The 55706-nt window shown below is 69.3% G+C and carries 56 protein-coding genes and 1 pseudogene (2 of these 57 cut by a window edge); 24 read left to right on the top strand and 33 right to left on the bottom strand.

The genetic code is table 11. The features are described 5' to 3' along the window. The 13 genes from C998_RS0107770 to arfB all read left to right on the top strand — a co-directional run. Window positions 1-63 carry the 3' end of an aldo/keto reductase gene (locus C998_RS0107770; protein WP_018870299.1) on the top strand. The gene continues 1107 nt to the left of window position 1, outside the view, so the window shows 63 of its 1170 coding nt (coding positions 1108-1170); its start codon lies off the left edge, out of view; the stop codon is at window positions 61-63. Between the two features lie 303 nt (window positions 64-366). Beyond that, complete coding sequence (locus C998_RS0107765) at window positions 367-1950, top strand: DNA mismatch repair protein MutS (RefSeq protein WP_018870298.1); 1584 nt, start codon at window positions 367-369, stop codon at window positions 1948-1950. Window positions 1951-2331: 381 nt separating this feature from the next. Beyond that, window positions 2332-4050 carry a biosynthetic-type acetolactate synthase large subunit gene (ilvB, locus tag C998_RS0107760; RefSeq protein WP_018870297.1) on the top strand — a complete coding sequence of 573 codons (1719 nt, stop codon included), beginning with the start codon at window positions 2332-2334 and terminating at the stop codon, window positions 4048-4050. Window positions 4051-4066: 16 nt separating this feature from the next. Further along, complete coding sequence (gene ilvN, locus C998_RS0107755) at window positions 4067-4561, top strand: acetolactate synthase small subunit (RefSeq protein ID WP_018870296.1); 495 nt, start codon at window positions 4067-4069, stop codon at window positions 4559-4561. Between the two features lie 31 nt (window positions 4562-4592). Further along, a complete protein-coding gene (ilvC, locus tag C998_RS0107750) occupies window positions 4593-5609 on the top strand; it encodes a ketol-acid reductoisomerase (protein WP_018870295.1) in 1017 nt (338 codons plus the stop codon). Window positions 5610-5651: 42 nt separating this feature from the next. Next, window positions 5652-6323 (top strand): hypothetical protein, encoded by a 672-nt coding sequence (locus tag C998_RS0107745; protein WP_018870294.1) that lies wholly within the window; start codon window positions 5652-5654, stop codon window positions 6321-6323. After that, window positions 6320-7126, top strand: coding sequence for a CDP-diacylglycerol--serine O-phosphatidyltransferase (pssA, locus tag C998_RS0107740; RefSeq protein ID WP_018870293.1), 807 nt, complete (start codon window positions 6320-6322; stop codon window positions 7124-7126). Before C998_RS0107745 ends, pssA begins: the two co-directional genes overlap by 4 nt. 14 nt (window positions 7127-7140) lie before the next feature. After that, entirely contained in the window at window positions 7141-7884 is a 744-nt protein-coding gene (locus tag C998_RS0107735; protein ID WP_018870292.1) for a uracil-DNA glycosylase, read from the top strand. Between the two features lie 49 nt (window positions 7885-7933). Next, window positions 7934-8413: a ribosomal protein S18-alanine N-acetyltransferase gene (rimI, locus tag C998_RS0107730; RefSeq protein ID WP_018870291.1), complete on the top strand. Its 480-nt coding sequence runs from the start codon at window positions 7934-7936 to the stop codon at window positions 8411-8413. A 131-nt stretch (window positions 8414-8544) separates the two neighbouring features. Further along, window positions 8545-9333 carry a tetratricopeptide repeat protein gene (locus tag C998_RS0107725; RefSeq protein ID WP_018870290.1) on the top strand — a complete coding sequence of 263 codons (789 nt, stop codon included), beginning with the start codon at window positions 8545-8547 and terminating at the stop codon, window positions 9331-9333. A 79-nt stretch (window positions 9334-9412) separates the two neighbouring features. Further along, a complete protein-coding gene (locus tag C998_RS0107720) occupies window positions 9413-11005 on the top strand; it encodes a peptide chain release factor 3 (protein ID WP_018870289.1) in 1593 nt (530 codons plus the stop codon). Between the two features lie 229 nt (window positions 11006-11234). Continuing rightward, the gene (locus C998_RS0107715) at window positions 11235-11528 is read left to right on the top strand and encodes a hypothetical protein (RefSeq protein ID WP_051076729.1); all 294 of its coding nucleotides are present in this window, start codon (window positions 11235-11237) and stop codon (window positions 11526-11528) included. Window positions 11529-11536: 8 nt separating this feature from the next. Continuing rightward, entirely contained in the window at window positions 11537-11959 is a 423-nt protein-coding gene (gene arfB, locus C998_RS0107710) for an alternative ribosome rescue aminoacyl-tRNA hydrolase ArfB (protein ID WP_018870287.1), read from the top strand. Between the two features lie 4 nt (window positions 11960-11963). Here the strand turns inward: arfB and C998_RS0107705 are convergent, their stop codons facing one another. The 3 genes from C998_RS0107705 to C998_RS0107695 are packed head-to-tail and all read right to left on the bottom strand — an operon-like array spanning window position 11964 to window position 16618. Continuing rightward, window positions 11964-14321: a bifunctional diguanylate cyclase/phosphodiesterase gene (locus C998_RS0107705; protein ID WP_038081809.1), complete on the bottom strand. Its 2358-nt coding sequence runs from the start codon at window positions 14319-14321 to the stop codon at window positions 11964-11966. 1 nt (window position 14322) lies between these two features. Then, entirely contained in the window at window positions 14323-14766 is a 444-nt protein-coding gene (locus tag C998_RS0107700) for a rhodanese-like domain-containing protein (protein ID WP_018870285.1), read from the bottom strand. A 34-nt stretch (window positions 14767-14800) separates the two neighbouring features. Beyond that, window positions 14801-16618, bottom strand: a complete 1818-nt coding sequence (locus tag C998_RS0107695; protein WP_018870284.1) for an ABC transporter ATP-binding protein/permease — start codon at window positions 16616-16618, stop codon at window positions 14801-14803. 102 nt (window positions 16619-16720) lie between these two features. Here C998_RS0107695 and recQ point away from each other — a divergent pair, with 102 nt between their 5' ends. Further along, complete coding sequence (gene recQ / locus C998_RS0107690; protein WP_369771834.1) at window positions 16721-18619, top strand: DNA helicase RecQ; 1899 nt, start codon at window positions 16721-16723, stop codon at window positions 18617-18619. A gap of 26 nt (window positions 18620-18645) precedes the next feature. Beyond that, window positions 18646-19392 carry a DUF3581 family protein gene (locus C998_RS0107685; protein WP_018870282.1) on the top strand — a complete coding sequence of 249 codons (747 nt, stop codon included), beginning with the start codon at window positions 18646-18648 and terminating at the stop codon, window positions 19390-19392. A gap of 12 nt (window positions 19393-19404) precedes the next feature. On the opposite strand, the gene C998_RS0107680 is transcribed toward C998_RS0107685, so the two are convergent. The 4 genes from C998_RS0107680 to C998_RS0107665 form a co-directional block, all read right to left on the bottom strand. Continuing rightward, window positions 19405-19893, bottom strand: a complete 489-nt coding sequence (locus C998_RS0107680) for a CZB domain-containing protein (protein WP_018870281.1) — start codon at window positions 19891-19893, stop codon at window positions 19405-19407. A gap of 146 nt (window positions 19894-20039) precedes the next feature. Next, entirely contained in the window at window positions 20040-20972 is a 933-nt protein-coding gene (locus C998_RS0107675; protein ID WP_018870280.1) for a carbohydrate kinase family protein, read from the bottom strand. Between the two features lie 199 nt (window positions 20973-21171). Next, on the bottom strand, window positions 21172-21675 hold the full coding sequence (locus C998_RS0107670) for a hypothetical protein (RefSeq protein ID WP_018870279.1): 504 nt from the start codon (window positions 21673-21675) through the stop codon (window positions 21172-21174). After that, on the bottom strand, window positions 21672-21971 hold the full coding sequence (locus C998_RS0107665; RefSeq protein ID WP_018870278.1) for a nucleotidyltransferase domain-containing protein: 300 nt from the start codon (window positions 21969-21971) through the stop codon (window positions 21672-21674). The genes C998_RS0107670 and C998_RS0107665 overlap by 4 nt, the downstream gene beginning before the upstream one ends. 288 nt (window positions 21972-22259) lie before the next feature. Here C998_RS0107665 and C998_RS15035 point away from each other — a divergent pair, with 288 nt between their 5' ends. The 4 genes and pseudogenes from C998_RS15035 (at window position 22260) to C998_RS0107650 (ending at window position 23690) form a co-directional block, all read left to right on the top strand. After that, a complete protein-coding gene (locus tag C998_RS15035) occupies window positions 22260-22436 on the top strand; it encodes a hypothetical protein (RefSeq protein ID WP_018870277.1) in 177 nt (58 codons plus the stop codon). A 31-nt stretch (window positions 22437-22467) separates the two neighbouring features. Continuing rightward, window positions 22468-22996: pseudogene (locus tag C998_RS14475) on the top strand (TolC family protein); the annotation flags it as partial. Window positions 22997-23095: 99 nt separating this feature from the next. Then, window positions 23096-23362, top strand: a complete 267-nt coding sequence (locus C998_RS0107655) for a type II toxin-antitoxin system RelE/ParE family toxin (RefSeq protein WP_018870276.1) — start codon at window positions 23096-23098, stop codon at window positions 23360-23362. After that, a complete protein-coding gene (locus tag C998_RS0107650; protein WP_018870275.1) occupies window positions 23355-23690 on the top strand; it encodes a helix-turn-helix transcriptional regulator in 336 nt (111 codons plus the stop codon). The genes C998_RS0107655 and C998_RS0107650 overlap by 8 nt, the downstream gene beginning before the upstream one ends. Window positions 23691-23766: 76 nt before the next feature. Here the strand turns inward: C998_RS0107650 and acs are convergent, their stop codons facing one another. From acs to C998_RS0107620, 6 genes are all read right to left on the bottom strand, one after another. Continuing rightward, window positions 23767-25725, bottom strand: coding sequence for an acetate--CoA ligase (gene acs, locus C998_RS0107645; RefSeq protein ID WP_026279526.1), 1959 nt, complete (start codon window positions 25723-25725; stop codon window positions 23767-23769). A 93-nt stretch (window positions 25726-25818) separates the two neighbouring features. Next, a complete protein-coding gene (locus C998_RS0107640; RefSeq protein ID WP_018870273.1) occupies window positions 25819-26571 on the bottom strand; it encodes an exonuclease domain-containing protein in 753 nt (250 codons plus the stop codon). Window positions 26572-26579: 8 nt separating this feature from the next. Continuing rightward, window positions 26580-28469, bottom strand: coding sequence for a putative nucleotidyltransferase substrate binding domain-containing protein (locus C998_RS0107635; protein WP_018870272.1), 1890 nt, complete (start codon window positions 28467-28469; stop codon window positions 26580-26582). A 183-nt stretch (window positions 28470-28652) separates the two neighbouring features. After that, window positions 28653-30422: a sodium:solute symporter family protein gene (locus C998_RS0107630; RefSeq protein ID WP_018870271.1), complete on the bottom strand. Its 1770-nt coding sequence runs from the start codon at window positions 30420-30422 to the stop codon at window positions 28653-28655. Window positions 30423-30429: 7 nt separating this feature from the next. Next, complete coding sequence (locus C998_RS0107625) at window positions 30430-30690, bottom strand: DUF4212 domain-containing protein (RefSeq protein ID WP_018870270.1); 261 nt, start codon at window positions 30688-30690, stop codon at window positions 30430-30432. 40 nt (window positions 30691-30730) lie between these two features. Further along, a complete protein-coding gene (locus C998_RS0107620; RefSeq protein ID WP_018870269.1) occupies window positions 30731-32605 on the bottom strand; it encodes a DUF294 nucleotidyltransferase-like domain-containing protein in 1875 nt (624 codons plus the stop codon). 234 nt (window positions 32606-32839) lie between these two features. Here C998_RS0107620 and C998_RS0107615 point away from each other — a divergent pair, with 234 nt between their 5' ends. The 3 genes from C998_RS0107615 (at window position 32840) to dacB (ending at window position 37581) form a co-directional block, all read left to right on the top strand. Next, entirely contained in the window at window positions 32840-33415 is a 576-nt protein-coding gene (locus tag C998_RS0107615; protein WP_018870268.1) for an RNA ligase partner protein, read from the top strand. 180 nt (window positions 33416-33595) lie between these two features. Then, the gene (locus C998_RS0107610) at window positions 33596-36031 is read left to right on the top strand and encodes an EAL domain-containing protein (RefSeq protein ID WP_018870267.1); all 2436 of its coding nucleotides are present in this window, start codon (window positions 33596-33598) and stop codon (window positions 36029-36031) included. A gap of 104 nt (window positions 36032-36135) precedes the next feature. After that, window positions 36136-37581: a D-alanyl-D-alanine carboxypeptidase/D-alanyl-D-alanine-endopeptidase gene (gene dacB / locus C998_RS0107605; RefSeq protein ID WP_018870266.1), complete on the top strand. Its 1446-nt coding sequence runs from the start codon at window positions 36136-36138 to the stop codon at window positions 37579-37581. A gap of 22 nt (window positions 37582-37603) precedes the next feature. Here dacB and C998_RS0107600 read toward each other — a convergent pair whose 3' ends face one another. Further along, on the bottom strand, window positions 37604-38257 hold the full coding sequence (locus tag C998_RS0107600; RefSeq protein ID WP_018870265.1) for a DUF2459 domain-containing protein: 654 nt from the start codon (window positions 38255-38257) through the stop codon (window positions 37604-37606). A gap of 19 nt (window positions 38258-38276) precedes the next feature. After that, complete coding sequence (locus C998_RS0107595; protein ID WP_018870264.1) at window positions 38277-38828, bottom strand: hypothetical protein; 552 nt, start codon at window positions 38826-38828, stop codon at window positions 38277-38279. Between the two features lie 153 nt (window positions 38829-38981). Here C998_RS0107595 and C998_RS0107590 point away from each other — a divergent pair, with 153 nt between their 5' ends. Next, window positions 38982-39476: a YhcB family protein gene (locus C998_RS0107590; protein WP_018870263.1), complete on the top strand. Its 495-nt coding sequence runs from the start codon at window positions 38982-38984 to the stop codon at window positions 39474-39476. 34 nt (window positions 39477-39510) lie between these two features. Here C998_RS0107590 and C998_RS0107585 read toward each other — a convergent pair whose 3' ends face one another. The 13 genes from C998_RS0107585 to C998_RS0107525 form a co-directional block, all read right to left on the bottom strand. Further along, complete coding sequence (locus C998_RS0107585; RefSeq protein WP_018870262.1) at window positions 39511-39906, bottom strand: hypothetical protein; 396 nt, start codon at window positions 39904-39906, stop codon at window positions 39511-39513. Between the two features lie 61 nt (window positions 39907-39967). Next, window positions 39968-40723 carry a glycosyltransferase family 2 protein gene (locus C998_RS0107580; RefSeq protein WP_018870261.1) on the bottom strand — a complete coding sequence of 252 codons (756 nt, stop codon included), beginning with the start codon at window positions 40721-40723 and terminating at the stop codon, window positions 39968-39970. Window positions 40724-40742: 19 nt separating this feature from the next. Then, the gene (gene fabG, locus C998_RS0107575; RefSeq protein WP_018870260.1) at window positions 40743-41465 is read right to left on the bottom strand and encodes a 3-oxoacyl-ACP reductase FabG; all 723 of its coding nucleotides are present in this window, start codon (window positions 41463-41465) and stop codon (window positions 40743-40745) included. Further along, window positions 41462-41902 carry a hypothetical protein gene (locus tag C998_RS0107570; protein ID WP_018870259.1) on the bottom strand — a complete coding sequence of 147 codons (441 nt, stop codon included), beginning with the start codon at window positions 41900-41902 and terminating at the stop codon, window positions 41462-41464. The genes fabG and C998_RS0107570 overlap by 4 nt, the downstream gene beginning before the upstream one ends. After that, the gene (locus C998_RS0107565; protein ID WP_038081825.1) at window positions 41899-42687 is read right to left on the bottom strand and encodes a beta-ketoacyl synthase chain length factor; all 789 of its coding nucleotides are present in this window, start codon (window positions 42685-42687) and stop codon (window positions 41899-41901) included. Before C998_RS0107565 ends, C998_RS0107570 begins: the two co-directional genes overlap by 4 nt. Then, the gene (locus tag C998_RS0107560; protein WP_018870257.1) at window positions 42684-43874 is read right to left on the bottom strand and encodes a beta-ketoacyl-ACP synthase; all 1191 of its coding nucleotides are present in this window, start codon (window positions 43872-43874) and stop codon (window positions 42684-42686) included. The genes C998_RS0107565 and C998_RS0107560 overlap by 4 nt, the downstream gene beginning before the upstream one ends. Further along, window positions 43871-46294 (bottom strand): MMPL family transporter, encoded by a 2424-nt coding sequence (locus C998_RS0107555; RefSeq protein WP_018870256.1) that lies wholly within the window; start codon window positions 46292-46294, stop codon window positions 43871-43873. The genes C998_RS0107560 and C998_RS0107555 overlap by 4 nt, the downstream gene beginning before the upstream one ends. Window positions 46295-46300: 6 nt before the next feature. After that, a complete protein-coding gene (locus tag C998_RS0107550; RefSeq protein ID WP_018870255.1) occupies window positions 46301-46921 on the bottom strand; it encodes a LolA-related protein in 621 nt (206 codons plus the stop codon). Next, entirely contained in the window at window positions 46911-47804 is an 894-nt protein-coding gene (locus C998_RS0107545) for a hypothetical protein (RefSeq protein ID WP_018870254.1), read from the bottom strand. The genes C998_RS0107550 and C998_RS0107545 overlap by 11 nt, the downstream gene beginning before the upstream one ends. Next, window positions 47801-48127 (bottom strand): hypothetical protein, encoded by a 327-nt coding sequence (locus C998_RS0107540; RefSeq protein WP_018870253.1) that lies wholly within the window; start codon window positions 48125-48127, stop codon window positions 47801-47803. The genes C998_RS0107545 and C998_RS0107540 overlap by 4 nt, the downstream gene beginning before the upstream one ends. 1 nt (window position 48128) lies before the next feature. Then, window positions 48129-49499, bottom strand: coding sequence for an AMP-binding protein (locus C998_RS0107535; protein ID WP_018870252.1), 1371 nt, complete (start codon window positions 49497-49499; stop codon window positions 48129-48131). Beyond that, entirely contained in the window at window positions 49496-50110 is a 615-nt protein-coding gene (locus C998_RS0107530) for a hypothetical protein (protein WP_018870251.1), read from the bottom strand. Before C998_RS0107530 ends, C998_RS0107535 begins: the two co-directional genes overlap by 4 nt. Next, a complete protein-coding gene (locus C998_RS0107525) occupies window positions 50107-50379 on the bottom strand; it encodes a phosphopantetheine-binding protein (protein ID WP_018870250.1) in 273 nt (90 codons plus the stop codon). Before C998_RS0107525 ends, C998_RS0107530 begins: the two co-directional genes overlap by 4 nt. Before the next feature lie 119 nt (window positions 50380-50498). On the opposite strand from C998_RS0107525, the gene C998_RS0107520 reads away from it, so the two are divergent. Then, entirely contained in the window at window positions 50499-51218 is a 720-nt protein-coding gene (locus C998_RS0107520; RefSeq protein ID WP_018870249.1) for a YdcF family protein, read from the top strand. 18 nt (window positions 51219-51236) lie between these two features. Here the strand turns inward: C998_RS0107520 and C998_RS0107515 are convergent, their stop codons facing one another. The 5 genes from C998_RS0107515 to C998_RS0107495 all read right to left on the bottom strand — a co-directional run. Next, window positions 51237-51566, bottom strand: a complete 330-nt coding sequence (locus tag C998_RS0107515) for a hypothetical protein (RefSeq protein ID WP_018870248.1) — start codon at window positions 51564-51566, stop codon at window positions 51237-51239. A gap of 23 nt (window positions 51567-51589) precedes the next feature. Next, complete coding sequence (locus C998_RS0107510; RefSeq protein ID WP_026279524.1) at window positions 51590-52792, bottom strand: alanine--glyoxylate aminotransferase family protein; 1203 nt, start codon at window positions 52790-52792, stop codon at window positions 51590-51592. Between the two features lie 112 nt (window positions 52793-52904). Beyond that, the gene (glcF, locus tag C998_RS0107505) at window positions 52905-54173 is read right to left on the bottom strand and encodes a glycolate oxidase subunit GlcF (protein WP_018870246.1); all 1269 of its coding nucleotides are present in this window, start codon (window positions 54171-54173) and stop codon (window positions 52905-52907) included. Window positions 54174-54186: 13 nt separating this feature from the next. Beyond that, window positions 54187-55296, bottom strand: coding sequence for a glycolate oxidase subunit GlcE (gene glcE, locus C998_RS0107500; RefSeq protein WP_018870245.1), 1110 nt, complete (start codon window positions 55294-55296; stop codon window positions 54187-54189). Between the two features lie 58 nt (window positions 55297-55354). After that, a protein-coding gene (locus C998_RS0107495; protein WP_018870244.1) for a TRAP transporter permease crosses the window boundary here: on the bottom strand, window positions 55355-55706 show its end. 2414 nt of this gene lie beyond the right edge of the window; 352 of the gene's 2766 nt are visible here — the last part of the coding sequence; its start codon lies off the right edge, out of view; the stop codon is at window positions 55355-55357.

Raw genomic sequence — 55706 nt, 5'->3', positions numbered from 1 at the left:
CGCGAGCCGATGCTGGACAAGAAGGCCTACCTCGGCATGTTTAAGAAGGCCGAGGAGGATTAGCACCGGACCGCCATCTCCCGTGATGGCGAACCATCCACCCGGCGTCATTGCGAACCATCCGGCCCCCGTCATGGCGCCCCCCGTCATTGCGAGGAGCCGCAGGCGACGAAGCAATCTCCATCCGGAACCACCGGAGTCTCGATTGCACGCGCTCTGCAAGCTCGAGGAGATTGCTTCGTCGCTGCGCTCCTCGCAATGACGGGGGGGTGAAGAACCTCGCAATGACGGGGAGTTGAAGAACCACGCAATGACGGGGGTTCGAACAAACGCCGTGAAGAAACGACATCCACAAGGTCCAAGCCCATGCAGGTTGATCTGAAGGCCCTCGAATTTCCCGCGATCCAGCGCCTGCTGGAACGCCTGACCGCCACGCCCTACGGTGCCGATGCCGCGCGCGGACTGGAGCCCGCCCCCAACCTGGAGGCGGCGCGCGCGCTGCAGAAGGCGGTGACCGTGGCCCGCCAGCGTCTGGATGCGGGCACGCTGCCGCGTCTGGGGCAGCTGCCGGACGTGCGCGCGGCGCTGCGCCAGGCCGGCAATCCGGGTTCCGCGCTGCCGGTGCAGGCGCTGCACAACCTGCAGACCATCATGCGCCATGCGCGCGAGCTGGCGGATCAGCTGGAGGATACCCCGGAGATCTACCCCGCGGACCTGAACAAGCTGTACCCGCCGGAGGCGCTGGAGCAGCGCCTGTCCGCCTGCCTGAACCCCGGCGGGTCCTTGCGCGAGGATGCCAGCGAATCGCTGGTGCAGGCCTTCGGCGAGCGCAACCGGCTGCGCGGCGAGGTCGAGACGGTGGTGCAAAAGCGCCTGAACCAGTCGGACGTGGCGCAGACCGGCGAAGACGCGCTGAAGGTCCAGTGGCACCAGGAGCGTGCGGTGATGGTGCTGCGCGGCGATGCCGCCGGCGCGGTCAAGGGCGTGCGCCGGGGTACCGCGATGGGCGGGCGCGATCACATCATCGAGCCGATCGAGGCGGTGCCGCTGAACAACCAGCTGGATACCGTCAACGGGCAGATCAACAATGAGCAGCAGCGGCTGCTGCGCGAACTGACCGACACTGTGCGCGAATACGGCGAGCCGCTGGATCTGATGCTGACGGCGCTGACCTGGATCGACCTGGCCTCGGCCGCCGCGCAGCTCTCCGCGCAGATGAACGCCCACGCCCCGGCCCTGGAAGACCGTCCCGGGGTGGAACTGGACGAGGCCTATCATCCGCTGTTGCTGCTGCAGTTCGCCGAGGGCAACGGGCCGCAGCCGGTGCCGCTGTCCATCCGTCTGGACGACGAGCAGCCGCTGCTGCTGATCACAGGCCCCAACACCGGTGGCAAGACGGTCGCGCTGAAGACTCTCGGCCTGCTGGTGACCATGGCCTGGTGCGGGCTGCACATCCCCGCCGAGCAGGACTGCCGCATCGGCCGTTTCGACCAGGTGATGGTGGACGTGGGCGACAACCAGAGCCTGCTGCACCACCTGTCGACGTTCGCCGGGCACGTGGCGGTGCTCAAGCGCATCCTGGACAACGCGGGCCCGGAGAGCCTGATCCTGCTCGACGAGCTGGGGACCGGGACCGACCCGGACGAGGGCGCGGCGCTGGCGATGGCGATGCTGGACGAGCTGCGCGCGCGCGGCACCCGCGGGATCGTCAATACCCACCTGGCGCCGCTGAAGGACTATGCGGCGCAGCAGTCGGGCATCCTCAATGCCTCCATGCAGTTCGACCCGGATACCCTGTCGCCCACCTATCGCCTGCTGATCGGCGAGCCGGGGGTGTCCTTCGGCCTGACCATCGCGGAGAAGGAAGGGTTGCCGGGGGACCTGGTGGCGCGCGCGCGCCAGCACTTCGCCGAGCTGCCCACCGCTCAGGCCGGCGCCGAACCCGACTGACGATCGGCTCCGCCGGGGCCGCCCCCGGAGATCGCCACGGCGCTGCGCGCCTCGCGATGACGGTGCTGGTTGCGTCCCGTCATCGCGAGGCCACGCCAGTTGTCTTTCGCCCTTGCGGGGCCCCGCGGGTTGTTTCCTGTTATTGCGAGGCCCCGCCAGGGGCCGTGGCAATCTCCGGACGGGGCCTCCGGCGTTGGGTTCCGCTCGCCCCGGGAAGGGCGGGGGTGCCGTGGCGTTGCGCCCCTCACGTGGACCGTGCTCGCTGGCGCGCCGTATGGCGTGAAGCGCGGGCGATTTCATATTAGTATGGTGGGCTATTTTGATTCGGCGTGTCCGCTCGGATCACGATCGCCCGACAGCCCCTGGTAAGGAACAACCGTCATGTCCGAGACCTCTGCATCGTCCACCGCCATCACCGGTGCCGAAATCTTCGTCCGCAGCCTGCAGGCCGAAGGCGTTGACCTGGTTTTCGGCTACCCCGGCGGCGCGGTCCTGCACATCTACGATGCGCTGTACAAGCAGAGCCAGGTCTCGCATGTGCTGGTCCGCCACGAACAGGGTGGGATCCATGCCGCCGAGGGCTACGCCAAATCCTCGGACAAGCCCGGCGTGGCCCTGGTCACCTCCGGTCCGGGGGCGACCAACGCAGTGACCGGCATTGCCGATGCGTACATGGATTCGGTGCCGCTGGTAGTGTTCACCGGCCAGGTGCCGACCAGCATGATCGGCAATGATGCCTTCCAGGAAGTGGATACCGTGGGCATCACGCGCCCGTGCGTGAAGCACAACTTCCTGGTCAAGGACGTGAAGGATCTCGCGACCACCATCAAGAAGGCCTTCTACATCGCCACCACCGGTCGCCCGGGTCCGGTGGTGGTGGATATCCCCAAGGATGTCACCGCCGACAGCTGCGAGTTCGAGTACCCCGAGAGCATCCACATGCGCTCCTACAACCCGAAGACCCGCGGCCACACCGGACAGATCCGGCGCGCGATCGAGCTGATCCTGTCGGCCAGGCAGCCGATGATCTATACCGGCGGCGGGGTGGTGCTGGGTCGCGGCTCCGAGGCGCTGACCGAATTCACCCGCAAGCTGGGCTACCCCATCACCAACACTCTGATGGGGCTGGGCGCCTATCCGGCCTCGGACGAGCAGTTCGTCGGCATGCTGGGGATGCACGGGACCTACGAGGCCAACATGGGGATGCACCACGCGGACGTGCTGATCGCCATCGGCGCGCGCTTTGATGACCGCGTGACGGGCAACATCGAGAAGTTCTGCCCCCACGCGAAGATCGTGCATGTGGACGTCGACCCGGCCTCCATCTCCAAGAACGTGAAGGTGGACGTGCCCATTGTCGGCGAAGTGGAGCCGGTGCTGCGCGAGCTGATCCGTGCGCTGGACGAGAACGGCGGCCAGCCGGATGCCGACGCGCTGAAGGCCTGGTGGGGCCAGATCCGCGAATGGCGCGGCCAGGACTGTCTCAAGTACGATCGCGAATCCGAGCTGATCAAGCCGCAGTACGTGGTGCAGAAGTTCTGGGAGCTGACCGGCGGCGAGGCCTTCGTGACCTCCGACGTGGGCCAGCACCAGATGTGGGCCGCGCAGTTCTACGGCTTCGACAAGCCCAACCGCTGGATCAACTCCGGCGGCCTGGGAACCATGGGCGTGGGACTGCCGTTCGCGATGGGCGTGCAGTTGGCACATCCGGATGCGACGGTGGGTTGCATCACCGGCGAGGCCAGCATCCAGATGTGCATGCAGGAGCTGTCGACCTGCTATCAGTACCAGCTGCCGCTGAAGATCCTGAACCTGAACAACCGCTACATGGGGATGGTGCGGCAGTGGCAGGAGTTCTTCTACCAGGGCCGCTATGCGATGTCGTACATGGATGCGCTGCCCGATTTCGTCAAGCTGGCGGAGGCCTACGGCCACGTGGGCATCCAGGTCGACAAGCCGGGCGACGTGGAGGGCGCGCTGAAGGAGGCCCTGGCGCAGAAGGACCGCCTGGTGTTCCTGGACTTCATCACCGATCAGTCCGAGAACGTCTATCCGATGATCCCGGCCGGTGCCGGTCAGAACGAAATGATCCTGGTCTGACAGGGAAGGATTCCGTATGCGTCACATCATCAGTGTCCTGCTGGAGAACGAATCCGGTGCCCTGTCACGGGTGGCCGGCCTGTTCTCAGCCCGCGGCTACAACATCGAATCGCTGACCGTCGCGCCCACCGACGACCCCACGCTCTCACGCATGACGATCGTCACCAGCGGCTCGGACGAGATCGTCGAGCAGATCACCAAGCAGCTGAACAAGCTGATCGACGTGATCAAGCTGCTCGACCTGACCTCCTATCCGCATATCGAGCGCGAGATGGCGATGGTCAAGGTCCGCGTGGACGAACCCGGCGACCGCGAAGAAGTGAAGCGCCTCGCCGACATCTTCCGCGGCCGCATCATCGACGTCACGCAAAAGACCTACGTCATCGAAATCACCGGGGAGGGCTCCAAGCTGGATGCTTTCCTTCAGGCCCTGGAGCCCTTCCCCGTGCAGGAGGTGGTGCGCTCCGGGGTCATGGGCATCGCGCGCGGGGACGTCACGCTCCAGATCTGAACACCTTTCACCGATTGCCAAGGAAACCGCAATGAAGCTCTATTACGACAAAGACGCCGACCTCTCCATCATTCAGGGCATGAAGGTGGCCATCATTGGCTACGGCTCGCAGGGACACGCCCATGCGAACAACCTGAAGGATTCCGGCGTGGACGTCACCGTCGGCCTGCGTGCCGGTTCCGGTTCGCGCGCCAAGGCCGAGGAAGCCGGCCTGAAGGTGGCCGACGTGTCCGACGCGGTGGCCGCCGCCGATCTGGTCATGGTGCTGGCCCCCGACGAATACCAGGCGAAGCTCTACAGCGAGGAGATCAAGCCCAACCTCAAGCAGGGCGGCACCCTCGCGTTCGCCCATGGCTTCACCATCCATTACAACCAGATCGAGCCGCGTGGCGACCTCGACGTGATCATGATCGCGCCCAAGGCGCCGGGTCACACCGTGCGCTCGGAGTTTGCCCGCGGCGGCGGCATCCCCGACCTGATCGCCATCGAGCAGGACGCCTCCGGCAAGGCGCGCGACATCGCGCTGTCCTATGCCTCGGCGATCGGCGGCGGCCGCACCGGCATCATCGAGACCACCTTCCAGGACGAGACCGAGACCGACCTGTTTGGCGAGCAGGCCGTGCTGTGCGGCGGCGCGGTGGAGCTGGTCAAGGCCGGCTTCGAGACCCTGACCGAGGCCGGCTATGCCCCGGAGATGGCCTATTTCGAGTGCCTGCACGAGCTCAAGCTGATCGTCGACCTGATGTACGAGGGCGGCATCGCCAACATGAACTACTCCATCTCCAACAACGCGGAGTACGGCGAGTACGTGACCGGCCCGAAGGTCATCAACCAGCAGTCCCGCGAGGCCATGCGCGAGGCCCTGCACAACATCCAGACCGGCGAGTACGCCAAGCGCTTCATCCAGGAAGGGGATACCAACTATCCCTCCATGACCGCGAATCGCCGCCGCAACGCCGCCCACGAGATCGAGCAGGTGGGCGAGCGGCTGCGTGCGATGATGCCCTGGATCCAGGCCAACCAGCTGGTCGACAAGTCGCGCAACTGATCCGCGGCACCACCGGCCCCGGGTGCGGGCCGCGGAGGGGACATGCTGTTTCCGGTAGCGAAGGAAGGCCGCCTGTTCGTCATCGTCACCGCCTGGATGGCGGTGATCACGCTGCTGTCCGGGCTGGCGGATCTGGGTCTGTTCCTGGTCATCCTGATGCTGGCCCTGATGGCCCTGTTCCGCGATCTGCGGCGCCGGGCGCCGGCCCAGGCCCTGGGCCTGGTGGCCCCGGTCGACGGCGTGGTGGAATCGGTGGAGACCACCACCGACCCGTTCACCGGGCGCGAGGCCGAGCGCATCCGCATGCGCCAGCGCTATCTCGGCGAATACAACATCCATGCCCCGCAGGAGGTCGAGGTGCGCGAGCGCGTCTGGCCGGGGCAGGAATCGGATCGCGAGCCCGACCTGCAGCTGGCCGGCCGGCTTGCGTTCGCCCTGGCCACCGACGAGGATGACCGCATGACCCTGGCTCTCAGCGTGACGCACTGGCCGCGTTTCATCCGCATGGCGGAGGTGCTGCCCGGCAATCGGCTGGGGCGCGGCAAGCGCATCGGCTTTGCCGGTTTCGGTGGACGTGCGGAGCTGTGGCTTCCGCAGGGATCGCACGTGATGGTGCGGCCGGGGCAGGTCGTGCTGGCGGGGACCACCCTGCTGGGCGGGCTCCCGCCGCGCGAGCCGGGGGATCAGGGCGGCGCCGTGGAGCTGGCCGAATGAATCCCGACGAAGACCCCGACATCATCCGTGGCGAGGACGAGCTGGACGACGAGCCTCCGCGTTCGCGGCGGCGGCGCGGGGTGTTCCTGCTGCCCAACCTGTTCACCACCGGGGTCCTGTTCTCCGGATTCCTGGCGATCGTGTCCGCCATCGACGGGGAGTTCATTACCGCGGCCATCGCGGTCTTCGTGGCCATGGTGCTGGATACCCTGGACGGCCGGGTCGCGCGCATGACCGATACCCAGAGCGAGTTCGGCGCGCAGTTCGATTCGCTCTCGGATCTGGTTTCCTTCGGTCTGGCCCCGGCACTGGTGGTGTACCTGTGGCAGCTGCAGGACCTGGGCAACTTCGGCTGGGTGGCCGCGTTCTTCTTTGCCACGGCGGCGGCGCTGCGACTCGCGCGTTTCAACAGCCGCCTGGCGGTGACCGACAAGCGCTTCTTCCAGGGCTTGCCCAGTCCCGCGAGTGCGGCACTGCTGGTGGGGACCGTCTGGGTGGTCGAGGACCTCGGCATGGCCGCGGAGCTGGGGGACACCGGGGCGGTGGCGGTGCTGATCATCACCGTGCTCGCCGGGGCGGCAATGGTCAGTAACCTGACCTATTTCAGCTTCAAGGACATGGACTTCCGCCACCGGGTCCCGTTCCTGGCCATGCTGGGCGTGGTCGGGGCGCTGATGCTGGCGGCCCTGGATCCGCCCAAGATGCTGCTGGCCGGGTTCGTGGTGTACGCGCTGTCCGGGCCGCTGCTGACGCTGGTGCGCTGGCAGCGCCATCGGCGCCGCGGCCGTGCCCCGCAAGCCTGAGCGGGGAGGCGGGCGTGGAACTCTCGCGGCACAAGCGGCGCATCCTCGCCGACATGGGCATCCCGTTGTGGCGGGCGCGCCCGTCGGCGGATACCGGCGCCGCGCCGGAAGCGTCCCCGGAGCCACCACCTGAACCGGAGGCCGGCCTGACCGTGGAGCAGGAGCCGCGGGGGGCGTCCGTGCCGGCCACGGGCCTCGACTGGCAGGCCCTGCGTGACGAAGTCGCGGGCTGCACTGCCTGCAGCGAGCTCGCGGCCAGCCGGCGGCAGACGGTCTTCGGGGTGGGCGATACCGGCGCCCGCTGGCTGTTCGTCGGCGAGGCCCCGGGGGCCGAGGAGGATCGTCGCGGCGAGCCCTTCGTCGGGCGGGCCGGGCAGCTGCTGGACAACATGCTGGCGGCGCTGGGGCTGGATCGCGAGCACGACGTGTTCATCGCCAATATCCTGAAGTGCCGGCCGCCCAACAATCGGGATCCGAAGCCGGAGGAGGCACGGGCCTGCCGCGGTTTCCTGGATCGCCAGATCGAGGCGATCGCCCCGGAGGTCATCGTGGCGCTGGGGCGGGTCCCGGCACACCAGCTGCTGGAGACCGAGACCGCGGTGGGGCGCCTGCGCGGGCGCGTCCACGAGTATCGCGGCATTCCGCTGGTCGTGACCTGGCATCCGGCCTATCTGCTGCGTTCGCCGCGGGAAAAGGCGCGTGCCTGGGAGGACCTGCAGCGGGCGCGTGCGTGCCTGCCGTCCGCGGCCACCGACTGAACCACCGGCTCCATCCGGGGGTCGACTCCTGCACGAGGGAAGATGACCGATGAGTGCCGAAGCCCGAACCCGACCCGAACTGCGGCGCATGCAGCTGGCCGACATCGATCGCGTGATGGTGATCGAGCGCCAGGCGTATGACTATCCCTGGACCGCGCGGATCTTCCAGGACTGCCTGAAGGTCGGTTACGACGGCTGGATCCTGTCCGTGGATGGCCGTCAGGTGGGGCATGCGATCCTGACCGTGGCCGCCGGCGAGGCGCATCTGCTGAATCTGACGGTGGATCCGCGCTGGCAGGGCTACGGGCTGGGGCGCTTCATGCTGCGCCGGCTGCTGGCCTGTGCCTGCGATGAACGCGCCGAGGCCCTGTTCCTCGAGGTGCGTCCTTCCAACGCCGCGGCCGTGCAGCTCTACCGCTCGGAGGGCTTCGAGCACATCGGCACCCGACCGCGTTACTACCCGCTTCCCAGCGGCCGCGAGGATGCCTGGGTGCTGCGCCGCAGCTGCGAGGAACCGGCGGGGGCCTAGGGAAACGCTGATCAGCGTTTCCCTGGCGCATTCTGCGGTCAGGGTGCGCAAAAATGCACTGTCGGTTTTGCGGTTCCACGGGCATGTGTCTATTCTCAGGGCCTTACGACCGGTTCCGTATCGAGGCTGTGATGAAAAAGTCCCTTCTTGCCCTGACCGCGGCCCTGCCGCTCCTGTTGACCGCCGGCCCCGCGGTGGCCACCGAATTCGGTTACGACGAAGCCGAACGCCAGCAGGAACTGCTGGGTGTCTGGTTCGGTATCCGTGAACGCAATGCGCAACGCGGCGACCGTGACGCGCAGTTCGACGTGGGCATGGCCCATTACACCGCGCGTGGCACCGAACAGGACGACGCGGCGGCAGCCGAATGGTTCGCGCAGGCCGCCGAGCAGGGGCATGCGCGCGCGCACTACTTCCTCGGCTACCTCCATGCCACCGGACGCGGGGTTCCCGTGGACGCGGAGAAAAGCGGCGAACACTACCGTCGCGCGGCGGAACTGGGCGACATGGATGCCCAGTATCACCTCGGGCGCGACCTGCTGGCGGACGATCCGGCCGAAGCCGCGGAATGGATCGAACGCGCCGCCGATCAGGGGCTGGCCTCCGCCCAGTATCACTGGGGCTACCTGCTGGAGACCGGGCGCGGGGTCGAGCGTTCGGTGGACGACGCCGTCGAGTGGTATGTGCTCGCGGCGGAGCAGGGCAACGCCCAGGCCCAGCGCGGGCTCGGGCGCCTGCACATGGCCGGCCGCGGGGTGAATCGCGACCGGGTCCAGGCCTGGGTCTGGTACAGCCTCGGCGACGATGGCGAGCACGTGGAACGCCTGGAGTCCCGCATGAGCGAGGCCGAGCTGGCGGCCGCGCGTGAGAGCCTTGCCGAGCAGCGCACGGCCATGCGCACCGAAGCCGCCGTACGCTGAACCGTTTCCGCCCGCCGCCCAATGCGGCGGGCGGAATACGTTAGAATGTCGGGCTTTCTCCCCGTACGGGACCCGACTGATGTCCTTTGTCGACGAGACCGCCCGCCGCCGGACCTTTGCGATCATCTCGCATCCGGACGCGGGCAAGACCACCATGACCGAAAAGCTCCTGCTGTACGGCGGCGCGATCCAGCTCGCCGGTACGGTCAAGGGGCGCAAGTCCGCGCGCCACGCCACCTCCGACTGGATGGCGATGGAGCAGTCGCGCGGGATCTCGGTCACCTCCTCGGTGATGCAGTACCCCTACAAGGGGCGCATGGTGAACCTGCTGGATACCCCGGGGCATGCGGACTTTTCCGAGGATACCTACCGCACGCTGACCGCCGTGGATTCCGCGCTGATGGTCATCGACGCGGCCAAGGGCGTGGAGGACCGCACCATCAAGCTGATGGAGGTCTGCCGCCTGCGCGATACCCCGATCATGACCTTCGTCAACAAGATGGACCGCGAGGGGCGCGAGCCGATCGAACTGCTGGACGAGGTCGAGGAGGTGCTGAAGATCCAGTGCGCCCCCGTCACCTGGCCGATCGGCAGCGGCAAGCGTTTCCGCGGCGTCTATCACATTCGCCGCGATGCGGTGCACTTGTACGACCCGGAGCAGGGCGGCAAGAAGTCCACCGGCGAGATCATCGAGGGCCTCGACAACCCGCGCCTCGACGAGGTCCTGGGTACCCAGGCCGAAGAGCTGCGCGAGGAGCTGGAGCTGGTGCAGGGCGCCTCCCACGAGTTCGATCCGGACGCCTATCTGCGCGGTGAGCAGACCCCGGTATTCTTCGGCTCGGCGATCAACAACTTCGGCATCGAGGAGCTGCTGGACGACTTTGTCGAGTACGCCCCGGGGCCGCTGCCGCGTCCGGCGTATTCGCGGGTGGTCGAGCCTACCGAGGAGAAGTTCACCGGGTTCGTGTTCAAGATCCAGGCGAACATGGATCCCAATCACCGGGATCGCATCGCCTTCATGCGCATCTGTTCCGGCACCTTCGACAAGGGCGCGAAGCTGCGTCACGTACGCATCGGGCGCGACGTGAAGGTTCCGGACGCGCTGACCTTCCTGGCGTCCGATCGCGAGCACGTGGAGACCGCCTATCCCGGTGACATCATCGGCATCCACAACCACGGCACCATCCGCATCGGGGACACCTTTACCCAGGGCGAGGATCTGACGTTCAAGGGCATCCCCAACTTCGCGCCCGAGCTGTTCCGCCGCGCGCAGCTGAAGGATCCGCTGAAGATGAAGCAGTTGACCAAGGGGCTGCAGGAGCTGTGCGAGGAGGGCGCGACCCAGCTCTACCGCCCGCTGACGAACAACGACCTGATCCTGGGGGCGGTGGGGGTGCTGCAGTTCGACGTGGTCGCCGAACGCCTGCGCACCGAGTACAAGGTGGAGGCGCAGTTCGAGAACGTGAACGTGCAGACCGCGCGCTGGGTGGAAAGCGACGATCCGAAGAAGCTGGCGGAGTTCAAGGAAAAGGCGGCGAACAACCTCGCCCTCGACCATGCCGGGGATCTGGTCTATATCGCCCCCACGCGGGTGAACCTGCAGATGGCCGAGGAGAAATGGCCGGAGATCCGCTTCCTGGCCACTCGCGAGCACGGACAGCCGGGGGAGTAGCGCCCGGGCTGCGCACGGATTCGTCCCGCTGCGCGGTCTACGTGCGGGGCATTGCGAGGAGCGAAGCGACGAAGTCATGGGGATCCGGAACCACCGGGTTCCCGGTCGGGTCGGCTTCGTCGGGCGTGTCCCGAGATTGCTTCGCTGCGCTCGCAATGACGGGTCCCGGGGGCTCGCAATGACGGTTCATCATCCCGAGGGGGTGGGCATGGCGGTGAAATTGCAACGGATGCCGGTGCTGGTGGTTGTGATGCTGGGGCTGGCGATGGGCGGCTGCACGCTGCAGAAGAGCGAGGGCCGGGACGACGGGTTCGAGCCGCGTCCGGGCACCGTCGAGGCAATGGAGCCGTTTCATGCCTTCCTGGACACCCGGCCCACCCCGGAGGAATTCCGGCGGGTCTATCCCGATGTGACGCTGGTGCTCCCGGGCGACATCGCGACGCACGAATACCGTACCGACAAAAGCCGCTTCTTCGCCGAACTCGACGACGACGGCCGTATCGTCGACGGCGAGTTCCGCTGAGCCTCCCGATGCTGAAGATCTCCGGTAACGTGACCATCCCCGACGCGGAGATCGAGCTGACGCCGATCCGCGCGCAGGGCGCCGGCGGGCAGAACGTCAACAAGGTGGCCACCGCCATCCATCTCCGCTTCGACATCCATGCCTCCGCGAGCCTGCCCGAGGTCTATCGCGAACGCCTGCTGCGCCGGCGCGATCGGCGCATCACCCGCGACGGCGTGATCGTGATCAAGGCACAGCAGTACCGCACGCAGGAGGCCAATCGCGAGGATGCCCTCGAGCGCCTGGCCGAGCTGCTGCGCGAGGCCGGGCAGCCGGTGAAGAAGCGGCGCCCGACGCGACCGCCTCGTGCCGCCAAACTGCGCCGGCTGGACGCCAAGACCCGCCGCGGGCGCAGGAAGGCCCTGCGTGGCCGCGTCGACCCCGGCGACTGAGCTGTCAGGGCAGCAGCGCTTCCAGGCTTTGTGCCGGCATGGCGCGGTGGAACAGGAAGCCCTGGAAACGTCTGCAGCCGCGCTGTCCGAGGAACTCCTGCTGGGCGGGTGTCTCGACCCCTTCGGCCACGACCTCCAGCCCCATAGTGCGGGCAATGGCCAGGATGGTGGTTACGATCTCGGCGTCGCCCGGATCGTGTTCGAGGTCGCGCACGAAGGAGCGGTCGATCTTCAGTTCGGTCACCGGCAACCGCTTGAGATACCCGAGCGACGAGTATCCGGTGCCGAAATCGTCCAGCGCGAGGCCGATGCCCAGCGCCCGCAGCTCCTGCAGGTTGGTCATCAACTGTTCCGATTCGTCGGCCATCACGCTCTCGGTGATCTCGAGTGTCAGTCGCTGCGGCGGGGCGCCGGTCTCGTCCAGCAGCTGGCGCACCTCGTCGAGCAGCCGGGCATCGCGCAGGTGCGGAGCGGAGAGATTGACCGCGAGCTGCAGGGCCTCGGCGCCGGGGATGTTGCGCCAGCGGGCCAGGTGCTCGCAGGCCTGGCGCAGGGCCACCCGGCCGATCGCGAGGATCTGGCCGCTCTGCTCCGCCACGGGGATGAATTCGGAGGGTGAAACCTCCCCGGGCTTGCCCGGGTTCCAGCGCATCAGGCCTTCGGCACCGATCAGATGGCCGTCGGCGTCCACCTGCGGCTGCAGGTGAAGGAGCAGATCATCGGCGTCCAGCGCGTCCCGCAGGGCCCGTTCCAGTTCCGCCCGCCGCTGCAGCTGGCGCTGCATCTCCGGGTCGTAGAAGCGCATCGTGTCGCGACCGTGATGCTTGGCCTGATACATCGCGAAATCCACCTGCTTGAGCAGTTCCTCGCTGGTGTCCTCGCCCTGCGGGAACACGGTGACGCCGACGCTGGCCTGGATGACATGCTGGATCCCGTCCAGTATCAGCGGCTCCCGGATACGGTCCAGCATTTTGGCGGCAACCTTGCCGGCATCCGCGACCGCCTGGTCGGGATCGGGCTTGAGCTCTTCCAGCAGGACCACGAATTCGTCGCCACCGATGCGCGCTACCGTGTCCTGCGGGCGAACCTGCCCCTGCAGGCGCTGTGCGACCAGCGTCAGCAACCGGTCACCGATCGAATGGCCGCGGGTGTCGTTGAGGGTCTTGAAGTTGTCGAGGTCGATCAGCAGCAGGGCCGAGGGCCGCCCGGACTGTTCGGCGGCGCGGATGGCGTGGTCCAGGCGCTCGTGCAGCAGTCGGCGGTTGGCCAGGCCGGTCAGCGGATCGAGAAAGGCGAGGCGGGCGTCTTCTTCGACTTCCAGCATGCGCCGCAGCCGCTCCACCATATCCAGGGTGGCTCCCTGCAGGGTGGCGACTTCCTGCAGCCGCGAATCGCGGCGGATGCGGGTGGTGAACCGTCCCTGGCCCACGTCCTCCAGAGTGGCCACCGCCTCGCGCAGCGGTCGCAGGGCGCGCCCCAGCCAGAAGTACAGCGCCCAGCCGATCAGGAGGAGGGCGATGATCGCCCCGGCGCGCGTGGCGTTGTTGATGAAACGCTGGGTCGTAACCGAGTCGGTGATGTCGCGGATGACCACGATGTTGCCGGTGACGTCCTCGCCGTCGAACGGGGTCAGCGGCAGGTGCACCGCGAGTTCATGGCGTCCGGCGGCGGTCGTGCGTCGTGCCGCGGCCCGGTTCAGCATGGGGCCGGGGTTGGGCAGGGCCGCCGCGGGCGCGGTGTGTTCCACCCGCCCCCCGGCGTCCAGCAGCACCGCGCGGGTATCCGCCTTGCCCGCGAGGGTGTCGAGGGCGGACCCGGCCAGCGATTGCAGTGGCACGACCACGCCGACCAGCTGTCCCTGGTCGTACAGCGGGATGGTCAGTCCGGCGAAATAGCGCCCCTCCGGAGTGCGGTGCAGGCCCTGGTGGATGCGGCCGTCTTCCAGCGTGGCCCGCGCCAGCGGAAACTCGGTGGCGTCCTCGAGAACGGAGTCAAACCGGCGTTCGCCGTCGGCGTCATAAATGACCAGGCCGCTGGCGACGCCCGCGGCGGTCAGTCGGTTGTGCAGCGGGTCGGCATAGCCCGCCACCGGCTCGTCGCCGGCAAGCGCCTCGCGCAGCGCCCGGTTGCGGGTGATCGCGGTGGCCTCGCTGCGCAGCGCCTGCAGTTCGGCCTCCAGCACCTGTTGCCAGGCGGCTTCCTGGGTTTCCATGGCAAAGCGGTCGAGCCGCTGATCCGCCTGCTGCAGGGCGAGTTGGGCACCGGTAGCCAGGGCGGCGGCCAGCAGGGCCAGACCGGCGAAAGCAGCCAGTGCAATGGCCGTTCGCAGCCGGATCACCCGCGCCCCCGCTCCGGATCCCATCTCATTCGAAGGGATAGTTCTGGCGACTCCACTCGGGGTAGCCGCCGGGAAAGTAGTGGAGGTCGTCGAAGCCCCATTCCAGTGCGCGGCGGATGGCGGCTTCGGTACGCCAGCAGTCGAACTCGTTGCAGTAGAGGACCACCGGCCGGTCCCGGCCTCCGGCGACTTCGAGCAGTTGCTCGCGGGTGAAGCGGTTCCGCGGGTCGTCCGCGTCGCGCATGATGGTCAGGTTGGTTGCGCCCGGGATGCGGCCGGCGCGATAGTCGGCTGAAAGGCGCACGTCGACGAACGGAACCCCCTCGCGAAACAGCCTCCAGGCATCGTCGGCGTCGACACGCGTGGTGTCCGCGATGGCCTCCGGCGCCCGGTACGGCTCATCGGCCGCTGCGGGTGCAATGGCCGTGACGGCCAGCAGACACCAGAGCAGGAGGATCAGTGGGTTCATCGCCACCGCGGTTCACGAGTTTTAGGAGAATGTATCACGAGTTATCCGTGAATTCAGAGGCGTCACCGGCCTCGGACTGCTGGTGGTGCCACAGGCGTGCATAGGTGCCGTTGCGGGCGAGGAGTTCCCGGTGGGTGCCGGTTTCGACGACCCGCCCCTGGTCCAGGACCACGATGCGGTCGGCGTGTTTCACCGTGGACAGGCGGTGGGCGATCACCAGTGTCGTGCGGCGCGCGGAGACCTCGTCCAGCGCCTGCAGGATGCCCTTCTCGGTGTCGGAATCCAGTGACGAGGTGGCCTCGTCGAACACCAGGATGGGCGGGTCCTTCAGCAGCATGCGGGCGATCGCGATGCGCTGTTTCTCGCCGCCGGACACCTTCAGGCCGCGTTCGCCGACCACCGTGTCCAGGCCATCGGGCAGGCGCGCGATGAACCCTTCCAGGTGCGCCAGCCGCACCACCCGCTCGATCGCCGCGTCACTGGCGGACGGATCGCCGTAGGCGATGTTGTAACGGATGGTGTCGTTGAACAGCACGGTATCCTGCGGAACCATGCCGATCGCCCGACGCACGCTGGCCTGGGTCACGTCGCGCAGGTCCTGACCGTCGATGGTGATGCGCCCGCCGGTCACGTCGTAGAAGCGGAACAGCAGCCGCGACAGGGTCGACTTGCCGGCCCCGCTGGGACCGACCACCGCGATGCGCCGGCCCGGCGGGAGGTCGATGGTCACGTCGCGCAGGATCGGGCGTTCCGGCTGGTAGTGGAAGTCCACGTGCTCGAAGCGCACGTGCCCGGCGTCGACCTCCAGGTCCGGGGCATCGGGACGGTCCTCGACCTGCACGGGCTTCTCCAGCAGGCCGAACAGGCGCTCGATGTTGGCCAGCGACTGGCGGATCTCGCGATAGACGAAGCCGAGGAAGTTCAGCGGGATGAACAGCTGGATCATGTAGGCGTTGACCATCACCAGATCGCCCAGCGACATCGAGCCGTCGGCCACCCGGGCGGCGGCCAGCAGCATCATCACGGTGATCGCCGCGGCGATGATCAGGGCCTGCCCGGAGTTCAGCAGCACCAGCGACAGCACGTTCTTGGTACGCGCCTGTTCCCAGGCCGCGAGACCGCGGTCGTAGCGGTCGGCCTCGAAATCCTCGTTGCCGAAGTACTTGACCGTCTCGTAGTTGAGCAGGCTGTCGATCGCCCGTGTATTGGATTCGTTGTCGCGCTGGTTGGCCTCGCGCACGAAGCGCGTGCGCCATTCGGTGATCCAGATGGAGAAGGCCGCGTAGACCGCCACCGCGACCAGCACCGTGAACATGAACACCGGGCCGACGGCGAACAGCAGGATGCCGGCCACCAGCAGGATCTCGATCAGGGTCGGCAGGATATTGAACACCATGAAGCGCAGCAGGAAGCTCATGCCGCTGGTGCCGCGTTCGATGTCACGGGCCAGGCCGCCGGTTTCGCGCGCCAGATGGAACCCCAGCTCCAGCCGGTGCAGGTGCTGGAATACCCGCAGCGAGGCGCGCCGCATCGCGCGTTCGGCCACGCGCACAAAGACCGCGTCGCGCAGCTCGCCGAAGAAGGTCCCGCCGAAGCGCAGCAGGCCGTAGCCCAGCACCAGCGCCACCGGCACGGTCACCAGGGCCTCCGCGCCGGCCTCCTCGAAATGTTCGACGATGTATTTCAGCGCGATCGGCACCGTCACGGTGGCCAGCTTGGCCAGGGCCATCAGCCCCAGCGCGAGGAACATCCGTCCGCGGAACTCGGACAGGTACGGCAGCAGGCTGCGGACGATGCGCCAGTTGATCGCGTTGTCGGGAGCGTCGTGGACCGAAGAGCCGAAACCGCGCATGGAAAGTCACCCGGATGAAGGGAGCGCGTAGCCTACTATGCACACCGGGAAGCTGCCCGTTCTTGCGCCCGGCGCGGGGCCTGGGGCAGTCTGAACAACTTCATGGCAAGGCAGGTGGACACGCCGGTGGAAGGGAATCAGACCGCAGCAACAGCGGCGCAGGGAAGCGCCCCGGAAACCATCCTGCGCGAGACCTTTGGCTACGAGGCCTTTCGCGGGCAGCAACAGGCGGTGGTGGAACACGTCATCGGCGGTGGCGACGCCCTGGTGCTGATGCCCACCGGCGGCGGCAAGTCGCTGTGCTACCAGATCCCGGCGCTGGCGCGGCGTGGCTGCGCCATCGTCATCTCGCCGCTGATCGCGCTGATGCAGGACCAGGTGCAGGCCCTGCGGCAGAACGGCGTGGCCGCGGCCGGGCTGGATTCGGGCCAGGACGAGGCCACCGCGCGCGGGGTGCTGGCCGCGCTGCATGCCGGGGAGCTGGATCTTCTGTATCTGTCGCCGGAGCGGCTGTTCGCACCCGGCATGCTGGATCGTCTGGAAGGGCTGGAGCTGGCGCTGTTCGCGATCGACGAGGCGCATTGCGTGTCGCAGTGGGGGCACGACTTCCGCCCGGAATACGGGCGCCTGGCGGTGCTGGCGGAGCGTTTCCCGTCGGTGCCGCGCATCGCCCTGACCGCCACCGCCGACGAACCCACCCGCGAGGAGATCCGCGAGCGCCTGCGCCTGGAGTCGGCGCGGATGTTCGTCAGTTCTTTCGACCGGCCCAACATCCGCTATCGCGTCGCGGCGGCCGATGGCGCGTCCGGCCCGCCGCGCGAGCGCCTGCTGCGCTTCATCCGCGAGGAACACCCGGGCGAGGCGGGCATCGTTTACTGCCTGTCGCGGCGCAAGGTGGACGAAACCGCCGAATGGCTGGCGGCGCGCGGGGTGACCGCGCTGCCGTATCACGCGGGGCTGTCGGCGGCGACCCGCGCCGAGCACCAGCGCCGTTTCCTGCGCGAGGATGGTGTGGTGATGGTCGCGACCATCGCCTTCGGCATGGGCATCGACAAGCCCGACGTGCGCTTCGTCGCCCACCTGAGCCTGCCGAAGAGCCTCGAGGGCTACTATCAGGAGACCGGCCGCGCCGGACGCGACGGCCTGCCGGCCGACGCCTGGATGCTCTACGGGCTGCAGGACGTGGTCACGCTGCGGCAGATGCTGCAGGACTCGGAGGCCGGCGAGGAGCGCCAGCGCATCGAGCAGCAAAAGCTCGAGGCCATGCTGGGCTTCAGCGAACTGACTACCTGCCGCCGTCAGGCCCTGCTCGCGTGGTTCGGCGAGACCCTGCCCGAGCCTTGTGGATACTGCGACAACTGCCAGGACCCGCCGGCCACCTGGGATGCCACGGTGGCCGCGCAGAAACTGCTTTCCTGCGTCTATCGTACCGGCGAGCGTTTCGGTGCCGGGCACGTGATCGCGGTGTTGCGCGGCAGCCGCAGCGAACGCCTGACCCGCCTCGGGCACGAACGCCTGAGCACCTTCGGCATCGGCACCGAGCTGGACGAACGCCAGTGGCGCGGCCTGGTGCGTCAGCTGCTGGCGCGCGGCCTGCTGCGGCTGGATCCCGAGGGCTATGGCGGGCTGCGCCTGGACCCCGCGTGTCGTGCCGTGCTGCGTGGCGAGGAATCCCTGCATCTGCGCCACGAGGCCGCCGGGGCGCGGCCCGCACAGCCCTCGCGGGGTGAAACCGCGCGTTCGGTTGCCGGTCTGGATGCGGAAGACCGGGCCTTGTGGGACACTCTGCGCAGGCTGCGGCAGAAACTGTCGACGGATCAGGGCGTGCCGCCCTACGTGATCTTCAACGACGCCACCCTGCTGGAGATGGTGGCCAGTACGCCGCGCACTGCGGACGAGCTGCTGGGTATCTCCGGGGTCGGGCAGCACAAGCTGGATCGCTACGGCGAGGCCTTCCTGGCAGCGATCCGCGAACACCTGGGACTGGAAGCCCGGGAATAACGAGAACGAAGTTCGGGGAGAGTCGAGTGACCCGCATATCATTTCTGGAAGATTTCTATCGCTATCGGGACGGGCAGCTCGTGGTGACCCCGGAGCAGGGGAGCCGCTTTGCCAAGACCGTGGCGGGGGACTTCAACCCCATCCATGACGCCGATTCGCGGCGGTTCTGCGTGCCCGGCGATCTGCTGTTCGCCCTGGCCCTGGATGCCTGGGGGGCCAGCGCTTCGATGAACTTTCGCTTTACCGGCATGGTGGGCGGTAACGCCCCGGTGCATTTCCCGGAGACGCCCGGCGAACAGGTGGCGATTACCGACGAGAACGGCAAGAGCGTGGTCGAGATCGAGCGTTCGGGAGCGGTGGTCGATGACCCGGCCGCGATCGAGTCGCTGATCCGCAGCTACGTGTCGTTCTCCGGACAGAACTTCCCTCACGTGCTGGTGCCGCTGATGCGCGAGCATCAAGTGATGGTGAATCCCAAACGTCCGCTGGTGATGTACGAGCGCATGGGGTTCGAACTGCCCGAGCCGCTGGCGGCCGCGGCGGCCGTACCCGAGCCGCGGCTGAAGGATGCGGTCATGACGGTCAATGGCAAGCGCGGCGAGATCCGGCTCGACTACGAACTGGTGACCGACGGCGCTGTGGTCGCCCGGGGCAGCAAGCACCTGGTCCTGAGCGGGCTGCGGCCGTTCGACGAGGCCGATGTCGAGCAGCTGGTCGCGGATTACGAGGGCTGGAAGGCGGCCTGGGCGCAGGCGGGGTCGGCAACTGCCTGACCCTGCGGGGAGTCAGGTGCGCACCGCCTCCGCAAACTGCTCTTCGTCCATTTCCCGGATCTTCTTCTCCAGCGCGTCGAGGTGGTGCACCACGCTGCGCGAGGCCTCCTCCAGGGCCTCCATGTGCATCCGGATCAGTGGTTCGTTGCGCTCGTGCTGGCGCCGGGCGAAACCCAGCATTTTCGAAAACATCGAGGCATTTTCTTCCTCGGTGACCAGCTTGAAGATCTCGGCGTACGCCTGATGCAGGTGGCGGTGGGCCTCGTCGATCGATTCGAACTCGGGAAAATCGTTGAGCGCCTGACCGTCACTGAAATACCACTGCCCGAACGGGCAGTCGGTGTGCAGCACGGGGATCTGGTCCTTTTCCACCGGCACGCCCTGGGTGAGGAGCTCGGCGCGGCCGACCCAGGCGAGGTGGGCTCGTTTGGCCTGGTGCAGACGGTCCAGGACTTCCTGCTTTTCCATGTCGTTGTCCTCGTCAATGAGTCGGTGTTCCATACGGGAACCGGAACGATTTCCCACAATAACAAAATCCATTTAATCCTTGAAGGAATCACAAAAAAAGCCCGGGCCCCCCAAGGGGAGCCCGGGCCGGAAGCTCGCCGGGACCCGGCTCTCGCGGCCGGATCCGGTGAGGGGCTGCCTCAGTAGCGGTAGCCGAAGGCCTTCTCGAACTTGTCGGCGAACTCTTCGGCCGAGAAGTGGTGGTTCTGAGTGCCGGAATGGGCGATCTTGATCGAGCCGATCAGCGAGGCGATGCGGCCGGTGGTCTCCCAGTCGTAGCCCTTCTCCAGACCGAACAGCAGGCCGGCACGGTAGGCGTCGCCGCAGCCGGTCGGATCCTTGATCGCGGCCGGTTCCACCGACGGGATGGTGATCTTCTTGCCGCCGGTGTAGATGTCGGAGCCGTCGCCGCCACGGGTGACGATCATCGCGTCGACCATCTCCGCCAGCTGCTCCATGCTCATGCCGGTGCGATCGGCGGTAAGCTGCGCCTCGTAGTCATTGAACGCGGCATAGGTGGCGTTCTCCATGAAGCGCTTCAGGTCGTCGCCGTCGAACATCGGCAGACCCTGGCCCGGGTCGAACATGAACGGGATGCCGGCGTCGGCGAACTGCTGGGCGTGCTCGATCATGCCGTCACGGCCGTCCGGGGAGACGATCCCGACCTTGATGCCGTCGGCGTCGGTGACCTTCTGCTGGTGCGAGAAGCCCATCGCGCCCGGATGGAAGGCGGTGATCTGGTTGTCGTCCTGGTCGGTGGTGATGAAGGCCTGACCGGTGTAGGTGTCCTTCAGCTCCTTGACGAACTTGCGCGAGATGCCGTGGCGGTCCATCCAGTCGGCATACGGGGCGAAATCGCCGCCCACGGTGGCCATCACGGTCGGGTCGGCGCCCAGCAGCTTCATGTTGTAGGCGATGTTGCCGGCGCAGCCGCCGAACTCGCGACGCATGTCCGGGACGAGGAAGGACACATTCAGCATGTGCACCTTGTCCGGGAGGATGTGGTTCTTGAAGCGGTCGGGGAACACCATGATGGTGTCGTAGGCCATGGACCCACAGATCAGAGCGGACATGTTGACTCCTTGCGTTGTTGAAGCGGTTCGGATGACGCCGATGTGGCGTCAAAACGGCCCTGCGGCGCGCGATTGCGGGGTGCGCGGCGCGTCTGCGGCGGGCCGGATGGTGCGCACAGGGTAAATATTTGGGCGCAAAACAACAAATCGACGCCGCGTGATCCTCGGTCCGGTACCTGACAGGTGCCCGCGGGGGGCTTCAGCATCCCTTGTTGCCGGGGACCTCGATCGCCAGGCGGTCCCGGGCATAGCCCCGAAGGCGCTGGTAATCGGTGTGCATTCGGTCGGTGAAATGACAGGCGCGTTGCAGGGCCGGGGCCAGGTCATCGGGGTTCTCGATGTATTCGTGGACCAGCCGGTTGCGCAGATGGCGCATCTGTAACCAGTCATCGGCCTGCTCGATGAGCCCCAGCTTTTCCAGGCGTGCCAGATTGTCGATGGCTGGTCCCGGTTTCTCGCCCGCACAGGTGAGAAAGGCAGGGACCAGCTTGTCCATGATCGTGTCCTGCATCCGCCCGAACTTGGCACCGAAGGATTCGAGCCGGTCGATGCCGCTGTCGGCAGCAAGGATGCCTCGCACACGGTCGGGGGAAACCGAACAATCACCCGCGAGGAGCCGCTCCCGTACCCCCAGCAGGTGTTCGTCTTCGCGATCGACCAGGTTCAGCAGCCGAGCCAGGCGTGCAGGCGAATCGGTGGTCACAGCGGGAGTCCGGTGCGTCGGGCGTGAGTGTCGATGGGCCGCGCGGGGGCACCGCGCCGATGGACGACGAGGTCCACGCGGCGCTCGCCAAGCCGCCGCTGCAGGGCGGCATGCAGTTTCAGTTCCCTTTCGAGGAGTTCGTCCGGCGTGCCCTCGGCCTCGACGTACAGGTCGATGTCACCTCCCCGCGCCGAGTCGTCCGTGCGGGACCCGAAAAGGCAGACCCGGGCGTCCGGGCCGAATGCACGGGCCACTTCCTGACGGATGACGGTTTGCTGTTCCGGGGACAGGCGCATATGACGAAGTATATCAGTGCTGCATCGGGATGAAGCGCCGGTCGCGACCGCCACGGGTGGCGCCGGCGGCCCGAGCGACGCCGTTCGTGCCCCGGTCATTGCGATCCGTCATTGCGAGGAGCTGAAGGCGACGTGGCAATCGGCCAAAGTTGTCTGCACGCAGGAACAGGCGGCTTCGGATGGAGATCGCCACGTCGCTTCGCGACTCGCGATGACGGGAGCGGGGCAGCGCCGTGCCGGGGGCTTTGTGGCAGCATGGAGCTATTGCCGCGAGCGAGGGCCTGTCCGATGAAACCACGCATCCTGATCCCGATCCTGATCCTCCTGCTGTTGCTGCTGAGCCTGTGGTCGGCGGGTCTGGACGGCAACGGCGGCGGTCTGCTGCCGGGTGCGCCGGACAGCGGGGCGGCCCCGGCGGCCGAACCTGCGGCCGCGGTGGCCCGGGCGGCGTCGATTCCGGGGTGAACGCCATCCCGGCCCCCGCCGCCGGTTCCGGCCGGCGCGAAGTCATCTTCCATGCGAGCAGGCCCGCGAGCACCTGGCCGCGGCACGTTCGCGTCTGCAGGGGGCGCGGGCCAGCCTCGAGGACCTGCGGGCCGAGGCGCGGCTGGCGGAGTCGGAGTACCGGCGTCACCGCGAATTGTTCGAGGACGGGGCGGTGTCCGCCAGCGACCTGGAGCGGGTGGAGACCCGGCGTGACCGCGCCCGCTCGGCAGTGGAGGCAGGCGAGTCGGCGGTGGAGGTCGCACGCAGCGAGGTCGAGGCGGCGCGGGTGATCCTCGACATCGCCACCGGCGAACGCAGCGAGGACGAAACCGAATCGCTGGCCGTGCGTGCGCCGGCTGGCGGCGTGGTGCTGCACCGGCACCGCTGCTGCGAGGGCTCGGTCGCGGCCGCGCCGGGTCGAGGTCGGCCGCCGCAGCGACTTCACCACGCAGATCCGCGAGGGTCTGGAGGCCGGGGAACGGGTGGTGACTCGACCGGGCGACCAAGTGCAGGCCGGGACCCGTGTCATCGCCGACTGAGGTGCGAGGTTTATTTCCCCGACGGTGGGGCAGGATCTCTCGAGGTACTCCAGTCTTGACATGGTGTTCGCTCGGAGCGAATACTGCCGTGAGTAAGGGATGGATGACATGGACGTCAGGTTTACGACTAAAGCGATCAAGGAACTGAAGAAGGCCGGAGCGGCCAGCGACCTTGTCCTGGCAAAAATCCGGCAATATGCGGCCGAGCCGGACAGCCTGGCGAACAATGTGAAGGCGCTGAAAGGCCGAGAGGAATATCGACTTCGCGTCGGGGATTACCGGGTGCTGTTCGTGATCCTTCAAGACGGCACCATGACCATCATGGAAGTCACCGCAATTCGCCATCGGAGCAAAGCCTATGACTGAAACGGCCGAGCAAATTACTCTTGATCGGGGCGAGTATGAGGCCCTGCTGGCGCGTCTGGAGGATGCCGAAGACCGGGCCGTCATCGCCGAGCGGCGGAATGCTCCCACCCTGCCCCTCGCCGCGGTCGAACGTCACCTGGCCGGAGAAAGCCTTGTGACCCTCTGGCGGGAAGAACGGGGGCTATCCCAGCGCGCCCTGGCCTCCGCAGCCGGTATCTCGCCCGCGATGCTGAACGAAATCGAGCGGAAGAAAAAGGTGCCCTCCATCGTGACCGCCCGTGCCCTGGCCGATGCGCTCGGCGTGGGCCTGGACGATCTGTTTGCTTGAGCGCCCGGGCGCGGGGCCGTGAACCTGGTGCCTCGGCAGGCGTACCAGGTTCGGATCACGGCCCCCGTGTCCGGCGTCAGGCCTTGCCCTGCAGCTGCGGGATGACCGCCTCGTTCTCCAGGGTGGAGGTGTCCGAGGTGATCTCCTCGCCCTTGGCGATGGAGCGCAGCAGGCGCCGCATGATCTTGCCGGAACGGGTCTTGGGCAGGCCGTCGGCGAAACGGATGTCGTCGGGCTTGGCGATCGGGCCGATCTGCTCGCCCACCCATTCGCGCAGCTCCTTGAGCAGCCGGTCCGCCTCGTCGCCGGTGGGGCGGTCGCCGTGCAGGATCACGAAGGCGACGATGGCTTCGCCCTTCACGTCGTGCGGGCGCCCGACCACCGCGGCTTCGGCAACGTCCTTGTGGGCCACCAGCGCGGATTCGACTTCCATGGTCCCCATGCGGTGCCCGGAGACGTTGAGCACGTCGTCGATGCGGCCCATGATCCAGAAGTTGCCTTCCGCGTCGCGGCGCGCGGAGTCGCCGGCGAGGTAATACTTGCCGCCGAACTTGGGCCAGTAGGTGTCCTTGTAGCGCTGGTCGTCGCCCCACACGGTGCGCAGCATCGACGGCCAGGGCTTCTTGATGACCAGGTAGCCGCCTTCGTCGGCGCCCAGGCTGTTGCCGTCCTCGTCCACCACGTCGGCGTCGATGCCCGGAAGGGCGCGGGTGCAGGAGCCCGGGACCAGGGTGGTGGCGCCGGGGATCGGGGCGACCATGTTGGCGCCGGTCTCGGTCTGCCACCAGGTGTCCACGATGGGGCAGCGCTCGCCGCCGACCTCGCGGTAGTACCACATCCACGCCTCGGGGTTGATGGGCTCGCCCACGGTGCCCAGCAGGCGCAGTTTCGACAGGTCGTACTGCTCGGGCAGGTCGGGGCCGGCCTTCATCAGCGCACGGATGGCGGTGGGGGCGGTATAGAACACGGTCACGCCGTGGTCCTGGCACATCTTCCACCAGCGTCCGGCGTCCGGCACGGTGGGCACGCCTTCGTAGACCACCTGGGTAGCGCCCACCGCCAGCGGGCCGTAGGCGACGTAGGTATGGCCGGTGATCCAGCCGACGTCGGCGGTGCACCAGAAGATGTCGTCGCCCTGCAGGTCGAAGACCCACTCGTTGGTCAGGATCGCGCCCAGCAGGTAGCCGGCACTGGAGTGCTGAATGCCCTTGGGTTTGCCGGTGGAGCCGGAGGTGTAGAGCAGGAACAGCGGGTGTTCGGATTCCACCCACTCGGGTTCGCAGTCGACCGATTCGCCGTCCACCGCGTCTTCCCACCAGAGGTCGCGGCCTTCCTGCATGGTCACGTCATTGCCGGCGCGCCGGCAGACGATCACCTTCTCGACCTCGGCGGGGTTGCTGGCCAGCGCCTTGTCCACGCCGGCCTTCAGGCCCACCACCTTGCCGCCGCGCTCGCCGCCGTCGGCGGTGATGATGACGGTGGCGCCGGAGTCCACCACGCGGTCGCGCAGGGCATCGGCGGAGAAACCGCCGAACACCACCGAGTGGATCGCGCCGATGCGGGCGCAGGCCTGCATGGCGATCACGGCCTCGGCGTTCATCGGCATGTAGATGATCACGCGATCGCCCTTCTCCACGCCCATGCCCTTGAGCGCGTTGGCCAGCTTGCCGACCTCGTTGTAGAGCTCGCGGTAGGTGAGGTTGCGGGTGTCGCCGTTCTCGGCCTCGAAGCGGATCGCGGTCTTGTTGCCGCGGACCTCCAGATGGCGGTCGATGCAGTTGTAGGAGACGTTCATGCGCCCGTCGGCGAACCAGCGGAAATGCGGCGCGTTCGAGCTGTCCAGCCCTTCGGTGAATTCGCTCTGCCAGTCGATCTTCTCGCGCGCCAGGTCGCACCAGAAGCCTTCGTAGTCGGCCCGGGCCTTGTTGTGCAGGGCCTCCACGTCTTCCGGCTTGAGCCGGGCGTTCGCGGTGAATGCCGCCGGCGGTTCGAAATGGCGGGTCTCGGTGAGGGTGGACTCGATGGTGTCACTCATGCGGGCCTCCATGTTCTGCGTGGTTCCAGCGGATTCGTTGGGGGTATGGGTCTTGTCGGCGCGAGGATAGCATGCCTGCCGGCCGTGTCCGCCCTACCACAGCCGGGCGGGACGGAACAGTACGCGTCCCAGTGCGAGTGCCCCGGTCGGGTCGCGTTCGGCCACCAGCGCGGCAAACAGCTCGGCCGCGCCAAGGGCGTCCAGCAGGGCGTCGTGGGTGCGCCGGGGTGGCAGGTTGTAGTCGCCGCGCAGGGCATGCAGGCGCAGGCCACCGGCACTCACCGGACGGCCGGCGCGGCGCCGGGCGGTCTCGGCCAGGCGCAGGGTGTCGACCACCGGCAGGGGCGGGCGGGTGCCGTAGCGCCATTCGCAGGCGCGGGCCAGAAAGCCCAGTTCGAGGGCCGCGTGGTGGGCGATCAGTACACGGCCGTCGAGCGCGCGGAACAGCGCGTCCAGGGCCTCCCCCACGTCGACCCCGCGGGCGGCGTGTTCATCGGTGATGTGGTGGATCACCGCGCTTTGTTCCGGGACCTCGCGGTCCGGGCGCACCAGCACATAGTCGGCGGTGGCCAGATCGATGGCCGTGCCCTCCAGCGCCACCCAGCCGATGCTGAGGATCGCGTCCTGCTCCGGGTCGAGGCCGGTGGTCTCGATGTCCACCGCGAGGAAGCGGGTGCGGGCCACCGCCTGCGCGGGCGCCGGCGGCGGGGTCTCCAGGCAGTCGCGCAGCGGGCCCGCCGGGGTCTGCAGCCGCGCGTGGTTGCGGGCTCGGCAGAAGCGCCAGTACCCGGGGGAAAACCAGGCGGCGGCCCGGGCGAACGGGCAGGCCTGGCCGGGCGAGGCCATGGCGTTGCTCATGCCTGCCCCTCGCCCCCCAGCGCCGCCCGGGCGGCCTGCGCCACGCTCACGAAGGCGGCCTTCAGTCGGCTGCGTTCCAGCCCCGTGAGCGTGGTCGGATCGACGTGGTTGTCCGCGGACTGGCCGGCGGCGATCCGGCCCGCCTGGTGGCGCGCCCGCACGCCGGCGATGAAGCGGAAGGCCTCCTCCAGCTCGCGCGCCGTGTCGTCCGTGAGGATCCCGGCGTGGGCACTGGCGCGCAGCCGCTCGGGGGTGCTGCGGGCATCGGCCCGGGCGCGCAGGGCACACACCCGGGCCAGCGCCACGATCGGCAGCAGGCCGCGGCGCTTGAGGTCGAGGGCCGGGCTGTGTTCGCCGTCGTGTTCGAGCACGAAACGGCGGAAGAACCCCAGCGGCGGCCGCAGCTCGCGCGCCTGCAGGGCCATCGCGGTGTGGATGCTCTCGTGCCGGTAACCGAGCTCCAGCGCCTGCTGGCGCAGGGGCGTGAACAGGCTGTGGCTGCCGTGGATGACCCGCAGGTCGAGATAGTGCGCGGCCAGCCGGGCGTCCTGCGCGTCCGGCCGGGTGAACACGCGCTCGAAGGCCGTGTGCCAGTCGCGCGCCGGGCCGCGCCAGGCGGCGTGGGTGGGATCGACCCCGCCGGGGCAGCGCCGGATGCCGCAGGCGTCCAGTCCGTCGGTCACCTCGCGGGCGAGGGCGGCGAACCATTCATCCGCATCCTCCGGGGCATCGTCCGTCCACACCAGCGCGGTGTCCTGGTCGGTGTGCGCCAGCTGTTCGTGGCGGCCCTGGCTGCCGCTGGCCAGCCACGCCCAGGTGGCCGGCGCGGGGCCCAGGCGCTCCTCGGCCAGTTCCAGCAGGCGCCGGGTCAGGGTGTCGATCACCAGGGTCAGCACCTGAGCGCAGCGCAGGGCATCCACCCCGGCCTCGCTCAACTGTTGCTGCAGCCGCGGCAGGGCCTGCATCCGCAGGCTCAGCTCGGCGGGCGAGCCCGCGCGGCGCAGGTCGCGGATCAGGTGGATCGCGCTGGTCCCCTGGTGGCGGATCAGGTCGGTGCCGGAGAGGATCCCGGCCAGGCGCTCGCCGTCGGGTTCCACCACCGGCAGGTGATGGATGTCGCGGCGCGCCATCTCCAGCAGGGCCTCGAACGCCGGGGTGTCGCCGGTGACGGTGACCAGTTCGCGCGTCATCCGCTCGCGTACCGGGGTGTCGGGCGGGACGTCCTCCGCGAGGACGTGACGCAGGTCGGTGTCCGTGAGCATGCCGGCCGGACGGCCGGGGGCTTCCCCGTCCTGCAGGAGCAGCGCGGAGACATCCGCTCCGGTCATGCGGCGGGCGGCCTCGCGCAGCGAGATGCCGGCATCCGCCTGCAGGACCTGGGGGCTCATCAGCGAGGCCACCGGGGTGGTCAGCAGGGTGGTGCGGCCGTCGGCGGTGCCGAGGTTATCCCGGTCGCCCATGTCGCCAGGGTCGTCGTTGTCCGGCGCGGACAGTCCGCCGGGGGCGCGCAGGAAGTCGCCCAGGGCAGGGTGGTGGAGGGCGAGGTCCTCGGCCCGCGCCTGCGGCAGGTGATACACCAGTGCGTCCTCGGTCACCCGGGCGTGACCGCCGGGGCCGGTGGCCGCGCACTCGCCACCGGCCACGCGGGCCACGTCGCCCTCGCCGAGACGGTCGCACAGGGTGTCGCCGGCGTCGAACAGCTCGATCGCCCCGGTGTGCACGATCCACAGGCCGTCGCCGTTTTCGGCGGGCGGAAACGCCGCGCCGTGGCGCAGGTAGCGCAGGGTCAGGCGCCGCACCATGGCGGCGCGGGCCGGGGCGGGCAGTTCCGCGAGATCCGGTGCCTGATCGAGGAATTCGCGGATCTCGTCGAGTTCGGCGGTCATCGCGCTGCTCCGTGGTGGACGGGGGAGGTTGCGAGGATCGTCCGCAAGCCCATGTGGATGGACTTGCGGACGATCCCCTTGCGGGGATCGCCGCGGGCCCGGCCGGGGTGGCCGGACCCGCGACTGCCCCGGGATCATCCAGCGATGATCCCGGGGGCAGTTCCGGGCGCACCCGGGAGTGGATCAGTCGGCGCGCGGCACGCGCACGCTTTCCACCAGGTCCTGGATGTCCTTCGGCGGCGGAGCGGTCATCTTCATCACGATGAAGGCGGTGATGAAGTTCAGGGCCGCACCGATGGGACCGAAGCTGGAGGGGTTGATCCCGAAGATCCAGCCCTCCGGCGTGTCCGGCAGCATGGCGGTCTCGGGGAAGAAGAACCAGCCCTTGTACATGAAGATGTACAGCAGGGTGCTCACCAGACCCACCAGCATGCCGGTGATCGCGCCTTCGCGGTTCATCTTCTTCATGAAGATGCCCATCATCAGGGTCGGGAACAGCGACGCGGCCGCGAGTCCGAAGGCCAGTGCCACCACCTCGGCCGCGAAGCCCGGTGGATTGAGCCCGAGATAGCCGGCGAACAGGATGGCCACGGCCATCGCTATGCGTCCGGCCAGCAGCTCGCGCTTCTCGCTGATCTTGGGCGTGAAGACCCCTTTCAGAAGGTCATGCGAGATGGCCGACGAGATCGCCAGCAGCAACCCGGCCGCGGTGGACAGCGCCGCCGCGATCCCCCCGGCCGCCACCAGGGCGATGACCCAGCCCGGCAGGCCGGCGATCTCGGGGTTGGCCAGCACCATGATGTCGCGGTCCAGCTCGACGATCTCGCTGCCTTCCCAGCCGTATTCCTCTTCGGCCATGGCGGCGAATTCTTCGTTTTCGTCGTTGTAGTACTGGATCACGCCGTCGTCGTTCTTGTCCTCGAATTCCAGCAGGCCGGTCTGTTCCCAGCGATCCATCCAGGCTGGCTTGTCCTCATAGGCCAGGTGACCTTCCTCGGTGCCGATCTCGCCCGGATGCACGGTGTTGACCAGGTTCCAGATGGCCATCGCACCCACCGCCGGCGCGGTGGTGTAGAGGATGCCGATGAAGACCAGCGCCCAGCCGGCCGACTTGCGGGCATCCCGCACGCGCGGGACGGTGAAGAAGCGGATGATGACGTGCGGCAGGCCCGCGGTACCGATCATCAGCGCCAGGGTCAGCAGGAACATGTTGAGCATGCTCATGCCGCCTTCGGTGGCGGTGTACTGGGTGAAGCCCAGCTCCACCATGGTGTTGTCCAGCGCTTCCAGCAGGTAGGTGTCGGAGCCCTGCAGGGTCGAGCCCAGGCCCAGTTGCGGCAGCGGGTTGCCGGTCAGGGTGATGGCAATGAAGATCGCCGGCACCGTGTAGGCGAAGATCATGATCACGTACTGGGCGATCTGGGTGTAGGTGATGCCCTTCATCCCGCCGAGTACGGCGTAGATGAACACCACCGCCATCCCGGCGACCAGGCCCACTTCCAGCTGCACCTCGAGGATGTTGGAGAAGGCGATCCCCACGCCGCGCATCTGCCCGATCACGTAGGTGATGGACATGGCCAGCAGCGAGATCACGGCCACCACGCGGGCTGGCTTGGAGTAGAACCGGTCGCCGATGAATTCCGGCACCGTGAACTTGCCGAACTTGCGCAGATAGGGGGCCAGCAGCAGGGCCATCAGCACGTAGCCGCCGGTCCAGCCCATCAGATAGGCGCCCCCGGTGAAGCCGAGGAAGGCGATCAGGCCGGCCATGGAGATGAAGCTGGCCGCGGACATCCAGTCGGCCGCCGTGGCCATGCCGTTGGCGACCGGGTGGACGCCCTTGCCCGCCACGTAGAATTCGCTGGTCGAGCCGGCGCGGGCCCAGATCGCGATCCCGATGTAGATCGCGAAGGTGATGCCGACCACGATCAGGCTGAGAGTCTGTTGATCCATGGCCGGATTACTCCTCGTCGACGTTGAACTTGCGGTCCAGCACGTTCATGCGCCAGGCATAAACGAAGATCAGGACGATGAAGGTGTAGATCGAGCCCTGCTGGGCGAACCAGAAGCCCAGCGGATACCCGCCCAGGTGGATGTTGTTCAGTGGCGCGGCGAGCAGGATGCCGAGCACGAACGACACGAAGAACCAGATGCCGAGGCAGATCGCCAGAAGGCGGAGATTCGCCTTCCAGTACGCCTCGCGACTGAGGTCTTGCGACATGGTGTTGCTCCTCTTTTCGTAGGTATTGGCTGTGGTGGCCTCACAGCTGGTACTGCACCGCAAGCTGCCCCTGCAGCTTGCGGGCCTGGCGGAAGGATTCCTTGAGCACCCGTCCCTCCAGGGCGCCCAGTTCTTCCGGCCGGATGCGGCTGTCGTCCTCGCGGCCCTCGCGCAGGGCCTTCTGCTGCGCGCGCAGGCGCAGCATCTGCAGATAGCGCAGGGCCGCGTGATAGTCGGCGGCATCGCCGGGGCGCATGGCCTCGGCGCTGACCGCCTGATCCATGCGCTCGTGGCTGCCGGTAGCCGGCAGCTCGGCGGCCAGTGCGATCACCCGCGCGCCGTCGACGAACGGGGTCAGGCCCTGTTTCTTCACGTCGATCCCCTCGGCCCCGGCGCGGATCTCGCCGAACAGGCCCAGCGGCGGCCGGAAGGCCTGCTGGTTGGCCGCCATCTGCCGCCGAAAGCGCGAGTTGTAGGCGGTCTTCTGCAGCAGGAAGGTGCGCAGCGCCTCCACCGGCGAGGCGTCGCCGTCCACCGCGCGCAGGTCGAAGAAGATGGTGCTCTTGAGCAGGTGTTCCGGGGTGCCCTGTTCGATCCAGCGGGTGAAACGGGCCTCCCATTCCGGACCGCTGAGGCAGCACTCCGGATTGCCGGCCATGATGTTGCCGGGACACAGGGTGAAACCGCATTCGGCCAGCGCCCGGTTGACGGCCTGCGCCCAGGGCAGCAGGCGCGCGCGGATCGCGTCCTCGTCGCCCGGCTCGGCATCGAACAGGATGCCGTTGTCCTGGTCGGTGATCAGCGCCTGCTCCTCGCGCGCCTGCGAGCCGAACGCCAGCCAGGTGAAATCGATGCCCTCGATGTCGTACTGCGGGCGCAGCAGGGCCAGCACCCGGCGGGTCGCGTGTTCGTTCAGGCGAGTGATCAGGCGCAGGACCTGGTCCGCCTCGGCGCCCTGGGTGATCACCGCCTCCACCAGCCGCGGGACCTGGCGCAGGCGCCCGGCGATCTCGTCGACCGCGGTCGCCTGGCGGATCTCGCGCACCAGCCCGTCGAGGGTCAGCGGCTGGCGGGTGAGCAGGTCGCGTTCGCCCAGCACCCCGGTCAGGCGGCCGTCGCGGACCACGCACAGGTGGGTCATCCCGTGCTCGGTCATCGCCTCGATGCCCTCGAAGCCCGGGGCGTTCTCCTCCAGCGCGACCGGGTCCGCGGTCATCACCGCGCGCACCGGCGTATCCAGCCCGACCCCTTCCAGCGCCACGCGGTTGAGCAGGTCGTGCAGGGTGAAGATGCCCACCGGTGCATGTTCGGCATTCACCGCGACGATCGAGCCCACGCGCTGGTCGCGCATGGTGCTCAGGGCCTCGCGCAGCGAGGTCTCCGGGGTGCAGGTGACCGGTTCGCGCGCCAGGCGCAGTGCCAGCGGGGTGTTCAGCTGGCCGCCGCCGGCCGCGTCATGACTGGCGAGGCTGTCGAGGCCCTGATGCAGGCGGTCCAGCAGGTTGGCCAGACGCCGCGTGCAAAAGTCGTTGAATACCCGCGAGCGGGCCCGCAGGCGGTCGAAATCCTCCAGGCTCAGTTCCAGGCACAGGGTGTCCTCCGCCGCGCGATGCACGGTATGCACCGCGCGGCGGCCGAGCAGGGCCCCGATCGGGAAGCATTCGCCGGGGATCAGCTCCCAGGCGTTCCCGGAGAGCTGTTCGTCCTCGCTCGGGCTCTCCCCGCGGATGCGTCCCTGACGGATGATGTGGAAGCGCTGCGCCGGGCCCGCTTCCGGGTCGGTGATGCGCGCCCCCTGTTCGTAGAAGCGCGTCTGCAGACGCGGCAACAGGAATTCCAGCGCCTCGGCCTCGAGCTGGTCGAAGGGCGCGTGGGCGCTGAGGAACTCGCGGGTGCTGTCGAGGGCGTCGGACATCGTGTCGGCTGCGGGAATCGGCGTCCCGCGCCCGATGCAAGTCGCGGGCCAGTGATTCCGGTCCCGTAAAAACAGTGGCTTGTGAAGCAGAAGGGGGTTGCGGGTGTTACGCCACGTAACACCCGTCGTTACGCCGCGTAACGGCCCGTAACGGCCCGGCGTAACACCCCGGTTGACCCCCTCGCGGGGGGTATCGATGATGGGAGCCCGTCCCACAGCCACCGGAAGGTCCCCATGCGCCGCTTCGTGCTGGACACCAGCGTCTTCACCAACCCGCACGTCTCGGCGCAGTTCGGCGAGACCCCCGAGGCGGTCCTGCAGCAGTTTCTCCGGCTCGCGCGCGACTGCAGCGCGGAGTTCTACATGCCGCTGTCGGTCTACGAGGAATTCCGCACCATGCGCGACCTCGAGCCGCTGGCCGCGGATTTCGAGACCGTGGTCTGGGTGCGCTCGCCGCGCCGCTTCGCATTGACCCTGCCCAGCGACATCCTCTACGAGTTCATCGACGAGGTTCGTACCCGGATCGACCGCGGCCTGCGCATCGCCGAGGAGCATACCCGCGAGGCCGGGGCGGCCGAGTCCCTGCGCCCGGAGCTGATCACCCAGCTGCGCGAGCGTTTTCGCGAGGCGATGCGCAAGGGCCTGGTGGACTCGCGCGAGGACGTGGACGCGGTGCTGCTGGCAATGGAGCTGGATGCCGAACTGGCGACCGCCGACCAGGGCATGCGCAAGCTGGGCAACCGCATGGGCATCAAGCTGGTCACCGCCGAATACCTCGCCGGGGTGATGGAGAACCTGGCCGGTCACTGACATCCCGCCCCGCCGGCCCCCTGCATGCCCCGTGGCGGGGCGGGGCCTGCCCCGTGAAGGGGCAATGGTTGTCGACCGCCCCGCCGTGGCCGCGGCGTATCGGGAATCGGGTCCGGGCAGGGCACTGGTCCGGGAATTGCTGGGACCCCGGGTCGCAACCCTCAAGACCCGGAACAATACATGCTGGTGGTACGTATTCAGGGCGGTCGTGCGCCGCGTGACTGGACCCGCTGGGGGCATCCCCTGTCCCCCGAGAGCCCGCAGATCTGGTGTTTCCCGCTGCCGGATCGGATGGACCTGGCCGACCTGGTCGAGGCGATCGTGCTGGAGACCCCGGAGGAGCGGCTGGAGGACTGTCTGGGGCTGTGGTCCACCGGGGATCCGGCCGCCGGTCTGTCGCTGGCCTCGCTGGACCAGCTCGAACCGCTGGCGGTGATGCATGCGCGTCTGCACGAGCCGTGGATCCTCGGCCCGCTGGCCGGCGTGGTCGAGTCCCATTTCCAGCCCATCGTGGATCTCGCCCGCCAGGGCGAGGTGTACGGCTACGAGATGCTGTGCCGGGCGCGCCATCCCGAACGCGGTCTGCTGGGCGGGGCCGAGACCTTCGCCCTGGCGCGCCGGGCCCGTTGCCTGGATGACCTGGAACAGGCCTGTCAGATCCGTGCCCTGGCGCGCAAGGCCGAGATGCTGCCGGCGGGCACGCCGATATTCATCAATGCCCTGCCGCAGTCCCTGCTGGGGACCGATCTGCACCGGCATCCGTCGCTGTCCTGCCTGCGGCGGCTGGGCGTGGCGCCGGAAGACGTGGTGATCGAGATCGTGGAGAGCGATCACGTCGAGGACATCGACGCGATGTCGGCGGCCTGCGATACCCTGCGCGGGCTGGGGTTCCGCATCGCCCTGGACGATCTCGGTACCGGCTATAACGGCCTCGCCCTGCTGGCCAGCCTGCGCCCGGATTTCATCAAGCTGGACCGCGGGCTGGTGCACGAGGCGCACGGGTCCCGGGTGCGCTCGGTGATGCTGGAGACCCTGATCGCGATGGCCCGTCGGCTCGGTTGCGCCACCGTGGCCGAGGGTCTGGAGAGCGAACGCGATCTCGAGCTGTGCCGTGATCTGGGGGTGCATTTCGCGCAGGGCTTCCTGATCGGGCACCCGGCGTCGGTGCCGGTGGAGCCGGCCCCGCTGCCACCGCGTCCGGAGGCCGGCAACCCCGCCGGAGAGGCGGGCGAGATGCGGCTGATGGACTACGTGACCCGGGTGCCGACCCTGCCGATCGAGGCGGATCGCGCGCGGGTGCGCGAGATGTTCCGCTGCCACGGCGACATGGGCCATCTGCTGGTGGTGGGCGAGGGGCGGCCGCTGGGCTTCATCGCCCGCGACCGCTTCCTGCGCGAACCGCCGTCGCGCGACCATGCCGGCATCGGTCGCCTGGTGCGTCCGCTGTGCAACGTGCTGCGCGGGCACGTGCCGGTGCGCCAGATCCTGTGGCGGCTGTTCCATTGCCGCGAGGTGCACGACCCGTGGGTAGTGGTGGACGATCACGGCCAGCTGACCGGGGTGATCCAGCCGTGGCAGCTGCTGGAGCAAGCCCTGAAGCAGGGGACCGACGAGGGCAGCCATCCGCTGACCGGGCTGTCCACCGGGCCGGCACTGCGGGGCCTGCTGGAAAAGCGGCGCCTGGCCGGGCAGCCTCAGGCGCTGCTGTACATCGACCTCGACAACTTCAAGGCCTTTAACGATCGCTACGGCTTCGTGCGCGGCGACGCGATGATCAAACTTCTGGCAGAGTGCTTGCGCGCGGCGTTCGGCGATCACGGCGAATGCGACCTCGGCCATATCGGGGGCGACGACTTCATGGTGGCGGGACCGGCCGCCGCGGAGGTATGGCTCAACCGGCTGCACGAACTGGCGCTCAGCTTCGATCAGCTGTGCGGCCATCTCTACGACCGCCAGGACCTCGAACGCGGGTTCTTCACCGGCGACGACGGTTCGTGCTTCCCGGTGGCGAATCTGTCCGCGGTGGTCGTCCTGCCCGCCCCCGATGCGGGCATGGACAGCGTGGCGCTGTCGGAACGGGCCGCTGCGCTGAAAAAGGAGGCCAAGTGCCACTCGGGCTCCGTGATCGTGCTGGACGGTGACCCGCCGCGCTGCCTGCCGGTGGAGCCGGTGCGCGACGGCGACGATGATTCCTGGCAGGAACAGGCGGTGGCGGCCCTGGAACGGGTTGCCCGCGGTCCGCGCGGGCAGGGCGGGCATGATCTCGACGCGTGGTTTCGCGAGCATCCCTATTTCGAACTGGTCTACGAGCTGGATGGTCAGGGGCACCAGCGCTACGCCAACTGGGTCAATCCGGAGATGCGCGGGCGCATCCAGACCGGCGGCATGGGGGTCGACCGCTCCACCCGGACGTACTTCCACGAAACCGTGGGCCGCGGCCAGCCGTTTGTCTCCGACATCTATCTGTCCTCGGCGTCCGAGGATTTCTGTGTGACCCTGGCGATCCCGCTGCCCGATGCCGCCGGGGCGCTGGTGGGCGACATCAATCTGGCCGGGTTGCTGGCCCTGCGCAGCCGTACGCGGATCGCCGGCGCTCGCGCGCCGGCGCTCGTCTGAATCCCGCGTCCCGGCGGGCCGGGCATCGGGCATGCCCGCCGTCGGGAGGCTTGCCAGCGCGCGCGTGGCGGCGAATACTGGGGATCCCGATTTCCCTGAGAGTGATGGCCGCGTCGATGAACCATCCAGTCCGTGTGCTGTGGGGCGCGTTGTGCCTGCTGCTGATGTCCTCCGTCCCGGCCGCAGCCGAATTCGAACGCCTGCCCGGGGCGCTCAAGGCCGCGATCGAGGAGCAGGGGCTGTCGCCCCGCTCGGTGGGCCTGTGGGTGGAGCGCGCCGGAGACGACCAGGTGCTCGCCCAGTTGAATGCCGATCGTCTCTTCAACCCGGCCTCCACGCTCAAGCTGGCGACCTCACTGGCGGCGCTGGATCAGCTGGGGCCGGACTACACCTGGAAGACCGAGCTGTGGGCCGTCGGCGAGCTGCGCGACGGGGTGCTGGACGGCGACCTGGTGGTACGCGGCACTGGCGACCCCGGCATGGTCAACGAGGAGCACTGGCGCATGCTCGGGCAGCTGCGTCAGGCCGGCGTGGAACGCATCGCCGGCGACGTGATCCTGGACGCCTCGCATTTCGACGCGGGGCCGCAGGACCCGGCCGCGTTCAACGGGCAGCCGCTGCGGGCCTATAACCAGGGCGTGTACGCCCTGCACGTGAACTCCAACGCCCAGCGCATCCGCGTGCGGCCCGGGCGCAACGGCGAGACCGTCCGGGTCAGCCTGGATCCCCCGCTGCCGGACGTGGAGATCGACAACCGGCTGCGCCCCGGGCGCGGGCGGTGCGGCGATTTTCAGCGCGGGATCGAGATCGATGCCGACCGCGCCAACGGTCGCCTGACGCTGACCGGCGAGTATCCCGTGCATTGCGGGGAATACGAGTTGCTGCGTTCGGTGACCGAGCCCGAACGCAATCACGCCGGGCTGTTCCGTCTGCACTGGTCGCAATGGGGCGGGGAGCTGGACGGCGAGATCCGTCCGGGGCGCATGACGCCCCTGCAGCAGGAGCCCCTGGTGACGCATCGCTCGCGGCCGCTGGCGGACCTGATCCGGGTCTCCAACAAGTGGAGCTCCAACGTGATGACCCGGCATCTGATGCTGACCCTGGGTGCCGAGCGTCACGGGGCTCCGGCGACCATGGATCATTCGCGCCAGGCGCTGATGGAAGCCCTGCGCGAGCTGGGCGTGAACCCCGGCGGCATGCGGGTGGACAATGGCTCCGGCCTGTCGCGCGACGCGCGCATGTCGCCGTACCAGCTGGGGCAGATTCTCCGGGCCGGATGGGAGCATCCGCTGCGGCCCGAGTTCCAGTCCTCGCTGGCTCTGGCCGGGATCGACGGCACCCTGCGCAACCGCTTCAACAACGGCGCCGAACGCGGCCACATGCATCTGAAGACCGGACACCTGCGCGAGGTCTCCGCGGTGGCCGGCTACGTGCGTACAAAGAGCGGGGATGACGTTCGCGTGGTTCTGCTGGTGAACGATCCGCGCGCCCATATCGGGCCGGGACGCAGCCTGCAGGAGGCCGTACTCGGCTGGGTACGCGCGCTGTAACCGGTACGCCCGGGGCGCCCGGTCAGCAGTCCGGTGCGCCGTCGTCTTCCGTGGCGTTCCCCGGGGGCACCGGACACACCTGCCAGCGCGACAGGATCGGTGGCCGTGATACCCGAACCTCCAGTTCGGCCAGCCACAACGCGATCATGCGGTTGGAGTTGTGGCGCAGGCTGTACCGGGTCGGGTGCTCGACGAAGGCCATGTCCCAAACCGCCATTTCGCGGCGGTCGTCCTGGCCGCGTCGCCACAGCGCTTCCAGATCCTCCCGCAGGGCGGCGGTCTCGTCGGCATCCACCGTGAGGGTGTGCACCTCGCGTACCGGGACTCGCAGGTCGCGTCGGAGGGCGGCCTGCGGGGCCTCGCCGGTCAGGACCTGGCGTCCCAGCGCGGCCCGGGTCGGCCAGGCCAGTGCGGCCAGCGCGCTGAAGGGCCCGGTACGGCGTTCCGCATAGAACCGCCAGTCCCCGTAGGAATAACGCAGCCAGTGCCGGCCGTCGGCGTCCGGCAGCAGCAGACTGCTGTGTCGTCCATGGTCGATGATCAGCACCTGCGTCGCGGGTTCCGGATCGGGAGGCGGCTGCACCTGTACCGGTGCGCAGCCGGCGAACGCCACGACCAGCAGGACCAGGAAAACGGTCCGGGGGACGCGGAGGTACGGGACAGCGGGCCGGGGCATCGATGGCTCGCGGTTTCCGTCAGTGACGTTCCAGCTTGCCCAGTTCGCTCAGGATGGACTGCACCAGGTTCTCGCCCTGCGGACCCATGCCCTGACACAGCACCTCAGGATCGCGTTCGCCATCCACCAGGCGCTTGGTGATGCCGCCCAGACGCGCCATGTCGCCGCCCGCGCGGGTCATCTGTTCGGCCATCTGCGACAGCCAGTGCAGCGACTGCGGATCGCCGCGGGATGCTCCGTGGATCATCTGCGCCAGCCCCGGCGCGGCCTGCGCGGCATCGGCGGTCTGGTTCGGATCCGGCAGTGTGGCCGGGTCCTGCAGGCCGGTGAGAATGGATGAAAGAATGGCGCTGTCTTCCTCGTCCAGACCGTTCAAAAGAGACGGGTCGCGCTGGCCGTCCAGCACCTGACGGATGCGGGCGACCAGGTCCGTCCAGCCGCCCTGGATCGCCTGTTCCAGGACGGGCTCCAGCTCCTGCCGGCTCTGCGGGTTCTGGCAGGCCTGCACCACCAGATGGATCAGCGTGGCATGGGCCTGCCGGATCTGCTGCGCGCGCGGCGAATCCTGCATCGTGGGAATCCTTGCTTTCCGGGGGTTTGTGCGAGGGTAGCATGTGCGTTCGCACGGAGCGTGGGGCACAATGGCCCCGGGACGCTCCGGGGAAAGGCCCGGGGCTCCGGAAGCAACGCCGGCGGCACGCCGGAGCGAAAAAAGGTGACAGCGGTGGAAGAACAGACGGCAGTCGGGCTGTGGGTGGCCCTCGGCATCCTGGCGATCGTGGTGGCGGCGCTGGTCGGCTTCTGGGTCGGCCGGGTGACCAGCGACGAACGCAAGCTGATCCGTCAGCTGGAAGAAGAGCTGGATCAGCGCATGCAGGAGCTCACGCGCTACCGCTCGCAGGTAAACGATCATTTCGACCGTACGGCCACGCTGTTCGCCAGCATGGCGGGCACCTACCGTGACCTCTATCACCATCTGGCGCAGAGCGCCGAGGAGCTGGCCGACAAGCCCACCCGCGAACGCCTGGAGGATCGGGCGGGCAAGATGCTGGCGAATACCCACCAGCGCGATTTCGATCCCGGCCAGGGCGGCGGCGAATCTTCGGAGTCGGGCGACCGGGGCCCGCAGGAGTCGGGACGCCTGTCCGATGCCTCCGATCCCGAAGAGGCCGGGCAGCGCGAGCGCCGGTCCGATCCGGAACGCCCGCGCCCCGATTGAGCCGCTCCCGGTCCCGACCCGTGCGGATCCCGGGCTACCGGCGCGAGAGCTCGGCCCGGATCTGGTTGTCCAGGTTCTCGATCCAGCGGTTGTAGTTCGGGTGGATCTCGCCGTTGGTGTGGTTGAGGTTCGTGCTGTCCTTGTAGTCGATGCGGTATTGGCCGGCGGAATACGGGATCTCCACCACGGCCGTGTGATCGCGCACGCGGATTGCCCCTTCCATCACGCCCGGTTCGACCTCCTCCATGCGCCAGCCGAGCCGGGCGCCCGCATCGCGAATGGCCTGCGACATCACTTCGGCATCGGGACGCTCGCCCTGCGCATTGGTGATGGTGGTGTCGCTGACGTTATGCACCGGGGCGGTGCCGCGGCAGCCGACCACCAGGAACAGGCTGGTGACGACGACGATGAGCAGGGTCTTGTAGTGCATGGTGCGGTTCCCTCCAGTTCTCCGGTGTGCGACGCAACGACACCCGAGTGTAGAGTTCCGGTCAGCTGTTTTCCACGGTCGGCGCCACCTCCGGCCGGCGCAGCGAGCGCCACAGCCCGAGCGGGCGCATTCCGCGACGCAGCAGGTGACCGGCGACCATGAAGATGATGCGCAGGGTGTCGGCCGCCGGCCGGAAATGGCTGGGGCGGCGATCCTCGGGATAGATGCAGCGTACCGGCACCAGACGTGCCGGAAAGCCGTTCCGTTCGGCCGCGATCAGCGCCTCGCTCTCGAACACGAACGAACGGCCGCGCCCGTGGGGGATGCGCATCTGCCGCAGCAGGTCGGCGGGGTACAGGCGAAAGCCCGATTGCGAATCGCGTAGCGGCTGCGCCGAAGCCCAGCCGATCCAGAAATCCGCGACCCGGTTGCCGAACAGGCGCAGTGGCGGTGTGCGTTCGCGCTCCTTGAGCCGGGCGCCGAGGATCAGGTGTCGGGGTTGTTCCCGCCACGCGGCGATCAGCGCCGGGATTTCCGTGGCGTCGTGCTGGCCGTCGCCGTCCAGGGTGACCACCGCGTCGGCGCCTGCGGACACCGCCTGCTGCATCCCGGCCCACAGGGCACCGGCCTTGCCGCGATTGGGTTCCAGGCGCAGGACCTCGGCATGGGTGGCCGCCAGGGTGGCGGTGTCGTCGGCGGAACCGTCGTCCACCACCAGTACCCGGTCGACCTGCGCCCGCGCGGCGGCGGCCACCGCCTCGATGGTCGCGGCCTCGTTGTGGGCCGGGATCACGGCGAAGACGACGGGGTCGTTCATGGTTGCGGGGTCCGGGGCATCAGGCCAGGGCGCCGTTGATGCCGATGACCTGCCCGGAGACGTAGCCGGCGGCCTCGGAGGCGAGATAGCCCACCAGCCCGGCGACCTCGGCGGGCTCGCCGGCACGGCGCATGGGCACCATGCGGCGGATGGTGTCGGCATCGAATGCGGATTCGCTCATCGGGCTCTCGATGATCCCGGGCGCGACCGCGTTGGCGGTGATGCCGCGACTCGCGACTTCCTGAGCCAGCGACTTGATCGCCCCGTGCAGGCCGGCCTTGGCCGCGGCGTAGTTGGCCTGGCCGTGGTTCCCGGTGACGCCGGCCACCGAGGTGACGGCGATGACCCGGCCCCAGCGGGTGGTGATCATCGGCAGCAGCGCCGGCTGCATCACGTTGTAGAAGCCGTGCAGCGAGACCTCCAGTGGCCGGCGCCACTGTTCCGGCGTCATGCCCGCCAGCGGGGCATCGTCGTGGACCCCGGCGTTGTGCACGAGGATCTGGAACGGGCCGCGGGCGATTTCGGCCTCCAGTGCCGCGCGGGTGGCGTCGGCATCGGTGATGTCGAAGCCCAGAACGTCGGCCCGGCCGCCGTCGGCGCGGATTTCTTCGGCGATGCTCGATGCGGCCGCGGTGTTGCGGTTGGCATGGACGAAGACCTCGCAGCCGGTGGCGGCGAGATCCCGGGCGATGGCCGCGCCGATGGCGCCGCTGCCGCCGGTGACGAGTGCGCGTCGCGTCATGGGGTTTCTCCGGGTTCCAGGATGACCGTGGCGCGGGCCGCCAGCAGCGGTTCGCCGGCGGCTTCCACGGCGAGATCGTAGATCGAGCTGCGGACGTCGGACATCACCCGCTCGGCGTGGATGTCCAGTGCGGTTTCGATGGTGTCCAGGCGCCGCGCGTGGATGCGCAGGTCGCGCACCGCGGCCAGATAGCCGGCCCGCGGCGCCGCGGCGTCCGTCGCGCCCAGGCTGCCGTGCACGGCCATCGCCTGGGCGCCGTATTCCAGTGCCGCCAGGGCGTGCAGGCCGGGTTCGCCGCGCAGCGGGTTGTCCGGATCACGGTGCGAGCGGGCGCGACAGTGGATGCGGTCGGCATCGTGGGCCACGACCTCGTCGAGCAGGCTCATCGCGCCGGCATGCGGCAGGCGCTCGCGGATGGCGGCGGCGTCCAGAATCATGGCGTGGCTTCCTCCACGTGCAGCCCGAGTACCCGCCCGGCGGGGGCTTCCAGGACCACTGCGTCGTGGTGGGCGCCGGCCAGACGTTCCAGCAGGGGCAGGGCCCGGGCCGCGGGATTGGTGGCGCGCAGGGCTTCCAGCGCCGGCGCCCGGCACGGGGTCTCGGGACCGTTCCCCCCGGGGTCCAGGCGCAGCTGCCACTGCGCGCCCGCGACCGGTCCCAGGCGCAGGCCAAAGGCAAAATTCTCGGTGACCGGGCGGACCTCGCGGAACAGCTCCATGGACGGGACGTCGTAGCAGACCAGCAGGACCTCGCCGCCTTCGGACAGCTGCAGGGTGACCGCCTCCAGCAGCCCGGCGGCCACCGTACCGGTAAAGCCGGACAGGGCGGTGGCCGGTGCCGGGTTGCGGGTGGCAATGGACCAGTTGCCGGCCGCGGCGTTGTGCACCGAGTTGTGAAACTGCATGGGCGAGACCGCCGGGTCCGGGTGGGTCAGCGCCTCGCAGATGCGGTCGATGATGTCCATGTCGCCGCTGGAGGAGGCGAACACGCTGCGCATCGACGTGCGGTCGCCGCCCTCGCTGGCCTCCTCGGCCGCATGCAGGGCCAGGCGGATGGTCTGCGTGGTACGCCGACGCTCGTTGGCGGGCAGCAGGCTGGTGGGCGGGATCTGCACCGGTGCGTACAGGTGCTCCTCGCGCCCGGCGAGGATCTCGCGTGCCGACGGGAAATTCGCCAGCCCGGGCCCGATCAGCCCGACTGCGTGGATGCCGACGGGATTCAGCACGGGGCCTCCAGCAGCAGTGAGCAGTTGTTGCCCCCGAAACCGAAGGCGTTGAGCAGCACCCGGCGCACCGGGCGTTCTTCGCTGGCCGCGCGCGCATCCAGGTCCAGCTCGGGGTCCGGGTCGGTCAGTCCAGCAGTGCCGGGCACGAAGCCGCCGCCCAGACTGGCCAGGGCCTGGGCCACGCCCACCGCCCCGGCCGCGCCCAGGGTGTGGCCGGTGAGGCCCTTGGTGCCGGCGCAGCGTGCCCGCGGGCCCAGGACATCGGCCAGCGCACGCGCCTCCGAGCGGTCGTTGGCGGGGGTGGCGGTGGCATGCATCAGCACGTAGTCCAGTTCGCGTCCTTCGCGCCCGGCGCGCTGCAGGGTCTCGCGCATGGCCCGCGCAGCGCCCGCACCCTCGGGGTGGGGCGCGGACATGTGATGGGCGTCGCTGGACTCGCCGTGGCCGGTCAGGCGCGGGGCGTCCGCCGGGCCATCCTCCGCGCGTTCCAGCAGGAAGAAGCCCGCCGCCTCGCCGATGGAGATCCCGCGCCGCTGCCGGTCCAGCGGGGTGCAGGGCTCGGGCGCCACCAGCTGCAGGGCGTTGAAGCCGTACAGGGTCATCCCGCACAGCGAGTCAACCCCGCCGACGATGGCCGCGTCGCAGACCCCCGCCCGCAGATGACGCCAGGCATCGGCGAACACCTTGGCGCTGGAGGAGCAGGCGGTGGAGACCACCATGGCCGGCCCGCTCAGACCCAGGCGCGTGGCCACGTAGTCCGCCAGCGAATACATGTTCTGGGTGTGGCGGTAGTCGTAGTCGGGGGGCAGGGCGCCGGTCTCAGGATCGCGCCGGCGATAGGCCTCCTCGGTGGCCGCGATCCCCGAGGTGCTGGTGCCCAGCAGCACCGCGACCCGGTCGGCGCCGTGGCGCCGCACCGCGCTGGCGACCGCGTCGAGGAAGCCGTCCTGCTGCAGGGCGAGTTCGGCCAGGCGGTTGTTGCGGCAGTCGAACGGCGCCAGCTCGCCCTCCAGCGGGTGATCTTCCAGGCCCTGGACGCGGCCGATGAAGGTCTCCAGATCCACGTCGGGCAGGTCGCAGCGCCGCAGGCCACTGCGGCCCGCGCGCAGCGCGGCCGCGCCCGCGGCGTTGCCGGTGCCGGCGGCGCTGGTCTGGGTGTGGGCGGTAATGGCCAGGGCATTCATGGAGACGGTTTGATCCTCGAGCGCAACAACCCCGGCCCGGGGCCGGGGGCCTCGAGCGTCGGGGGCGGGTTCACGGGACGGGCCAGCAACAGGGCCGCCACGTAGGAAAATACCACGCCCAGGGCCACGGTGAGACCCAGGGCGCGCAGCACCGGCAGGCTGGACAGGGCCAGCAGGGCGAACACCAGACCGGTGGACAGGGCGCACAGGGTCACCGAACGGCGGGTGCGCCGGGCCTCGTCCGGCTCCATGGCGCCCGGGCGGCCCAGGAATACCGCGTAGTCCAGCCCCAGCCCGATCACCAGCATCAATGCGATCAGGTGGAACAGGGTCAGCTCGATCCCGAGCAGCAGCAGACTGGCGGTGGTCAGCAGCAGACCGGCGGCGACCGCGGTCACGATGCGCAGGCTGCGCCCGGGATCGCGCGTCAGCAGCCACAGCAGGGCGGTGACCGCCAGCGCGGCCAGGGCCAGGCGGGTCAGGGCCGCCGTGCGAAAATCCGCGACCATGGCCTCGGTGGTGGCGCGCAGGTCGACCAGTTCGACCTGGGTACCGGCGGCCGCACCATGGCGGTCGATATGCCCGCTGACGGTGTCGGCGTCGCTCAGCCCGCGCAGCAGCACCTGTCCGATCCAGGCCCGTTCATGTCCCGCCGCCGAATGTTCGCCCGGGGCCAGCAGCAGCGGTTCCAGCGCCTGGCGCAGCGGCCCGTCGGGCAGGCTGTCAGGGGTCACCGGGTCCATCTCGCGACTGCGTTCCACGTCATCGAGAAACGGCGTGAAGGCCTCGGCCTGAAAGCCGTGGTTCCGCACCGCCCGTTCCACGTGTTCGGCCAGGGTGTCGCGCTCGGGCAGGGCTGCCTGGCGTTCGCGCTGGGTCGCGGTATCCGGGAGGATCTGCGCGGGATGGTCGAAACCGGTGATTGCCCCCGCGTCGCGCAGCGCCTCCAGCGGTTCGTCCAGCGCGTGCGCGGCCTGCAGCACGGCGTCGGCGGATTCCCCCCGGATCAGCACCAGATGGCGCACGTCCGGCAGCCCCAGCGCGTCGCGCAGTTCGCGGTCCAGGGCGATGGCCTCCTCGGGGACCGGATTGAGCGCGGTGAGCTGGTCGTTCCACGGGAAGGGGTCGCGGCTCAGCAGCACGGCCAGCGCCGCGATCACCGCCACCAGCAGCAGCCCGAGGCCCGCTCGCTGTCCGCGCGGCCGCAGCGAGGGCAGGGGCAGCCGCGGTTCCGGCAGGCCCCGTTCGCGTGCGCCGCGTGGCAGCAGCGCCGGCAGGACCCAGCGGGTGACCGCGGCGGCGACCAGGATGCCGGTCAGCACGAACAGGCCCAGCTGGGCCATGCCGGGGAACGAGGTCGCGGCCATCAGCGCGTAGACCAGCGCGGTGGAGCCGGCGCCCAGCACCAGCGCCGGCCACAGTTCCCCGGCGACCCGTGCGGCAGCCCGGCGGCCGGCGTGTGCGAACAGATGCAGGGGGTAGTCCAGTGCGACCCCCAGCACGGTGATGCCGAAGGCCAGCGCGATCCCGTGCAGATGGCCGAAGACCAGCGTGACCACGGCCGCGCCGGCGAGGATCCCGCTGCCCAGCGGGATCGCCGCCAGCCACACCGGATGGGGGTGGCGGAAAACCACCAGCAGCAGCACCGCCAGCGCCAGCGAGGCGGCCAGGCTGAAGGCGGTGACCTCGGCGCGGATGCGCTCGCGCGATTCCACCGCGATCGCGGGCGGCCCGGCCTGCAGCAGGCGCAGGTCGGCGTCCTCCAGGGCCGCGAATTCCTGTTCGACGCGCTGCAGCAGCCCGGTCTGCTCCTCCAGGCCTTCGGCCGCCGGCGCGATGCGCACGACCAGCAGGGCCCGCTCGCCGGCCGGGTCGGTCCATACGCCGTGTTCGCCGCGGGTCGCGTCGCCGAACGGGTCGCGCAGGCGCTCCCCCAGTTCCAGCAGTTCGCCGGTGGGGTCGCGCGGGATCAGCTCGAGCGGCATCGCCGGCACCGCGCTGGAGAGGTCGTCGCGACGCTCGGCGAACGCGGTGTCCAGATGTTCCCGGGAAAAGCGCTCGGGCGTGACCGCCGGGCTCAGCAGATAGCGCAGGTCGAGGATCGCCTCCAGCGCCTCGGGGTCGAAATCGCCGCGTCCGTTGTGGATGCCGGCGACCGCCGGGTCCCCGCGCAGGGCCTCGGCGAGTCGGTCGGAGGCCGCGGCGCGCCGTGCGGCATCGCCGCCCTCGATGGCCAGCAGCAGCTGGCGGGCTCCCGGTCCGCCGTCGACGTCCAGCGGCAGTCCGGCCTCGGCGCCGGGGTCGGGCATGAAGCGTCCGAGATCGGTGGCCATCTCGCCGCGCAGGGCCAGGACCAGGGCCGCGATCAGCAGACCGGCCAGCCACAGCGTGACCGCGGCACGCGAGGGGAGGGACGACATGCGTGGTCAGTCGCGTTCGCTGGACGGGTCGCCGGATGCCGGTGCTTCGAAATGCATGCGGCTGGTGCGGTTGCCGGATTCCCAGGTGTCCATGCGCCGGATCTCGCCTTCGCGGCCGCGAATGGTGATCTCGATGATCGCCCGGCGCAGCGCGCGGTCGCGCGGGCGCAGCTCCAGTTCCCAGGCGTCGAGATCGCCGTCCAGTTCGACCTCGAAGCCGGCTTCCAGTGCCTCGCGGTCGCCCTGCAGCAGGCTGCGGAACAGCCCGGCGAAGGCCTCCAGCCCGGGTTGTTCGTCCAGACGGATCTCGCGCACCGAATCGCCGCGGGTCAGGGTCAGCTCGCGGCCCTCGATGCGCACGTGCTCGCCGCGGCGGCCGTCGGTCTCGCGGATCAGGGTATCCGGGGGCTCGAAGGCGATGCGGCCGCTCTGGCGGTCCTCCGACTGCAGCATCGGGTCCTGGCGGACTTCGCGAAACGCCATCTCCGCGGGCGCGTCGAGGCTCAGGGCCGCCAGGATCGCATCCAGGGTGTCCGCGGCGGCCGGCAGCGGCAGCCACAGCAGGGGCAGCAGGGCCAGCCATGCGAGCCGGGCGGGCCCGCGGGTGCGGTGGTGGTCAGTCGTCATGCCAGAAATCATAGAAGTTGAACCAGTTCCACGGGGCGTTCCGCACATGGGCCTCCAGGCGCCGGGCATAGTGGCAGGTCCAGTCCTGCAGCACCGCGTCGCGTTGTGCCCGCGGCGCCTCGATCGCGTCGGCAAAGTGTTCGAAGACGATATCGTAGCGGTTGCCGCCGCGATAGAGTCCGAAACACAGGATCACCGGCACCTTCAGCACCGTCGCCAGCAGCATCGGCCCCATGGGGAAGACCGCGCGGTCGCCGAGAAATTCGCACTCCACCGTGCGATCGTTTTCCACCACCCGATCGCCCAGCATGCCCACCATCTCGCCGCGTTCCACCGCCTCGCGGGCGCGGATCAGGGTGTCGGTACGCCCCAGCGGGATCACGCTGTGCGCGACCTCGGGGTTGAGCGAATCCAGCAGGCGGGTGATGACCTGGTTGTGGTCGGCGTCCATCAGGACCCGGACGGGGAAGTCGTGATGGCCGACGGCCAGGGCCCGCAGGGCCTCGAAACTGCCCAGATGGGCCCCCAGCAGGATCGCGCCGTCCCCGGAGTCCAGTGCCTGGTGGAAGATGTCGGCGCCGTGCACGCGGATATCCAGGGCCTGCTCGCGCCCGGCGAGCAGGAACACCCGATCCAGGATCACCGCGGCGAAGCTGTGCAGGTGGCGGGCGACATCGCGCACGCGCGGCGGATGCCCCAGCACCCGCCGCAGATACTGCCGGCTGTGGCGGCGGGCGCGCGGTGCCAGCAGCAGGAAATAGGCGGTAATGGGGTACAGCAGCAGGCGCCCGGCGGGGCGTCCCATGCGCAGCGCGACCCACAGGATGATGCGCAGGGCGAGGGGACTGCCGCGTTCTTCCTGAGCGCGCCAGTCCCCGCTCATGACGGGTCGGCCGGCGGTTCGGGGTCCAGCTGCCCCGCGCACAGCAGCGTATCGGAGCCGTCGTCACGGATGCAGCGGAAGGCACGGGTCCCGCGGCGCCCGGGTTCGTCGATCTCCACCCGGAACGCGGTCTCGGGAGGCAGCGGCGCCACGAATTTGATCTGCGGAAAACGCGCGGGAGCGGTCAGGCCCAGCTCCTCCGCGGCCGCCGCGACCTGTTCCAGGATCATCACGCCGGGTACCACCGGGTTGCCGGGGAAATGCCCCGGAAGGGCCGGATGGTCCTCCGGGATGCGGCGCGGCCGACTGGTCAGGCCCGCCATTTCAGACGGGCTCCCCGTGGCTGGCAAGCAGCTCCAGCAGTGCCTGACGCGGCAGCTTGCCGGTGGTCGAGCGCGGCAGGTTGTCCACCCGTACCAGCGGGCGCGGAAGGAACGCCGGGTCGAGGCGTTCGGCGAGCTGCTCCAGGATGTCGGTCTCACTCAGCTCCGGGGCCACCACCAGCGCCGCCAGCCGGGCGATCCCGGCGGCATCCGAACTGTCTGCGGGCGGAATGAACACCCCGTCCTCGACTCCGGGGAGGGTCTGCAAGTGGCGATTCAGTTCGACCAGCGAGGCCCTCTTGCCGGCGATATTGAGCATGTCGGCCAGGCGTCCGGTCATGCGGAAGCGGCCGTCCTCGGCGACCTCGATGCAGTCCGGCAGGGGAACCGGCTCGCGATGCTGCGGACCATGCGCGAGGGCCAGACCGGAGGCATCCCCGTCGGCGTGTACCCGTACCCCCGGGTACGGCGTCCAGTGGTCTTCGTGAACCGTGCGGCGGGAAGCGATGGCACCGGCCTCGGTGCAGCCGTAGATCTCGTTGACCGGGGCGCCGAAGTGCGCCTCGAGCTCCTTCGCGGTGCTGGCTTCCAGCGGTGCGGTGGCGGAGAGGATGCGTCGCGGCGCGGCAGGTGCCGACTGGCCGGAACGCAGGCAGGTCCCCAGGTGGAAAGGCGTGGAGATCAGCACCGGACGGGTCTCGCGCTCCAGCGCCGCGTGCACGTCGGCAGGGTAGAACGGACGTTCGGCGAGCAGGGTGTTGGGGCCCAGCAGGGCCGGGAGTACCGTGGACTCCAGGCCGTACATGTGCTGCGGCGGCACGGTGGCGACCAGGGCATGCCCGGGGGCACGGTCCAGCCCGAGGCGCTGCAGCGCCTGTTCGGTGACCGCGACCAGATCCCCCCAGCGTCGCGGATGGGCGGTGGGTGTCCCGGTGGATCCGGACGAGAAACCGAGGATCGCGGTGCGATCCCGGGGGATCATCGGGATGTCCGCGGGGCGAGTCGCGTTGCCGGCCCCGGCGTTGCCGCGCGCGGTGACCGCGAGGGTGCGCAGCGGGAAGTCCTCCTCGCAGGAGTCCACCAGGGCGACCGCATCGGGATAGCCGCGAGCGATCTCGCCCAGCACCGTGCGCCCGCGCGCCGGCGGCAGGAGGTTCACCTGGCCGCGCAGCAGGATGGCGCCGAACGCGACGGAGAAGCGGTAGCGGTCCTCGCACAGGTTGAAGGCCGCCGGCGCCTCGGGCAGGCGTGCGGCGAGCTCGCGCACGTCGGCCAGCCACGCGGCGCGTGCCACCGGGCGTCCGTCGATGCGGGCCAGCGGTGCGTCGACGTCCGCCAGCAGCGGGCAGGCGAGGGCCGCGGATTCGCTCATGTCTGCCTCAGGATTCGGCGATGATCGGCCCGCGCCAGCTGCATCAGATAGGCGACAAAGCCTTCGCGGGGTTCATCCGGCAGGAAACGGGCGCGCAGCGGATATTCCAGCATGAACAGGACTCCCAGCAGAAGATAGTTCAGGCCGTTGGCCACGACCGCCCATACGGTCGCCGGCGCGAACAGCGACAGCCCGGCCGAGACCACCGCCAGCAGGGCGCAGGTGCTGGCCCAGGTGGCGGTCATCACCCGGGTATAGCGATGGACCGCGGGGCTGTCCGAGGCCCCCATTTCCAGGGCATACCGCGTGATCAGTGGCGTGGAACCGGACCGCAGCGAGCGCGCGAACAGCGCCGCGATCAGGCCCGGGACCAGCACCGGCACCGCGTGGATCAGCCACTCGCCGGCCGGGGTCAGGCCGAACAGCGCCAGCGCCGCCAGCAGCCCCGTGCCCAGCAGTACTCGTGCCCGCGGGCGCAGGGACGAGGCGACGGCGAGAAACACCAGCAGCGTCAGCAGGGCCAGCGGCAACGGCTGCAGCTCGATCCATTGCCCGGCGATCACCGAAACCGGGTAGGCCAGCGCAACCGCCGCAGCCAGCCTTGCCGTCACGAGGACGTCCGGTTCGCCTCGATATGTTCACTCAGCGCACGCAGGGACGCGAAGATCCGCAGGTTGTCCTCGTCATCGGAACGGATCTGCACGCCATACGCGCGACCGATCGCCAGAGCCAGCTCGAGGGCATCGATGGAATCCAGCCCCAGACCCTCGCGGAACAGCGGGGCCTCCGGCTCGATGTCTTCCGGCGCCGTTTCCTCGAGGTTCAGGCTGTCCACGATCAATCGGGCGACTTCCTGCTCGAATGCCGTCTGCGCCCCCATAACTTCCCCCTGATGTCCCTGGTCGGGGGCGATGATACCGGTAAGACCCCGGGCTTGGTACCCTTCAAACGAAGGTGTTACTCCGGCGTCGGGTTGTGTCAGCCTTCGGCAAGGCCCGGATGCCGATCATTCTCATCCTGATCATGGAGGTCACATTGGCGCAGCATCGCCGGGTAACCCTGGGGCGCGTGGGTGCGGACGGGCTGGCGATGTTCGCGCTGTCGCAGGTCGTGATCCTGGCGACCCTCGGGGTCAGCCTGCTGCTGGCGTGGCACGGCGTGCGCCGCACCGCGCATGCACCCTGCCGGCCGCGGGCGGTGGAGACCGTGCTGGTGGCGGGGATGCAGCTGGAAGAGGGGCATCCGACCCCCGGATATCGCCTGCGGCTGCTGCGGGCGCTGCGGCTGCTGCGCCGGCATCCGCAGGCGCGGGTGCTGCTGCTGGGCGGGCAGACCGCGGCACAGGGGCCCAGCGAGGCGGCGGCCGGGGCGGCGTTCCTGCGTGAACGGGGCGTCGCGAACGCGCGCATCCGCATCGAGGACCGCTCCACGCATACCCTGGAGAACCTGCGCCATGCGCGCGATTTGATGCGCGAGGAGAGCGCCGGCTCGGACGATCCGCCGGCGGTGCTGGTGACCAGCCGCTATCACCTGGCCCGGGCGCTGGCGATCGCGCGCGGGCTGGGTCTGCACCTGCAGCCGTGCCCCGCCGAGCCCGGCCGTCATGCTGCCCGGGGGGCGGTACTGTGGCGCGAGGCCTGGCTGCTGCACTGGTACCACACCGGGCGGGTATTCGCCCGGGTGTTCCGCCGGCGCGGGATGCTCCGGCGGATTACCTGAGCGGCGGGTCGATTCCGGTCAGCCGCGGGCGGCGAGGGCCTCCTCGTTGTAGGCGGCGTCGATGGTGGTGATGGTCTTCTCCACCAGCCGGAAGCCTTCCACCGGGGCGTCGTCGGCCATGTATTTCAGCCGCACCGGCCCGATCGCCTTGACCGCCTCGGCACGCTCCAGCGTGGTGTCGGGGCCGTCGGCACCGGCCCCGTCCATCAGCGCGGTGAGGATTTCGGCCACGATCGGGTCCTTGTGTTCGCCGTTGCGGGCCTTTGCCAGGGTGCCGGCGGCATCGCCGTCCAGGAATTCCGTGTCCATGTGCCGATCCAGGTAGTTCAGCAGTTCGCTCAGGGTCATCAAAGCCTCCTCGGGTCGTTTGTTCAGCCGGTGCTGCCGGCGGCATCCATGCGGGCATAGGCCGCACGCGCCGCCGCCATCGCCCGGCCGGGTTCCACCACGCCACGATCCGCCAGTACCGCCTCCAGAGCGGACAGGCAGGTCAGCACGTTGCGTTCGTTCGCGCCGTAGCCCATCAGGCCGATGCGCCACACCTTGCCGGCGTACGGACCCAGGCCGGCACCGATCTCCAGGCCGTAGCGTTCCAGCAGCTCGCCGCGCACCGCCGCCTCGTCCACGCCCTCGGGGACATGGACGGAGTTGAGCTGCGGCAGACGGTGTTCCTCGGCCACCAGGAATTCGAGACCCATGGCCTCGAGGCCGGCGCGCAGAGCGTCGTGGTGACGGCAGTGCCGCGCCCAGCTGTTTTCCAGGCCTTCTTCCTGCAGGATCACCAGTGACTCGTGCAGGGCGTACAGGGCGTTGATCGGGGCGGTGTGGTGATACGCGCGCTTGCTGCCGCCACCCCAGTAGCCCATGACCAGGTTCAGGTCGAGGAACCAGCTCTGCACCTTGTGGCTGCGCGCCTGGATGCGGTCCACCGCGCGCTGGCTGAAGCTGACCGGCGACAGGCCGGGGGTGCAGGACAGGCATTTCTGGGTGCCGGAATAGATCGCGTCCACGCCCCAGTCGTCGACGTACAGCGGGCTCCCGGCGAGGCCGGTCACCGAGTCGACGATGGTCAGGCAGTCGTGCTCACGGGCCAGCCGGCACAGGGTCTCGACGTCCGAGCGCGCGCCGGTGGAGGTTTCGGCGTGGACGAACGCGAGGATCTTTGCATCCGGATTGCCCTTGAGCGCGTCCGCGACCTTGTCCGGGGAGACCGGGTTGCCCCAGTCGTCTTCCACCACCACGGCGGTGCCGCCACAGCGTTCGACGTTCTCCTTCATGCGTGTGCCGAACACGCCGTTGATGCAGACGATGACCTTGTCCCCCGGTTCGACGAGGTTCACGAAGCAGGTCTCCATGCCGGCCGAGCCGGGGGCGGAGACCGGCAGGGTCAGCGCGTTTTCGGTCTGGAAGGCGTACTGCAGCAGGCCCTTCATCTCTTCCATCATGCCGACGAACACCGGGTCCAGATGGCCGATGATCGGGCGACTCATCGCGCTCAGCACGCGCGGGTTCACGTCGGAGGGGCCGGGCCCCATCAGGGTGCGTTGCGGCGGAAGAAAGGAAGAAGCGGTCATCGTTTAACCTTCTGCTGTACTCGGGAAATCGGATGGCGCGAATGTAGGCCCCGCCCGGGGTGCGGGCAAGCGCCCCCACCGCGCGGCGGGAGTTCCCCGCGCCGGTTCATGGTCACCCTTCCCGGCGGTGGCGGTCCAGCAGGCTCAGCCAGTGTTCCACCCCGCGTTCGGTGCCCGACTGCAGGTGACTCAGGCAGCCGATGTTGGCCGACACGATGCGCGCCGGGGCCGCGGCCTCCAGGTGCCCCAGCTTGCGGTCGCGCAGCTGCCGCGCCATGGCCGGCTGAGTGATGGAATAGGTCCCGGCCGAGCCACAGCACAGGTGGCCCTCGGCGACCGGCAGGACCTCGCAGCCCGCGGCCTGCAGCAGCGGCTCCACGCGTCCGGCCAGGCCCTGGCCGTGCTGCAGGGTGCAGGGGGCGTGCCAGGCGATCCGGCGGTCCTCGCCGGTGACCTCGATCCCCAGCGCACGGACGGTGTCGGCGTCGAACAGCTCGCCCGGGTCGCGCACCAGCGCGGTGAGTTCGCGCGCCCGCTCGCGGTATTCGTTGTCACGGTCCAGCAGGTGGGCGTAGTCGCGCAGCATCGCGCCGCAGCCGCTGGCGGTGGAGACCACCGCATCCACCCCGCGCGCCAGTGCCGGTGCCCAGGCGTCGAGATTGGCGTGCAGGCGGGCGCGGGTGCGGTCCGCATCACTCAGGTGGTGTTCCACCGCGCCGCAGCAGCGCGCGGCGGAGACCCGTTCTACCGCGATGCCGCGTGCGGCCATCAGGCGCTCGAACGCCGCGTTGATGCGCGCGTCGATGGCATCGTGCACGCAGCCGGCCAGCAGCAGCACGCGGCCGTGCTCGAAGGGTACGGCCCCGCCCTGCAGCACCGGGTCGCCGGCGGGTCGCCCGGGACGCGGCGGGGCCGGATGGGCGGCCGGCACCTTGGCCCGCAGTTCGCCCCGCAGCAGCGGACGGGCCAGGCGCCCCGCACCCAGGGCGAGGCGGAACGGCCACCCGGCGGGCAGAGCCCGTTTGAGGGCCGCGCGCAGCAGACGTTCGCGCCAGCCGCGCGGGACGTCGCGTTCCACCGCCTCGCGGCCGAATTCCACCAGATGCGCGTAGTTGACCCCGGAGGGACAGGTGGTCATGCAGTTGAGGCAGGTCAGGCAACGGTCCAGGTGGCGCCCGGTGGCCGCATCGGCCTCGCCCTGTTCCAGTACCTGCTTGATGAGGTAGATGCGCCCGCGCGGCCCGTCCAGCTCGTCGCCCAGCTCCTGGTACGTGGGGCAGGTCGCGTTGCAGAAACCGCAGTGGACGCAGTTGCGCAGGGCCTGTTCGGCGATGCGGGCGGCCGGGTCGTCGGCGTAGCGTTCGTGGATACGGGTGTCCATGGGCGTGCTCGCTTCAGGTGCCGGTGGCGCGATCCGGGGAGCCGGGCAGCAGCGGACTGTGAAACACGCCTTCGGGGTCCATGGCCTGCCGCACCCGGGCCTCCAGCCGCTCCAGGGCGGTGCCGCGCGGATGCAGGCGCGGCGCACCGGCCGGGTCTCCGTGCCAGATGCGGGCATGTCCGCCGGCGGCCTCCACCACGGCGCGCACCCGTGCCGGCTCGGCCTCGCTGCGCAGCCAGCGCTCCCCGCCGCCCCAGTTCAGCAGCCACTCGCCGGGCAGTTCCGGCGGGGGCGTCGCCGGGGGCACGACGATGCGCCACAGGCGCTCGCCGGGCGCGGGTTCGCGCGTGAACGGCTCTGCGCGATGGTCGCGCAGACCGCGCCAGAAGCCTTCGCCATCCGCGGCCGGGGCATCCCCCAGGCGCTCGGCGGCTTCCGTGACCGCCTGTTCCCCGCCGCTCAGGCGCAGGTACATGCGGCCGTCGTTCCATGCCAGCCCGGACAGGGGCAGGGCCGTACGGCCGAGCTCGCGACAGGCGTCGATGAAGCCGGCGGCATCCAGCTCGCGCTGCAGGTACCATTCATGCGCCGGGCGTGGCAGGAGCTTGAAGCTGACCTCCAGCAGGACCCCGAGGCCGCCCAGGCTGCCCGCCATCAGGCGCGAGACATCGAAGCCGGCGACGTTCTTCATCACCTCGCCGCCGAAGCGCAGGATCTCGCCGGAGCCGTTGATCACGCGGGTGCCCAGCACGGCATCGCGCAGGCTGGCGGTCCACGGCCGGCGCGGGCCCGACAGCCCGGTGGCTACCATGCCCCCCACGGTGGCGCCCGGCCCGGGATCCCCCGGCTCGAACGGCAGCATCATGCCCACCGCCGCCAGCTCGGCTTGCAGTTCGGCCAGCGGAGTGCCGGCCCGCACGCTGACCACCAGTTCGCTGGGGGCGAGATGGGTGATGCCGCGGTGCGCGGTCACATCGAGGGGCTCGACGTCACCCGGCAGGGGGACGGGGCGGGCGATGGCCGACCGGGTCCCGCCCCCGGCGATCCACAGCCGGCGGCCGCCATCGGCGGCCTCGCGGACCGTGCGAGCAAGTTCCTGGCTGTGGTCGGCGGTCTCGGACATCGGTCTCCCGCGGGTTCGGGTGGCGGCGTCCGGCCGGTCAGGACCGGACCCGCGCGGTTCAGGCCGGGAGCGTTGGCGCCGCCGTTGCCGGGCCGGGCCCCGCAGGCGGATCGCGCCGGCGCTGGTTCCACGCGACCATCAGCCCGAGGGCCAGCGCCGGCAGGTAGAACCAGTAGGGACTGGGACGCTCCGCGGGCACCAGCACCGCGGTGATCTCCCAGCCGCCTTCCAATCCTACGCGGGCGGCGGGGCTCTCGAAAGCAACCGTGCGGATGCGCGTTCTTTCCTCCGGGTCCACGTCCAGCCCGGCCTCGGACAGGCGCTCCAGCGGGTCGTCGCGCCGCTCGCCCAGCGGGAACATCACCGTGCGGGTGACCTCGCGCCCTTCGAGGTCGAGCCCGGTCGCCCGC

Source organism: Thioalkalivibrio sp. ALgr3, assembly GCF_000377325.1.
GTDB lineage: Bacteria > Pseudomonadota > Gammaproteobacteria > Ectothiorhodospirales > Ectothiorhodospiraceae > Thioalkalivibrio.
The sequence above is the reverse complement of the archived record's forward strand: the minus strand, read 5'-3'. Positions and strand labels throughout refer to the sequence as shown.

Bases quoted from the DNA above. Each gene is read 5' to 3' on its own strand.
- C998_RS15035 (WP_018870277.1), top strand. From the start codon at position 22,260: ATGAAACCACGCATCCTGATCCCGATCCTGATCCTCCTGCTGTTGCTG.
- C998_RS0107570 (WP_018870259.1), bottom strand. From the start codon at position 41,902: ATGATTCTGGACGCCGCCGCCATCCGCGAGCGCCTGCCGCATGCCGGC.
- ilvB (WP_018870297.1), top strand. From the start codon at position 2,332: ATGTCCGAGACCTCTGCATCGTCCACCGCCATCACCGGTGCCGAAATC.
- C998_RS0107545 (WP_018870254.1), bottom strand. From the start codon at position 47,804: ATGAGCGGGGACTGGCGCGCTCAGGAAGAACGCGGCAGTCCCCTCGCC.
- ilvC (WP_018870295.1), top strand. From the start codon at position 4,593: ATGAAGCTCTATTACGACAAAGACGCCGACCTCTCCATCATTCAGGGC.
- C998_RS0107640 (WP_018870273.1), bottom strand. From the start codon at position 26,571: ATGGCCTCGCCCGGCCAGGCCTGCCCGTTCGCCCGGGCCGCCGCCTGG.
- C998_RS0107625 (WP_018870270.1), bottom strand. From the start codon at position 30,690: ATGTCGCAAGACCTCAGTCGCGAGGCGTACTGGAAGGCGAATCTCCGC.
- C998_RS0107595 (WP_018870264.1), bottom strand. From the start codon at position 38,828: ATGCAGGATTCGCCGCGCGCGCAGCAGATCCGGCAGGCCCATGCCACG.
- pssA (WP_018870293.1), top strand. From the start codon at position 6,320: ATGAATCCCGACGAAGACCCCGACATCATCCGTGGCGAGGACGAGCTG.
- fabG (WP_018870260.1), bottom strand. From the start codon at position 41,465: ATGACGCGACGCGCACTCGTCACCGGCGGCAGCGGCGCCATCGGCGCG.
- C998_RS0107630 (WP_018870271.1), bottom strand. From the start codon at position 30,422: ATGGATCAACAGACTCTCAGCCTGATCGTGGTCGGCATCACCTTCGCG.
- C998_RS0107520 (WP_018870249.1), top strand. From the start codon at position 50,499: ATGCCGATCATTCTCATCCTGATCATGGAGGTCACATTGGCGCAGCAT.
- glcE (WP_018870245.1), bottom strand. From the start codon at position 55,296: ATGTCCGAGACCGCCGACCACAGCCAGGAACTTGCTCGCACGGTCCGC.
- C998_RS0107620 (WP_018870269.1), bottom strand. From the start codon at position 32,605: ATGTCCGACGCCCTCGACAGCACCCGCGAGTTCCTCAGCGCCCACGCG.
- C998_RS0107675 (WP_018870280.1), bottom strand. From the start codon at position 20,972: ATGTCCGCTCTGATCTGTGGGTCCATGGCCTACGACACCATCATGGTG.
- C998_RS0107600 (WP_018870265.1), bottom strand. From the start codon at position 38,257: ATGCCCCGGCCCGCTGTCCCGTACCTCCGCGTCCCCCGGACCGTTTTC.
- C998_RS0107700 (WP_018870285.1), bottom strand. From the start codon at position 14,766: ATGAACCCACTGATCCTCCTGCTCTGGTGTCTGCTGGCCGTCACGGCC.
- C998_RS0107515 (WP_018870248.1), bottom strand. From the start codon at position 51,566: ATGACCCTGAGCGAACTGCTGAACTACCTGGATCGGCACATGGACACG.
- C998_RS0107585 (WP_018870262.1), bottom strand. From the start codon at position 39,906: ATGCACTACAAGACCCTGCTCATCGTCGTCGTCACCAGCCTGTTCCTG.
- C998_RS0107705 (WP_038081809.1), bottom strand. From the start codon at position 14,321: ATGGGATCCGGAGCGGGGGCGCGGGTGATCCGGCTGCGAACGGCCATT.
- C998_RS0107650 (WP_018870275.1), top strand. From the start codon at position 23,355: ATGACTGAAACGGCCGAGCAAATTACTCTTGATCGGGGCGAGTATGAG.
- C998_RS0107610 (WP_018870267.1), top strand. From the start codon at position 33,596: ATGCTGGTGGTACGTATTCAGGGCGGTCGTGCGCCGCGTGACTGGACC.
- C998_RS0107665 (WP_018870278.1), bottom strand. From the start codon at position 21,971: ATGCGCCTGTCCCCGGAACAGCAAACCGTCATCCGTCAGGAAGTGGCC.
- rimI (WP_018870291.1), top strand. From the start codon at position 7,934: ATGAGTGCCGAAGCCCGAACCCGACCCGAACTGCGGCGCATGCAGCTG.
- C998_RS0107540 (WP_018870253.1), bottom strand. From the start codon at position 48,127: ATGGCGGGCCTGACCAGTCGGCCGCGCCGCATCCCGGAGGACCATCCG.
- C998_RS0107715 (WP_051076729.1), top strand. From the start codon at position 11,235: ATGCCGGTGCTGGTGGTTGTGATGCTGGGGCTGGCGATGGGCGGCTGC.
- C998_RS0107655 (WP_018870276.1), top strand. From the start codon at position 23,096: ATGGATGACATGGACGTCAGGTTTACGACTAAAGCGATCAAGGAACTG.
- ilvN (WP_018870296.1), top strand. From the start codon at position 4,067: ATGCGTCACATCATCAGTGTCCTGCTGGAGAACGAATCCGGTGCCCTG.
- C998_RS0107525 (WP_018870250.1), bottom strand. From the start codon at position 50,379: ATGGGGGCGCAGACGGCATTCGAGCAGGAAGTCGCCCGATTGATCGTG.
- glcF (WP_018870246.1), bottom strand. From the start codon at position 54,173: ATGGACACCCGTATCCACGAACGCTACGCCGACGACCCGGCCGCCCGC.
- C998_RS0107510 (WP_026279524.1), bottom strand. From the start codon at position 52,792: ATGACCGCTTCTTCCTTTCTTCCGCCGCAACGCACCCTGATGGGGCCC.
- C998_RS0107745 (WP_018870294.1), top strand. From the start codon at position 5,652: ATGCTGTTTCCGGTAGCGAAGGAAGGCCGCCTGTTCGTCATCGTCACC.
- dacB (WP_018870266.1), top strand. From the start codon at position 36,136: ATGGCCGCGTCGATGAACCATCCAGTCCGTGTGCTGTGGGGCGCGTTG.
- acs (WP_026279526.1), bottom strand. From the start codon at position 25,725: ATGAGTGACACCATCGAGTCCACCCTCACCGAGACCCGCCATTTCGAA.
- C998_RS0107555 (WP_018870256.1), bottom strand. From the start codon at position 46,294: ATGTCGTCCCTCCCCTCGCGTGCCGCGGTCACGCTGTGGCTGGCCGGT.
- C998_RS0107765 (WP_018870298.1), top strand. From the start codon at position 367: ATGCAGGTTGATCTGAAGGCCCTCGAATTTCCCGCGATCCAGCGCCTG.
- C998_RS0107580 (WP_018870261.1), bottom strand. From the start codon at position 40,723: ATGAACGACCCCGTCGTCTTCGCCGTGATCCCGGCCCACAACGAGGCC.
- C998_RS0107615 (WP_018870268.1), top strand. From the start codon at position 32,840: ATGCGCCGCTTCGTGCTGGACACCAGCGTCTTCACCAACCCGCACGTC.
- arfB (WP_018870287.1), top strand. From the start codon at position 11,537: ATGCTGAAGATCTCCGGTAACGTGACCATCCCCGACGCGGAGATCGAG.
- C998_RS0107695 (WP_018870284.1), bottom strand. From the start codon at position 16,618: ATGCGCGGTTTCGGCTCTTCGGTCCACGACGCTCCCGACAACGCGATC.
- C998_RS0107720 (WP_018870289.1), top strand. From the start codon at position 9,413: ATGTCCTTTGTCGACGAGACCGCCCGCCGCCGGACCTTTGCGATCATC.
- recQ (WP_369771834.1), top strand. From the start codon at position 16,721: ATGGCAAGGCAGGTGGACACGCCGGTGGAAGGGAATCAGACCGCAGCA.
- C998_RS0107725 (WP_018870290.1), top strand. From the start codon at position 8,545: ATGAAAAAGTCCCTTCTTGCCCTGACCGCGGCCCTGCCGCTCCTGTTG.
- C998_RS0107635 (WP_018870272.1), bottom strand. From the start codon at position 28,469: ATGACCGCCGAACTCGACGAGATCCGCGAATTCCTCGATCAGGCACCG.
- C998_RS0107535 (WP_018870252.1), bottom strand. From the start codon at position 49,499: ATGAGCGAATCCGCGGCCCTCGCCTGCCCGCTGCTGGCGGACGTCGAC.
- C998_RS0107680 (WP_018870281.1), bottom strand. From the start codon at position 19,893: ATGGAACACCGACTCATTGACGAGGACAACGACATGGAAAAGCAGGAA.
- C998_RS0107550 (WP_018870255.1), bottom strand. From the start codon at position 46,921: ATGACGACTGACCACCACCGCACCCGCGGGCCCGCCCGGCTCGCATGG.
- C998_RS0107560 (WP_018870257.1), bottom strand. From the start codon at position 43,874: ATGAATGCCCTGGCCATTACCGCCCACACCCAGACCAGCGCCGCCGGC.